This window comes from Pararcticibacter amylolyticus (assembly GCF_003130405.1).
In the GTDB taxonomy this organism is placed as follows: domain Bacteria; phylum Bacteroidota; class Bacteroidia; order Sphingobacteriales; family Sphingobacteriaceae; genus Arcticibacter; species Arcticibacter amylolyticus.
On sequence record NZ_QEAS01000017.1, the window covers coordinates 8,724 to 63,392 of the forward strand.

Here is a 54,669-nt window from a genome sequence, read left to right on the forward strand (position 1 = left end):
CGTTAATGTGAACGATATGACCGGCAGTAGTAATAACATGCAAATTTAAGATCAGTAATATATTATAAGACAGGGAGTAGGAAAGCGAGCCTGGGGACGGACAGACGGTATTTATTTATTGCTTATTCCCGAGATTTCTTCGTCACCCATAGCCGAAGGCTGATATCTGATATCCGGCAGCTAACAGCTAATGGCCAAAAGCCATTCTCCCGGTCACATACTATTTGCACATCCCCGGCCTTCTCCCTATCTTAGTGCCGATGGATAATTTTATAGTGTCAGCGAGAAAATACAGACCCGCAACGTTTGAAACAGTTGTAGGTCAGCAACATATCACGAACACCCTTAAAAACGCTATAAAAAACAATCAGCTCGCACAGGCATTTTTATTTTGCGGACCTCGTGGCGTCGGGAAGACGACGTGCGCGCGTATCCTGGCAAAGACCATCAATTGCCAGAATTTGAGTGCAGAAACGGAGGCATGCGGGCAATGTGATTCGTGCCGGTCTTTTCAGAACGGCAATTCATTCAATATTCACGAGCTCGATGCTGCATCTAACAATTCAGTTGATGACATCAGAAGCCTGATTGAGCAAGTAAGAATACCTCCGCAAGCCGGAAAATATAAGATCTATATTATAGATGAGGTTCACATGCTGTCGCAGGCAGCCTTTAACGCCTTTTTAAAAACACTTGAAGAACCTCCCTCCTATGCCATCTTCATCCTTGCTACGACGGAGAAGCATAAGATACTGCCAACAATCCTTTCACGTTGTCAAATCTTTGATTTTAACAGGATCAGGGTGGAAGACATGGCAAGCCATCTTTCATCTATCGCTCAGAAAGAAAACATCGCATTTGATGGTGACGGCTTACATCTCATTGCCCAGAAAGCAGATGGGGGGCTAAGAGATGCTTTGTCTATGTTCGATCAGATTGTCAGCTTCTCAAACCGCAATGTCACGTACAAAGCGGTTATTGATAATCTGAACATTCTGGATTACGATTATTACTTCCGCATCACAGACAGCCTGCTTTCCGAGAACATCGCAGAAAGCCTGCTTATTTTTGATGAGATCCTGGTAAACGGATTTGACGGGAATAATTTCATCACAGGGCTGGCCTCGCATTTCAGAAATTTGCTGGTTGGGAAAGACGGAGCTACGCTAAAACTACTGGAAGTAAGTGAAGGCATCCGGCTCAAATATCTTGAACAGTCGAAAAAGACTTCCGCTTCTTTCCTTTTGTCAGCTTTAAATATTACGAATCTGTGCGATCTGAATTATAAGAACAGTAAGAACCAGCGATTACAGGTGGAGCTCTCACTTATTAAGATCTGCCATATTCCATCGGCGTTAAATTTGTCAACTTCTGCTCTCGCAGAGGTACAAAAAAAAAAACCTGATACCTCAGGCATAGACAGTCAAACGGCGCCCCAGGAAAGTACACAGCAAGCAGTTCCTGTTTCCTCTTCTCCTGAAAGGCCTGTCGCTGAAAAACCGGCAGCGGCTCCTCCTGCAATTCCTTCAGCAGGAACACAACCGACGCCAGGCCCTGCCAGCAATGCAGCAACGTCTTCGGCTCCTCCACCCGCCGTACCACCCAAAATAGCCATCAAACCATTGAAAGCTATTCCGTCTATTATTCCGAATCTTAATGAGATAAGTTCTCCATCCGCTGTAGCCGAAGACGACTCGCCTCAATACATTTCAGGAAGCAGTAAAAAACCATTTGATGCGTCAAAACTCCTGCTGGAATGGAATGCCTATGCAGAAGAAGTAAAAAAACAGAGCAAAATTAACCTGTTTACATTGATGACATCCAATGCCCCTTCTCTTTTAGATAACTACCAGATAGAGGTCATCATTGAGAATAAGATCCAGGAGAACCTTTTAAGCATTGAGAAGATCGACCTACTTAACCGTCTCCGGGTAAGGCTGGAAAACTTTTCAATCGATGTCATCACACGCTATGCTGAAAAAAATGAAAAGAGAAAACTCTACACTGCACATGAGAAATACCTTCATATGGTAGAGAAAAACCCGCAGCTTGAAGAATTCAGGAGGAGGTTCAACCTTGAAATTGGCTAAAATTCACGATTTAAGAATGGAGCCGAACAGCGTTTGTATATTCACCGACGCTGTTCGGCTCCCCATATTACTGGGCGATAGTAATCTGCAGATCTCCTATCGTAAATCCTAATCTCAACCTTACTAGCTGAGATATTCATTGTCTTCAGAATCGGCTGCATCGTTTTTAGGATACCCCTCCTCATCAAGATCATCGCGGTCGTCTTCAGCAGTACGGGCAAGTTCTTCGTCGAGATTACTCAGTTTAGTGATCTTTCCACTATCGATGTGCATGCCATATTCGTCGATCTCCGGCTCGATGTCGTCATTTACCCTCCTGTATTCGTCTACAGCAGTCAGATTGGCTTCGTCGTAATCGGAATCGAAGTCAGTCCCGTTCTTTGCCGCTGTATTATATGGATCCGGATGATCGTAATCTTCATCTTCACTCCTGACGTCAATTTCAAAGCTGTCATCTTCCTCATTAAAAGAAAGATCTTCACGTCCGGCGTCTGCCCCGTCTTCTTTCATCCTTTTATCGCGGTCCAGGTTCTCGTCATTAAACCCGGGATAGAATTTATTATTTCCATTCATGACATTCAGATTTATCTGCATATAAAAGGAATAATAATGGTTAAATGTTTGTAATAATGTGATTGAAATCGGAGCAAACACATCTGTCTGTACAAAACTTATTTAATAAAAACGCGCTTTAAAGGCAGAAGAGAAGGGTCTCGGGTATTTTACAGGTATTCCCTTCTGAAATTGCATACAAAACAATTTCATCTTAGTTTATATATTTGGAGAAATCAGAACTATTACCCAAACAAAATTCAATTATGTCTATACAAAAAATCAAAGTAACCAACCCCGTAGTAGAGCTTGATGGCGATGAAATGACCCGCATCATCTGGAAATTTATCAAAGACAAACTTATTCTTCCATATCTTGATTTGGATATCAAATATTATGATCTTGGGATAGAGCATCGTGATGCAACAAACGATCAGGTTACCATTGATGCTGCCCATGCAATCAGAGAGTACGGTGTAGGGATCAAATGTGCGACAATTACGCCTGATGAAGCCAGGGTAGAAGAATTCGGACTTAAACAAATGTGGAAATCACCTAACGGTACCGTGCGTAATATTCTCGACGGCACCGTTTTCCGTGAGCCTATCGTGATGAAAAATGTTCCCCGTTTAGTTCCTAACTGGACGGCTCCGATCTGTATCGGCCGTCACGCTTTTGGCGACCAGTATCGTGCTACCGATTTTGTCACTAAGGGAAAGGGAAAACTGACTATAACGTTCACTCCTGAGGATGGAGGAGAAACTCAGAGTTATGAGGTGTTCAACTTCAAAGGTGACGGTGTCGCACTTGCTATGTATAATACGGATGAATCAATAAAAGGCTTTGCCCGTGCCTGCTTCAACCAGGCATTAATGAAGAAATGGCCTTTATATTTATCCACCAAAAACACCATTTTAAAGAAGTACGACGGCCGCTTCAAAGATATTTTCCAGGAAATTTATGAACAGGAGTTCAAAGCCGAGTTCAGCAAAAACGGACTTACTTACGAACACCGTCTGATCGATGATATGGTGGCTGCTGCACTTAAATGGAACGGCAATTTCGTATGGGCATGTAAAAACTATGATGGAGACGTTCAGTCTGATACAGTAGCTCAGGGTTTCGGTTCACTGGGACTAATGACCTCTACCCTTGTGACGCCTGACGGAAAGACAATGGAAGCTGAAGCTGCTCACGGAACCGTTACCCGCCATTACCGTGAATATCAGAAAGGCAATCCTACGTCTACTAATCCAATCGCTTCTATCTTTGCCTGGACAAGGGGACTTGAGTTCAGGGGTAAGCTTGACGGTAACCAGGAGCTTATTGATTTCTGCCATACACTTGAGAAAGTGTGTATAGAAACCGTAGAAAGCGGTAAAATGACCAAGGACCTCGCTATTACTATCAAACCAAAGGTTGAGCATGGTACGGATTATCTTTATACAGAAGAATTCCTTGAAGCAATTGACCAGAATTTAAAGGCCAAACTGGGATAAGAAAATTTAAAGATAAGGTAAATGAAAAAGGGTGGCACAATGGCCACCTTTTTTCTTATTGATACAAGCCGTTTAATGTAGACTTAAGAGTAGTGACATCTGAAGATGAGGCCTTTGAACTGCCCGAGAACAGGGTTTTAGAGCTTTCAGCGTGTCCATAAAAGTCGGCAATAGCTGCATTATCAATCTCTAATGCCGCTCCGCTAAGGCTGATTCCTGCAAAAAGACCTTTGCTTCTTGAATAAGAATACACCTCTGCCTCCAGCTTGGAATCTGTACTGGCAGTTGAGCTCCGCCCAAGAGGACCCGCGGCCACTGAAATATCCCCCCCTAGCGTAAACGAAGACTTGGAGATATTCAGCAATGTCTCTTTATTTTTGAATATCAGGACCAGATCAACAGCCTGAACCCCTGCCTGAAAGCCAAAGCTCCCTCCTGTAAGAGTTACAAATACGGGATCACTCCATTTGCCGCTGGCGTCTTTCACCATTGCGAGACCTTTACCCCTTTTTCCTCCCACAACAAGCCCTGCATTTATCATCTTAGGGATAATAATTATACCTTCTGTCATTTCCAGCAACTGAGACGGAATTGACTCTTTCATCTTTCCAAATTCCTTCAATACTGTTATGGATGCCTGGATCTTTCTGACCTCTTTCTCCTGCGCATTTGCAGACAGGCTAACTGCAAAGGCAGAAATCAAAAGTGTAACTGTGATAAATTTTCTAACTGTTTTCATATTTCAACTTTAATAAAGAACGGACATATTAAAAACACGGCCGCTTTGCTTATGATGCTAAGAACGCATATTTAACCCGAACCCGGATAATATGGAGAACATAAGCCTGAATAATTAACAAAATTTAACATTCAGATGTTGTTATGCTGGCTAAGCTTTTACCGTATAATCATAAACAACATAATAAAGCTATGAAAGTTATACTAAGAAACCTGTTTGGAGTAATATTGACAACCCTTATATTAAGCTCCTGCGCGTCCCGTAAAGACCAGGCAGCTGCCGGTCTGGAAGGAAGAAAATGGAACCTCGTATCGGTTGGAGGGAAGCAGGCTGGTGCAGCAAATGCATTTATCCAGTTCGGAAAAGAAGCAGGAAAGATCAATGGAAAAGGGGGGTGTAATGGATTTGGGGGTACTTATTCCGGCGATGGTTCCAAGATCAAAATAGAAGGGATCATAAGCACCAGAATGGCCTGCGACGATCTGGATACCGAAAATGCTTTTTTCAGGGCACTCAGAGCTGCGGACCGTTACAAAGTGCAGCAGGATACCCTGTATCTATATGAAAATGACATTCAATTAGCCGTATTGAAAGGCGCACCTCTGTAAGCTTATTACTATCTTTGGTGATGTTTGAATTATTGCACCAGAAGATGCTTGAAAAGGTAAGCATAACGGCTGAAGAATTCGAGATCTGCAAGCAATCGTTTACCGCGAGAAAACTGAGAAAACATCAATACTTTTTGCAGCAGGATGATATTGCCAGGTATACCGCTTTTGTTATCGAAGGTGCTTTGAGAATGTTCGCTTCGGGCGAAAAAAAACCGGGAGAACTGACCATTCAATTTGCTTTTCAGGGCTGGTGGATCAGCGACAACTATAGTTTCTTTTCAGGTGAGCCATCAGTTTATAACATAGAGGCTCTGGAGGATTCCTCTATCCTTGTGATCAGTAAACAAGCGTGGGAGGAACTGTTCGACCGGGTTCCCAAAGTTGAGCGATATTTCAGAATCCTCCTTCAAAACAATTATGTCGCGACACAAAGGCGCCTCGTAAGCACCCTTTGCCAATCGGCAGAAGAAAAATACCAGACCCTGATTAAAGCGCAGCCAGACATTATAAAACGTGTCCCACAACATATGATCGCTTCGTACCTGGGAATCACCCCTGAGACATTAAGCCGGATCAGGCGGCAAACAGCTCGTTTAAAATAAGAAATGGCATTGATCTGGATCAATGCCATTTCTTATTTTAAATCAATGCGCAGAAGATCTTGCTTACTTAATTTTGTCTTTAGAAAATAACTCATAAACAAAGACATGAAAAAGATCATTTTATCGGCTGCAATTCTTTTCGCCGGCTCATCTCTATTTGCTCAGACAAACTGGTCTGCAGACAAAGTACATTCGACAGTAAAATTTTCTGTACCTCACCTGGTAATATCGGAAGTTGAAGGACAATTTAAGACCTTTGATGGCACTATATCAGCCAAAACTGCAGATTTTAATAATGCTGCCATTACTTTTAACGCAGACGTAAAAAGCCTTGACACGGAGAACAGCGACAGGGACAAACACCTTTTGGGAAGTGACTTTTTCGATGCTGAGAAATACCCCACTATGTCTTTCAAAAGTACTTCTTTCAAAAAGGTAAGCGGCAATAAATATGTTCTGACCGGCAATTTAACTCTCCATGGCGTTACAAAACCAGTAAAGTTCGACGTAACCTACGGAGGTATTGCGAAAGATGGTTATGGTAACACAAAAGCAGGATTTAAAGCCACTGGTGTTATTAAGCGCTTCGATTACGGACTAAAATGGAATGCGCTGACTGAAGCTGGTGGTGCAACTGTCGGCAATGAAGTGACCCTCAATCTCAAATTGGAATTTACCCAACAGAAGGGATAATTTAAAAAGGTGAGTCTAAACACATGTTATAGAACAAAGCCAGAACCCGCTTCCAGCAGGTTCTGGCTTCATTTATCGATATTGGTTATATGAAATCCTCTATTTTAAGCAATATTACCAGGGATTTAAAACCTAATGATGAAATCATGCCGGCGTTATTTATTGGTCACGGTTCACCAATGAATGGTATTGAAGATAATGATTTCAGCCGCAACTGGCACAAGCTGGGACAGGAGATTACCAAACCAGCTGCCGTTCTGGTGATATCCGCCCATTGGTTTACCAGGGGAACAAGAATCACAGCAATGGACTCGCCTCCTACTATTCACGACTTTGGAGGCTTTCCGCCTGAACTCTTCGCGGTACAATACCCGGCTCCCGGAGATCCTCAACTTGCTGCAGAAACTGCCCGCCTTGTACATTCGACAGAAATCGTGCAGGATCACGACTGGGGACTGGATCACGGTGCATGGACAATTGTACGGCATATGTATCCGGAAGCCAATATCCCTGTATTGCAGATGAGTATTGATTTCACAAAGCCGCCTCAATATCACTATGACCTGGCTGCAGAACTGGCAGACTTAAGAAAAAAAGGCGTTCTGATTATGGGCAGTGGAAATATGGTGCATAACCTGAGGATGCTGTCGTGGGAAATGATAAATGGCGGAGGTTACGACTGGGCGGAAAGCATGAACGACAAATTTAAAGAACTGATTACCTCTGGCAACCATAAAGAACTTATCGGATACGAGAAACTGGGAAGAGAAGCGTTGATGGCTATTCCTACTCCGGAGCACTATCTGCCACTTCTTTATATTCTCGGACTGAAAAAGAGCAATGACAAGGTATCTTTCTTCAATGACAAAGCTGTCGGAGGCTCCCTTACCATGACATCAGTTAAGTTCTCGCAATAAAGGACTTCACAAATTACATTTTACATATTTTTTTCAACCTTTTCACATTCTTTTTGTATTTTAAGGCCAGAAAAGCAAAATCAACTTACTCAGTTTGATCATGTTCCGGCTAATAAACAAAAAAGAAGGGTTATTATTTACCGCAATTACCTTTGCTGCTACGCTGGGCAATCATTCGATTCCTTCAAACCTGCCGGATCCCGGAAAAGACAGCGTATTTCACAGTTTTAACAGCGTTCGTCATATAGTTCATACACCCGCTTATTACGACAGAGAGTTCCTCGAAAAACTTAAATCTTTCAAAGAAAACATCAGAATAAAAGACAGTTGTATAGTTGCAGGGAAGGATACTGTATTGTTTCCGCGCACTCTCCAGGCTTTTAAAACGTATACTTTTACTGCTGCTTCGGGAGAAAAGCAATACCGGCTCACCCTTAAAAGAAAAAACTATACCACGATTGTATTCAGTTTCCAGAGCGACCTACCAGGTAAAACAGGTCATACTGAGGCCGGAGAGGCAGTGCTCGATCCTTTTTTCTTTAACGGAACAAATGCATTCGATGATCTTGAGACCGGGGAAATTTTCCCCGCCTATGAATACATCAGAAAGAATTCACAGCATTTTTTAAGTATACATTGCTGTGTAGATCCGGATGATGAGGGACGTTTAAGGGCTGTCGTTGCTTTTCATCCCAATCCCTACCCGGTAAAAGAACGAACATCTCCGATCCTCAAGACCGCAAGCAAGACACAGTTGTAAGATCCTCACGGAAGGGGAGACCGGAACGCCGGAAAAATTAAATCCCCAAAATATAAGCTGTTGACTTGTAATAAAAGATTCGTATATTGCAAGCCCTTGATTATAAACCATGAAGATGAACGGAGGTGTTTTAAAATTACGGATCTTTTGTCTCTCTGCAATACTATTATTTCTGACAGGCTATGTATGCCGGGCTCAATTCCCTTCTGATTCATCGGTAATGGAAGGCGGGCTGGCGGGACAGGTACTCGCTTCGGCAAAAGAGCACAAGAACAGAACGATCTACACCACTTTAAGTCCGAAAATTATCGACGCTACGCCTGACAAAAATTTAAGCCAGGTGGTTACTGATTACGCAAGATCAAAAATGAACTGGAGCCTGAGCAACGAAATTGAAGTTCTGGCAAACGAGAGTGACATAGTGCGATCAGTTTATATTATTTCGCAGATAGAAGCAGAAGTCAACACAGGAGGGTTTAAGCAGCTGTTTTCGGGAAGTGCATCTAAGCTCGGCGAATTAGGAGAGACCGCTTTCAGGGCCATAAACGCCCACTCGTTTGCTGAAGTTCTCAAAAAAGCTACCACTTTATATCACCAGGAAGGGCTGACCGACAAATTTAAAGACCTGGATGAGCAGTTCTACTCACTTTATGATAAAGAAGACCTGTGTAAGCTCAGGGTAAATTATATCAGAAAGAACAAAAAGGCCTTTAAAGCCAGCTAAGTTATTTAACATATATTTCTACATTCGCAATCTCCCTGTTAATTTTCAAAAAGAGAGATATGCCTGCTTCCAAACACACTCATGCGCCTGCCCTGCTTGTAATACTGGCATTTGCCACTGTCTACATCGTATGGGGATCCACTTACTTTTTTATTCAAAAAGCGGTACATACTCTTCCTCCCTTTTTAATGGGAGCAATAAGGTTTATAACGGCCGGCATGATCTTGTTCGGCTGGTGTGCTTTAAAGAAGGAAAGACTCTTCAATCCACAACATATCAAAACAGCGGCAATAACAGGTATCCTCCTGCTTTTTATCGGCAATGGAGCGGTGATCTGGGTTGAACAATTTATGCCCAGCGCCATGGTTGCAATAATGGTTTCTTCTGCGCCCGTCTGGTTCGTTCTGCTGGATAGGCCCAAATGGTCTGAAAATCTGAAAAGCACCAGCACTCTCTCCGGGCTGCTGGCTGGTTTTGCGGGCGTTATACTTCTTTTCTGGAATGAGATCAGCAGCTCCTTACATTCGGGCAATCAGCAACAGAAGCTTTCCGGTTTGTTGTTGCTCGTTATTGCATCAGCAGCCTGGTCGGGAGGCTCTTTATATTCGAAATACAGATCAGAAGGCGGATCTTCAACTGTCAGTACATCCTGGCAGATGATAGCAGCCGGGCTTGCTTTTTTACCCTGCAGCATTTTCTCGGGAGAGTTGACGCATACAAGATGGGAAAGTGTTTCAACCGAAAGCTGGCTGTCTCTTTTATACCTGATATTAATGGGGTCCATCGCGGCATACACTGCTTATGTGTGGCTTTTACAGGTCAGGCCGGCTACACAAGTGAGTACTTATGCTTATGTCAATCCTGTCATTGCAGTCTTGTTAGGAGTGCTTTTTGCGAATGAAAAGGTATCGTGGGTACAGATTGCGGGGCTTGTTATTATCCTTGGAAGCGTGTTGATGATCAATTTAGCCAAGTACAGGAATAGCAGGAACTAAACTCTCATGCTATTGACAAGCCCTGGCCAGCCATTACCGTTTAAGCCTGACTGCCTTCATCAAATCTTCATAAAAGATTTTATTCTTTGCAGAACAATAAACTCATCATATATATATCTTTTTTTTCAGGGCTGGATTTTGCTAGCCAGCCCTGTTATTCTTTATCTTTCTTTTCGACTGATTTCTTTAACCTTCCACTTTCTTTCAGAGCTTTGTGAAGCATCCATTCAATCTGGCCATTCACACTCCGGAATTCATCTGCCGCCCACTTCTCAATTGCCTTCATTGTTTCTGCATCTATCCGTAATGCAAATGACTTTTTTTCCCCCATAAAACTACTGATGTAATGTTCCGGTGTTAACTACAGGCTGAGTTTCACGATCGCCGCAAAGTACCACCATTAAGTTACTAACCATTGCAGCCTTCCTTTCTTCATCCAGCTCAATGATCTGCTTTTCTGAAAGCAAAGATAATGCACTGTCGACCATTCCTACGGCTCCCTCCACGATTTTATGCCGGGCTGCAACGATAGCAGAGGCCTGCTGACGACGAAGCATAGAATGAGCTATTTCCGGAGCATAAGCGAGATAAGCGATCCGGGCTTCAATAACTTCAATTCCTGCAATTTCCATTCGTTCCGCAATTTCCTGTTCTAATGCATGATTGACATCGTCAAAATTGGTGCTGAGCGTTATTGTAGCTTGCTCATCTTCGAAATGGTCATAAGGGAAACTTCCGGCTAATTTTCTGACAGCCGAATCTGTCTGAACCTTAATAAAGTTCTCATAATTGTCGACTTCAAAAGACGACTTGAACGTATCTCTTACTTTCCATACCAGAATCACACTGATCAGGATTGGATTCCCCATCTTGTCATTTACCTTTATCTTCTCACTTTCGAAATTGCGGGCTCTTAAAGATATATTGATCCTTCCGCAAAATGGATTAACCCAGAAAAGCCCGTTTTTATTGACACTTCCTTTATAATCCCCAAAAAGCAGAAGTACAGCCGCATTATTGGGACTGACGATTAAAAGCCCCTTGACAACGAGAATAAATAAAGGAATCAGGATAAAACAGATGACCTCCGGACGCCTGTAAAAAAGAAAGGCCGTCACTAACGAGACTATCAGAAAAGCGCCCAGCATCAGATAACCGCTTGCTGCAGATACTATTTTTTCAACTTTCATGTCAATATATATTTGATATCATTTCAATATCAAATATAAAACAAAAAATTATTTCAGGAAGGTTTAAAATATTTTTTCACCTATGAACTGCCAAACGAATTATGCTCTTCCCGTGTTAGGAATTAAGATCATATAAAGACTGACAGATTAAAAAAACAAACTCATGGCAAAATTCAAATTTGGAGACAAGGTGATTACCCCTGACGGTAAAGCAACCGTTGAAATGGATCAGGAAGAAGGATCTGAAGATGTAAAAGTGCAGGTGCAGGGAGAAGATAGTTTTAAGATCTATCCGGCAGAAGAACTGTCATATGACAATGATAAAGACTACGACCAGTGATATAGTGATAAAGGAACAGGATCTGCCAGTGCAGATCCTGTTCCTTTATTAAATTGCTTTAGCTTTCTCTTTCAGCCAAAGCCGTTCTTCTTCGTTTAGCAGGGGTGATAATGTATCGGCCACCCACTGATTGTATCCGTTTAACCAATGGATATGATAGTTCTGGAGCAGATCCTTTTTTACCAGCCTGGTATCTATAACACAGAGAGTGAGGGTTTCAAAAGTATAGAACTCTCCAAATTCATTTACGGTATCGCGGACAGCAAGAACCAGGTTTTCTATCCGGATCCCGTATTGCAGAGGCCGGTACAACCCGGGTTCCACAGATGTGATCATACCTGGCACTATTTCGACCGGGAGATTTGACGGATTAAAAACCTGCGGGCCTTCATGCACATTTAAGAAATATCCAACACCATGGCCTGTGCCGTGCCCGTAATTAAGCGCATGATCCCAGAGGGGCTTTCTTGTTATTGCGTCAATCTGGTAGCCTTTAGTAGTTTTAGGAAAACGGGCCGTAGAGCCATCTATCATTCCTTTCAATACCAGTGTATAATCAGTCATCTCATCTTCAGAAGGGTTTCCGAGAGAGATTACACGCGTGATATCAGTAGTTCCACGCTTATACTGCCCACCAGAGTCAAGCAGAAAAAGCCCTTCGGCACGCAATTCCACATTACTCGAAGGGGTCGCTTTATAGTGAGGCAATGCCCCATGCTCTCTATAACCGGCAATGGTGTCAAAACTTTCTCCGACAAATTCTTCCTGCGCTGCCCTGAACTGGTAAAGCTTCTCTCCTACCGATATCTCGGTTAACGAAGATTGTCCGATATTTTCTTCAAGCCATTTAAAGAAGCGCGTCAGCGCGACTCCGTCCCGAACCATTGTCAGGCGGGTATTCTCAATCTCCACTTCATTCTTAACCGCCTTGAAGTTTGTACTTGGATTGGTGTCGAGTATTACTTTTACCTTTTTCGGCAGCTTTCTGAACAGGGAATAGCAATTTTTTTTAGGATCTAGTAGTATGACCGAACCTGAAGGGATAGCCTGCAGTTCCTGTGAAATACGGCTATACGGCACTAATTCCACACCCCAATTGGCGAACTTGCCTTTTTCCTCTTCACTCAACTTCGATTCGTCTATGAAAAGTATTGCTTTTTCTTCTGTTATCAGCGCAAATGCAAGTACTACAGGATTACATTTCACATCACTTCCTCTTACATTGAATATCCATGCGATATCATCCAGGGAAGAAACCAGATGAAAACCTGCCTGGTATCTTGCCAATGCAATCCGGATCCGGGCGAGTTTTGAAGGAACGGACTCGCCGGTTATTTCATCAGGAATTATATATGCCTCTTTTTCGGGGAGCGCCGGACGATTTTCCCAGATACTGCTTAAATAGTCCTTTTCACTGTTAATTTCAATTCCCGCAAATGTCAGCTCCTGTTCAAGCAGAGCGGAAAGCTGTACCGAGATCAGATCTCCGTCAAACGCCACGACAGCTCCCTCCGTCAATCTTTCAGTTAGCCAGCTGATATATTCCGGCATTGCCTGTGCCTGTAATTTCACCAGTTGAAATCCACTCCCCTGCAGTTGTTCTTCTGCCTGCACAAAATATCTTGCATCTGTCCAGAGCCCTGCAAAATCGCGGGTAATTACAAGAGTTCCGGCCGATCCGGTGAACCCGGAGGTAAAAGCAATACATTTATACCTGTCAGGTACATATTCACTTATATGGGGGTCGGCAGAAGGGATAATATAAGCATCGACCTCGTCTTCCTCCATTTGTCTGCGTATTCCCGCAAGTTTATCCAGAAATGTCATGTTGTTTGTTTTTTATAAAGAACCGGCAAGTTACAAAAAAGCTATTTGGTATCAGCGGGCATTGGTTGGCTTTTCACCGGGGTTTATATTCTAATTCCCTGCACTTGATATCAAAGACAGAGGGGTTAACAGTAATAACCAAAACCCGATAGCTTTTACTACTTTAGAGCTATGTTTAAGCAACTGGCAAAAAAAGAGGAACACGGCTTTGAATGGCTGGACTTATCGCAGCCTGAAAATGAGGAACTGAAGCAAATTGCAGAGAAATACAACTTACATGAAGCGTCTGTTCATGACTGCCTTCAGCCGGACCATCTTCCGAAGTATGAAGCTGTAAATGGTTACTGCTTCATCATCTTTCGTATTTATGCGGACCAGCAGTCTATGGAAGCAGATACAGTGCAGGAGCTTACAGACAAAATCGCGATCTTTTTCTCTGATAAATATATTATAACCATACACCGCCAGGAACAAGGCTTTGTCAACAGCATCGCAGACCTGTTGCAAACTCAGAAGCTCAAATCGACGCGGCAGCTGCTGAACATACTTATTAAATATTGCCTTCAGACATACGATGCTCCCTCTGCCAAACTTGCAAAGGATATTGATTATTACGAAGAATGTGTGTTCCTGAGAAGCAGAAAGGTTCCATTACTGAAAGGACTTTACTACCTGCGCAGAAAAATTGACCTGGTGAGAAGAATGCTGATCCTCTCGTATGATATCATTGATAATCTTGACACGGAGGATGAAGGAAATGTGAACACCCGCGATACCCGGGACCTATACATTAAACTTCAGAATGTTTACGATAGCCTATATGACAATATCAACCAGCTCCTTAACGCCTATTTTTCCACCTCCTCCCAAAGGACGAATGAAATCATGAGGGTCCTTACCATTTTTTCAGTATTCTTTATGCCGCTCACATTCATTGTCGGCATTTATGGCATGAACTTTAAATACATGCCGGAACTTGATTGGCACTTAGGTTATCCCGCTGTTATGCTTTTGATGGTGATTATCACTATTGCTGTATTTATATGGTTTAAGCGGAAAGGCTGGCTATAGAGGAGTCCATCTGGTAAAACTAATATGAACCCGGCTTGTATGTAAAGTATCTACATTGAAAAACAAGCTATATGAAAGTCATAATTATAGGTGCCGGCTTTGCCGGACTTGATCTGGCGCGAAAACTCAACAACAGAGAAGGGATTGAGGTACTGCTCATTGATAAACTCACATATCATCAATTTCAACCATTGTTTTACCAGGTTGCCACTTCAGCACTTGAACCCAGCAGTATTTCATTTCCCATACGGAAGGTTTTCCACAAAAGCCCTAACGTGCGGATCAGGATAGCACGTGTTAAGTCAATTAACCATTCTGACAATCTGATCGTCACAGATACTGGTTCATATGCCTATGACATCCTGGTAATTGCGACCGGCGCAGACACCAATTATTTTGGAAATGACAAGCTTGCATCAAAAGCTCTTCCCATGAAGTCAACGATGGAAGCAGTAAAACTGAAGAACCATCTGATAAACAAATTTGAAGATGCATTAGAGATCACCGATCCTGCGGAGCGGAAAAAGTTCCTTACAGTAGTTATTGCCGGAGCGGGGCCGACGGGAGTAGAACTGGCAGGTGCTATTTCAGAAATGCGGAAAAATATGCTGCCTAAGGATTATCCTGAACTGGATTTTAACATGATGGACATTTACCTGCTCGACGGACTTGAGAGACCTCTTTTTAACATGAGCCCCGAGTCGGGATCAGATGCCTCAGGCTATCTTAATGAGCTTGGGATTATACAAAAGATGAAAACCATCGTTAAAGATTATGACGGGGAAAATATCCTGCTCGGGGACGGAAGCGTTATCCAGTCAAAAACACTAATTTGGGCAGCAGGTGTAAAAGGCAACGTCCCGAAAGGACTTGATCCGGATCTCATCATAAAAGGCAGGATTAAAGTAGACAGATATAACCGTGTCCCGGGGACCTCCAACATCTATGCGATAGGCGATATTGCAGCCATGGAAACCCCGCTTTATCCTAAGGGACATCCGCAACTAGCCAGTGTAGCAAAATCGCAGGGCAAATTTCTCGGAAAGAACCTGATAAGGACAAGTATGGGAGAACCTATGCTCGAATATGAGTTTGAAAACAAGGGCACCATGGCGACCATAGCACGCGGGCGGGGAGTCGTCGACATGGAGAAGCCATTTAAAACACATCTTAATGGGGTGCTTGCGTGGATCACCTGGATGATGCTGCACGCCTCATTATTATACGGAGGAAAGAACCGGGTGATTGTCTTTGTAAACTGGCTATATAAATTGTTCAGCTTCGATCAGACACTTCGGCTTGCCGAACGATACTACTCCCTGATCAGTGATGAGCATCTCGAAAAAATAAAAAGCGAAGATTGCCAGGAAGCCGAACAAAGAGAAAAAGCACAGATGTGATCAGGTACGTAGCCCCTTTAATTGTTCTTTCAGCCTGCTTTGCAGGTCGGTTTCCAAATTTCCTGTGTTGTCTTCCAGGATCCACTCCCCTTCAGAAGCCCGGAAACTGGCCAGATGTTCGCTATTAGAGAATACCTGATAAACGTCAGAATCTCTTTCCGTTTTCACTATGTAATCGGCGAATGTACCGTCCGCTAACATCACCTGTATATCAAATTGCTCAGTCATAATTCAAATTTTAGAAGATAACCAAGAGGGAGCGTTTATGTTTCACAACGCTCCCGTATATTAAATAAGGAACCTTTAGGTTGCAGTGAACTCCCATTCACAATAAGAATGAAAAAAACATAACCGCCAAGAAAATCATTGATCTAAAACAGCCCTGAAAAAGAAAATGAGACTACTGTAGTGGATGAAGGTCACTGTACAGTCTTACTGCACAAAATCAAGAACATCGGCTGCACGTATTTTTACGGGTATCGATATTCCTGTCCCCGCTTTTTACATTTTCTTACCTACTGTTTTCTAATTAGTTAATAAAAAACAACATTAAATTGACCACATTGGCACAGCTTTAGCATAATAGTTAACATCAACATTAAACTCAGCGATTATGAAAAAGAACATAAACATCAACCAGATTGATAATTTAACAAGAAACACAGACAAACAACTTATGCAAATGCTGATGGCCGATCTCGAAAGCATGAGAGGCAAAAAGAATCAGAGTTCTTCAACAGACGCCAGAAGCAAACAAGCTGCATAGACACTATATATCATCTACCTATGAAAAAAGGGGAACCTGCACAGGGTTCCCTTTTTTGTTTTCCATCTTTCCGGCTGTTCACGTTTTCATGCACCGATTACTAACAAAATAACTATACTTGCATTGCTTAATTAAAACAATCATGTCGCAACTTTATCCCTTCAAATTCAGAACAATATTTAAAGACAAAATCTGGGGCGGAGAGAAAATCCGCACTTACCTGGGAAAAGATTATTCGCCACTTCCCAACTGTGGTGAAACCTGGGAGATCTCGGGCGTAAAATCAGATGTTTCAGTGGTTGAAAACGGACCTCTTGAAGGTCAAAGTCTTGCTCAACTACTCGAAGTACACAAGGAAGACCTGGTGGGAAAATCTGTATACCAAAGATTCGGAAATGAATTTCCTCTCCTGGTCAAATTCATTGATGCCAATGATGATCTTTCTATCCAGGTTCATCCTGACGACGAACTGGCCAGAAAACGCCATAATTCTTTCGGAAAAACTGAGATGTGGTATGTAATTGAAGCAGATCCGGGTGCTACACTTATTTCAGGCTTCAATCAGCCCGTTGATGAAAAAGTGTATCTTGAAAAGCTGAACAGCGGCAAACTTACCGATATCCTGAATAAGGAGAAAGTTGCATCCGGCGACGTCTTCTTTTTGCCTGCCGGCAGGGTGCATACCATCGGGAAAGGTCTGCTTATCGCAGAAATACAACAGACTTCAGACATTACTTATCGTATTTACGATTTCGACAGGGTGGATGATCAAGGAAATAAACGTGACCTTCATACAGAAGAAGCTCTTGCTGCTATCGATTATAAGTTCTACGATCAATATAAATCTTCTTACGACAAGAAGAAGAATGAACCTGTAGAAGTAGCAAAATGCCCCTACTTCACAACTAACATCCTGGATTTTAGCCAATCTGTTTCGAGAGACTACAGCTCCTTCGACTCATTTGTCATTCACGTCTGCGTGCAGGGATCTTATACCCTAAAGTATGACGGAGGGGATCTGAATGTTCAAATGGGAGATTGTATTCTTCTTCCGGCGACCATCGGTAAAGCCGGCCTTGAAACGTCAACAGGATTTAAAATCCTGGAGAGCTACATACAGGAATAAGTTATAAGTAGTATTTATAAGTGGTAAGTTTTGGCACCCTCAACTTATTCTTATAACCGGTTTCACGAGTACTAGCCTGGCGGTAAGTTCAAATGTTCTGTCTTGCCATGGAGAATAAAACATTCATATAAGCGTATTTTGCTGTATTCACTAATAAGAGAATACTTCAAAATATGCTTTATTTGAAATACCTTCTTATCAAAGTAAATCTGATAATTCACGAAAATCAGCTATTTACGTTCCGCCTTTAGTGCGGCGCGCCGGGCTTCCCTGCAAGTTTACACTTACCTGTCTGACAAATAGAATAAAATACCGAAATTTCCTGCCCTTTAAATTGAACGAACTTGATAAACCGCTTAATATATTTTTTTTCAATCGTTATTCTCTCAGTAGCCACGCCAAGGGCACTTTATGCGCAGAAACCGGTTATATTAAATGATAAACTTGATCAGCACATATTCCAGTTTAATGAAATAGAAATATTTGAAGATCCGTCCGAAACCCTCACTCTTGCGCAGGTCAAGGAAAGACATTTTACCCCTAGCACTACAAGTACACCGCAGACCACCAACCTCCGTTCAGCATACTGGTTTAAGATTAAGATCGATGGCAATAGTATGAAGGGGAACAGGCATTTTCTGCTTGAATTCTTTGACCAGACAATTGATGAGATAACAGTTTTTATTCCGGATAGATCAGGAAGATATACCTCAAAAGTGCTGGGAGATAATTACCGGTTTCAGCAAAGAGAAATTATTCACAAAAACTTCGAAATCCCTATTGAAAATTTAGAAGGAGAACAAACTTATTATTTTAAAATTAAGTCGTGGCAAAGAGCCGACATCATTATCGTTCTGAGGTCTGTTAACTGGTTCATTCATTATGCACTCGACGAGTATTTCTCGTTCGGTATCTTTTATGGAATGATCCTCGTCTTCAGCTTCTATAATCTTCTCATGTTCTTTGCCATAAGGCAAAAGCAGTATTTGTATTACGTTCTCTATATCTTGAGTATAGGCCTGTATGAAATGTCTACAGATGGTATTGCTTACCAGTATCTATGGCCCGCCTTCCCTGAATGGAACCAATATGCTTTTGGTGTTGCCTTGTTCCTGGTGAGTACCTTCTCTCTCCTGTTTACAAAAGAACTGCTCTTTGTTAAAGCAAAGGCGCCATCTTTAAATAAGCTTTTAAATGTACTGATCATTCTTGGGGCTATCTACTTCACCGCGGGCATGGTCATATACCGGCCCTTATTCAACTATAAATTTTTCGAGTTTATCCCGCTGTCGGCAGCATTCTATACAGGCATTCATATCTGGAGAAATGGATATCGTCCGGCCCGCTTTTTTGTTCTTGGATACGGTTTCCTTTTCCTTGGTTTCTCACTGAAGCTTCTGATCCTTTTGAGTGACGGATCACTCAATATCGGCGTCTTAAGTTACTACAGCCTTAGCCTGTGCTTTATAATTGAGATGATCCTCCTCTCTTTTGCAATTGGGGATAAGGTCAGGATCCTTAAACATAAAAAAGATAAAGCTCAGCGAAGGATCATTCTTCAGATGAAAGAGACGGAAAAGCTGAAAGACCGGGTTAATAAAGAGCTGGAGACCCAGGTACAACATCGCACCCGGGAAGTTGTGGAGAAATCAGCGATCATTGAATCTCAGAACGAAGATCTCAAAGCCATGAATTTAATGCTCAAAGAGCAGGCAGAAGAGATCTCGCGGATGAACGTACTGCTTGAACAGGACAATATTGAGCTGCAGACAAACATTGAGAAAGTCAGCAGGGCAAGGGTAATGTCGGCGGAAGTCGATTTTACAGAGTTCAGCAGGATATACCCTGATAATGAATCATGCTATAAATTTCTCTCCGAATTGAAATGGGAGAAAGGATACACCTGTTCTAAATGCGGATCTGCAAATTATTTCAATGGTCATACACCATACAGCCGCAGATGCAGTAAATGCAGTTATGAAGAGTCGGTGACCACTAATACCATTTTACATAATACAAGGATCCCGGTCAACAAAGCGTTTTATATGATCTTCCTGCTCTATTCTACAAAAGGAAAAATATCATCACATAAACTTTCGGAAATTCTCGGAATCAGGCAGAGTACTTGCTGGGCCTATAGCAGCAGGATAAAAAAGATCATGGATGAGCGAAAGAAAGAAATAAAAAATGCGGGGGAAAAAGGGTGGAGTAAACTAGTGCTCGAATAGATCCAGCCTGGTTTACTTTGAATAACTTTTCCTGACACTGGTAAAACTCCCGGTCTCTTATGCTTTTTCTTCTCTCCGGCACCAGGTAAAGAACCGTATCAGAATGCTTCATGATTAGGCTATTCAAAAGCCTCCGCTCCTTGATTATCAGGAGAAAGAGCGCACTGACACAAAGGTACCGAAGCGTATCAAACAAAACACAATAGCCTAATAATCAGATATTTACTTCAAATATTTTTCCTGATTCACTTGGAATTATCACTTCAAAGCAGATAACTTTGCTCAACCAGTTATATCGGAGAGACCAGTTAAGTCATCTAATTATTGTTATTATGAAAAAAAGACTATTACTTTTTATTTCTTTCATTCTGTTAGGATGCACAGCATCACTGGCACAGAATATAACCGTCCGGGGGACGGTTAAGGATCAGAAAGGAGAATCCCTTCCCGGAGTATCCCTGAAGGTTAAAGGATCCACCCAGGGGACGTCAACGGGAGTTAACGGAGACTATACAATAAATGTCCCGGGCAACGGGATTCTTGTTGTGTCCTATGTAGGTTTCAAAACTATGGAGGTTCCCGTAAACAACCGTACGACTATCAATTTAACACTTAGCGAATCCAACCAGCAATTGGATGAAGTTGTAGTGGTAGGATATGGTACGCAACGAAGAGGGGATGTTACCACGGCCATATCTTCTGTCAGCACTAAAGACATAGAAGAACGGCCTATCGTACAAGCGGCACAGGCTTTACAGGGAAAAGCAGCTGGGGTGCAGGTGTCGCAACCCTCAGGAAAACCGGGACAAGGGCTTTCGATAAGGGTCAGGGGAGCCACATCTATCCAGGCTGGAAATGAACCTTTGTACGTGATCGACGGGGTACCTACTATGGACAGCCGCGATTTAAATGTCAATGATATTGCCAGTATTCAGGTCCTGAAGGATGCCTCCTCTGCCGCCATCTACGGTGCAAGAGCAGCTAACGGGGTGGTGATCATTACCACGAAAAGAGGTAAAGCGAATGTATCAAACATCAACTTCAGTGCCTACTACGGAACCTCAGAACTGGCAAAGAATATTGAAGTATTAAATGCTGACCAATATAAAACTCTGTTAACGGAACTCGACCCTACATCAGTACAGAATCTTTCGTCGTCTGAAGTAACAGACTGGACCAAAGAGGTGTTCGGTACCGGTCACAATCAGAACTATCAGTTGTCATTTCAGGGAGGGACAGACAAAAGCCAATATTTTGTCTCAGGCGCTATTACGAAAGATGAGGGAATTGTTAAGCCCGCAAGGTATAACCGCTACTCATTCAGAGCTAACCTTGATAATCAGGTGAAAGACTGGTTTAAAATCACATCCAATATCAGTTATTCGAATGCCAACATCAGGGATGTAAAAGATAATGACAACGCCGGCAGAAATGCTGTCGTACTTGGTGCTCTTGGTACTCCTCCTAATATCGGAATCTACACCACTGATGATAAAGGCAGGACAATATACACTCAGAACCCTAACAAAAGCGGCTGGGATAATCCTTTAGCAGCCATCTATGGCCCGACACAAGGAACTTTAGACAACAGAATTTTTGGGAATGTGACAGGAGAGTTGTCTCTGTTAAAAGATTTGAAGCTCAAATCCAACTTTGGTATTGACTATTTTAATCATAAATGGGACTACTATTTAGATCCGGTTATGACAACCGAAGGGAGGAACGATGGGAACCATGGCCTGGCAAGGTCGGATAAATCGAATAATTTCACCTACCTGTGGGAAAATACATTGAATTATGAGAAGAAATGGGATAAACACTCGCTGTCGGCTTTAGGGGGGATCACCATTCAGAAAAACAAATACAATCAGTCGTATATCGAGGGTAAAGACTTCCCGGACGACAATACCGTCAAAACGATTAATGCGGCTAATATTATCTCTAACGCCTACACAAACGAAAGCGCCTGGTTCTTAAATTCCTACCTGGCGAGAGTAATGTACAACTTTGACAGCCGCTATCTTGTAACAGTGAACTTTCGTGCAGACGGTTCTTCTAAACTTGATAAAAACAATCAATGGGGCTACTTCCCTTCCGTATCTGCGGGATGGAGAATTTCCTCAGAACCATTCTTTAAAGTTAAAGCTATTAACGATTTAAAATTAAGGTTAGGCTGGGGGCAAAACGGGAATGTTGAAGGACTGAGCAACTATGCATCTCTGGGACTTAATACATTTACGCGCCACTCTTATGAATCAGGCGAAAAATACAGGGGGCCGAACATCAATCCGCCCACAAAAATGCCAAATCCCGATCTGAAATGGGAAACTTCGACTCAGTCAAACATCGGGATCGATGTTGCTTTCTTAAATTCAAGACTGACGTTTACGGCAGATGCTTATATCAAGAAAACCAAAGATCTGATACTTACGGTGGCACTTCCTGATGCGAGCAGCTACCGGGATGGAATTGACAGAAATTCAGGGAAGCTTGAAAATAAGGGATTGGAATTCCTGATCTCCTCTGTAAATATCGACCGTCCGGGTTTTAAATGGAATACCGATGTCAACTTTTCTCTTAACAGAAATAAGATTACAGAACTTCAGTTGCAGGGACTTTACCGCTACGCTGCTGTTGAGGGAAGAGACTATATAATCGCTTTGGAAAAAGGAGTTTCTCTAGGTTCATTTTACGGCTATGTCGCAGAAGGAGTTAATCCTGAAACTGGAAACATGGATTTTAAGGATCTCAATAACGACGGATCAATCACGCCAGGAGACCGTACTTATATTGGCTCTGCGCAACCAAAGTTCATTTATGGTTTAAATAATGATTTAACTTACAAAAACTGGAATTTTTCCTTCCTGTTCCAGGGATCGCAGGGAAATAAGATCTTCAACGCTTCCAGAATCGAAACCGAAGGTATGTATGATACCAAAAACCAGTCGACAGAAGTGTTAAGAAGATGGACAGAAAATAACCGGAATACTGATATTCCGAAAGCAGACTTCGGACAGGTGTCTAACTCCAGGGTTTCTTCAAGATTTGTGGAGAATGGATCTTTCTTAAGAATGAAAAGTGCGACACTGTCTTATAATTTTGAAAAATCACTCATCAACAGGCTGAAGATGAATAAGCTTACTGTCTACTTCACTGCTCAAAACCTGTTTACAATTACCAATTATAAAGGGTTTGATCCTGAGCTCAATGCTTTTGCCAGCAGCAATGACAACCGTCCGACAGGCACTACTTTGGGTATAGACTATGGAACTTATCCTTCTGCAAGGACATTTATTTTAGGCGTAAATGTTACATTATAATTAGAACGACCATGAAAAAGCTTTTATATATTACTAAGATTGGTGTCGCCGCTCTTGCTGTTGTATGCTCCTCCTGCGAGAAACAGCTTGACCAACTTCCTTTATCCAACACTATCGTTGCAAACGATGGAAAAGGAACGGCGGGCTCTTCCATTACAGATGCAGCCAAAGCTGAGGCGGCAATTTCTGCCTGTTACGGAGTATTCAGGAATTCAGCGGCAACCTACTATGTGATGGATTACTTCCTCGTTGGAGACGGGCAATCCGATAATTCCTATGCAGGTGCCGACAACCCCTCCTGGTTCGAAGTTGATGAATTCAGAATGCAATCGACCAATGAGAGAGCTTCTATCAACTGGGGATTTCTTTACAATCATATATCTACAGCCAACTCCATCATTGCAAATGTTCCTAAGATCACGGATGCTGCGCTAACAGCAACAAGAAAAAGTCAGATCGTTGGCGAGGCTAAATTTATGCGGGCAAGAGCCTATTTTGATCTCATCAGGATTTATGGAGACGTTCCTTTAGTGGTTGATGAGCTCCCTACTATTACACCTGATAACCTTGAGGAGATCTATCCGCAATTATATCCCAGGAGAACGCCGGTATCTGAAGTATACACCCAGATTATCAAAGACCTGAACGAAGCTGCTACGACAGTTCCCGCAAACGGCCCTAATAAGATGACGGTTACTCCCGGCGTGGTTTACACTCTACTGGCAAAAGTTTATGCCACGCAAAAACCTGTAAACTGGTCATTGGTAAAGGAAAACTGTGATAAAGTGATTGCATTAGGTTACAGCCTGGTTCCTTCGTTCGAAAGCCTCTGGGATGGAGCCCACGAAAATTCCAGTGAGGCGATCTTCGAACTGAACTTTGACGGATGGGAAACAGGTGGAAACTGGGGATCTGACATGTTTTATGGAACGGGATGGAAAAAATTTAACACTCCTTCAAATGATCTTGTCAAAGCCTATGATGATGAAGGCGATGCTGTTAGAAAAGCATCGACCATTCATTTCATGGATGTTACAGGCAAGTGGAATGACAAATACTGGAGTAACTCTTATGCCCGTTTCCCGTTTGCAGCCAAAATGAGAAATACTTCAGGCTCTCAAAATATCATCATGTACAGACTGGCAGATGTTCTTTTACTGAAGGCGGAAGCTCTGAATGAGTCAGGCGATACAGAAGGAGCTAGAGCGCTGGTTAATCAAATCAGGCAGAGAGTAAGCCTGGGTCCTACTCCGGCTACAAACCAAAGCTCAATGCGGTTAGCAATTGAAAAGGAACGGAGACTGGAGCTGGCTTTTGAAGGCCACAGATGGTTTGATCTGGTCAGGACAGACAGAGCTATTCCTGTAATGAAGGCCGTAAAAGACGGTGCAGGAAATAACCTGAACTACCCTATTTCTGAAAACAAGCTTTTATGGCCGGTTCCCCAGTCGGAAATGGACAAAAACTCACAGCTTACGCAAAACACAGGTTATTAATGACAATTAAAGGGAGGCTGGTTTTTATCCACCTCCCTTATTGTATATAATCCACATCCAGGCATCACTACATATAGAAATATTACATGAAAACTCCATCTTTGTCTATTCTCCTGGCTTTCCTCTATGTCCTCTTCGTTTTCTCTTCCTGCAGTAAAAAAACAGTCCAGGATAAGCTTAATCAAGTTAACAATGGAGATGGAGAAGTGTCCGTCTGGCTCACTACTTCGGACCAGTCCAGTCTTTTTAAAAATCAAAACAACCGGCTTTCATTTAAAGGAGCACCGGGCGGCTCTTCTGTTTCTATTCTCGTGGATGACTCAAAATCTTTCCAGTCTATGGATGGGTTTGGTTATTGTTTAACCGGCGGGAGTGCCATGCATATCTACAAGATGGAAAAGAGTGCACGGCAGGCTTTGCTGAAAGAGCTTTTTACGACGGATGCCAACAACATCGGTATTTCTTATCTGAGAGTGAGCATAGGCGCTTCAGATCTTGATGAGAAACCCTTCTCATACAACGATCTTCCCCCGGGGGAAACGGATCCTGAATTGAAAAAATTCAGCCTTGATCCCGACAGAAAGTACCTCATTCCTCTTTTAAAGGAAATTATTTCTCTCTACCCGGATATAAAAATTCTCGGATCTCCCTGGTCTCCTCCCACCTGGATGAAGACCAACAATCAATCGAAGGGGGGCAGCCTGAAGCCCGAATGGTATGACGCTTATGCAAGATACTTCGTAAAATACATTCAGGGGATGAAGGCAGAAGGCATTCGTATTGATGCGATTACTGTTCAGAATGAGCCTCTGCATCCGGGCAACAACCCAAGCCTGCTGATGGTAGCAGACGCACAGGCCGATTTCGTTAAAAATCACCTCGGACCGGTGTTCAAAGAAGCAGGGATCGACACTAAAATAATAATCTACGATCATAATGCTGACAGGCCCGACTACCCTATTTCCATTCTCGATGACCCTGACGCCAGGAAATATATTGACGGATCGGCATTTCATTTATATGCCGGCAAGATCGACGCCCTGTCGGATGTCCACAACGCTCACCCCGATAAGAATCTGTACTTCACCGAGCAGTGGATCGGAGCGCCGGGCAACTTCCCGGAAGACCTGAAATGGCATGTCCGCGAGTTAATAATCGGGGCTACGCGAAACTGGTGCAAAACTGTACTTGAATGGAACCTGGCTGCCGACCCTCAGCAAAGACCCTATACTGATGGTGGTTGCAATGAATGCCTCGGAGCGCTGACAATTGACGGGAACAATGTAAAACGCAATCCTGCCTACTACATCATTGCACACGCCTCGAAATTTATAAGGCCTGGCTCCTTACGTATCGAATCGTCTGTTTCAGCCGATCTGCCCAATGTAGCTTTCAAAACTCCGTCTGGCCAAATTGTCCTCATTGTGGTGAATAACAGCAGGGAAGCAAGATCTTTTAATATTGGTTTTAAGGGCAAGTTCACTTCAGCGTCGTTAAATAGCGGTTCGGTAGCCACTTTTGTATGGTAACTGATTATCAGAATTATTAATCACGATGAAAAAGTATCTGTAATAGTTTTAAATTTATCGCCTGATAAGGTATATTATCATTTAACAACCAGTAGACCATGATCCAAAAAACCATTCTTGTTATTCTTGCCATTATGGCATTATCCCAATCCGGGTATTCGCAAAAAAAAGCGGCTACGGAAGCGGAGATTAATCAAAAGGTGGAAGCCCTGCTTCAAAAAATGACTCTTGAAGAAAAAATCGGCCAATTGAACCAGTACACGGGTGACTGGGAAGTGACGGGCCCCGTTACGAATTCAGGCAATAAAGTGGAAGATGTAAGGCAGGGCAAGATTGGTTCGATGCTTAATGTGAGAGGAGTTAAGCATACACGAGCCCTCCAGGAAGCAGCTATGCAGTCGCGGCTTAAGATTCCCCTGCTGTTCGGACAGGATGTCATCCACGGCTATCGTGTTACATTTCCCATTCCACTGGCAGAGGCTGCAAGCTGGGACCTCGATATCATTGAAAAATCGGCAAGAATTGCAGCCACAGAAGCTTCTGCATCCGGCATTCACTGGACTTTCGCCCCTATGGTTGATGTAGCGCGTGATCCGCGCTGGGGGCGTGTAATGGAAGGTGCAGGTGAGGATACTTATCTGGGCTGCCTTATTGCAAAAGCAAGAGTGAAAGGCTTTCAGGGTAAAGGCTTAGGCAATCTGGATGCAGTTATGGCCTGTGCAAAGCACTTTGCTGCTTACGGAGCGGCAATAGGCGGAAGGGACTACAATAGCGTTGATATGGGATTGCGTACGCTGTGGGAAGTATATCTTCCTCCATTCAAGGCTGCTGTAGATGCAGGTGCAGCAACCTTCATGAACTCTTTTAATGATATAAACGGCATTCCGGCAACAGGGAACAGCTATATTCAGCGCGATATCCTGAAGGGTAAATGGGGGTTTAAAGGCTTTGTAGTCAGTGACTGGGGCTCCATAGGCGAAATGATTCAGCATGGTTATGTAAAAGATAACTATGAAGCGGCAGAAGCTGCGATAAAAGCAGGGAGTGACATGGATATGGAGAGCAGAAGCTATATTAACAACCTTTCAAAGCTTGTAAAGGAAGGAAAGGTAAAAGAAGATCTTATAAATGACGCTGTGAAGAGGATCCTTTATAAGAAATTTGAACTTGGCTTGTTTGATAATCCTTACCGCTTCAGTGATGAAAAACGCGAACGGCAGACTCTTAACAAACCGGAGTTCCTGGATGCGGCAAGAGATGTGGCAAGAAAAAGTATTGTGCTTCTCAAGAACGAAAATCAACTGTTACCTCTTTCTAAAGAACTCAAATCCGTTGCTCTTATTGGGCCACTGGTAAAGTCTGAAAAGGATATGCAGGGCTTCTGGTCTATTGACTGGGGAAAAGAAGACCACCTGATTTCCCTTTTCGAAGGGATGAAAAACCAGGCAGGGAAAACCAGGCTTCTTTATGCAAAAGGATGTGAGATAAGTGACACATCCCGTGCGGGTTTTACAGAAGCTCTTAAGGCTGCCAGTGAAGCTGAAGTGGTGGTGATGGCAATGGGCGAAAAGTATGACATGAGTGGTGAAGCTAAGAGCCGTGCGAATATTCATCTGCCGGGTGTACAGGAAGAGTTGATCAGGGCCATACAGGCAACAGGAAAACCAGTCGTTGTATTACTTATGGCCGGAAGACCACTTGTGTTTAACTGGACAGCGGATCATGTACCCGCTATCGTTTATACGTGGTGGCTGGGAAGTCAGGCTGGAAACGCGATAGCAGATGTGTTATATGGCAACTACAATCCATCGGGAAAGCTGCCGATGACGTTCCCCCGCTCTGAAGGACAAATTCCCATTTATTATAACTACTTCAACACTGGCAGGCCCGCTCAAAATGATCAGGATACGCATTATCGTTCCGGCTATATTGATATGCAAAAGAGTCCCCGCTTTGCATTCGGATATGGGCTGAGCTATACGACCTTTGAATATGGAGATCTTAAGCTCAGCGCTGATAAGATGACCGGCAATGAAAAGATATCGGTATCCTTTACCCTGCGAAATACGGGCAAGACAGCTGGCGAAGAAGTGGCACAACTTTATTTGCGTGATATGGTTGCACAGCCAGTGCGTCCGGTTAAAGAATTAAAGGCCTTTCAGAAAGTACTGCTTAAACCGGGAGAAAGCAAAACAATCACATTCACAATCGATAAAGAGAAGCTTTCGTTTTACAACGACAACCTTGAATGGATAACCCAACCGGGCGAGTTCAAAATAATGATCGGAGGATCATCAGACGGTACAAAGCTGGAGCAAAGCTTTAGTTTAGTAGATTAAGAGAAGGAGGCGCACGCCTCCTTCTTTATTTCTGACACATAGACCTACTCCCGCATCGTACCATCCCGGTCTGCTTCTGTTGTTCCACAATCTGCACCTTTCATCGCGACCAGATAACAGATTAATGTAAATTGTTTGTATACAAAATCCCTTCCTATATATATAAAATCTCTAAAATTATCGAAAAGAACAAACATTTAACGGCGTTTTGCAATTTATTAGGTGATTAAAACGCATTGAACCTTGAGAAGATTCGGTACCCTCACTTTAAAAATTATTCTTTGGATCATCGGCATCATTATTTTTCTGGTGCTTCTGGTATTTATTCTGATACGAGTTCCGGCTGTTCAAAACTGGGCACGCACGAAAGCGGTCAGCTACCTGGAAGGTAAGATTGGCACAAAGGTTGAAATTAACCGCATCAGCCTGGACCTTCCGAAACTGATCGTACTGGAAGATATCTATTTTGAAGATCAGAAAAAGGACACTTTACTTGCGGGGGACACCCTTAAAGTAGATGTGAGCCTCTTGAAATTACTTGACAACAAACTGGAGATTAACGAGATCGACCTTCGAGGCATCACCGCTAATGTACAACGTAATGCCGACAGCGTTTTTAATTTCGATTACATCATTAAAGCGTTTGCAGGAGAACAGAAGAAAGAGCCTAAGCCTGAGGATACTACTTCTACGATGAAGTTCTCTATCGACAAAATTAATCTCGACCGGATCAGGATCAGTTATGCTGATGCGCCTTCCGCTAATGACGTCCGCTTTTATCTGGGTCATTTTGATACACGTATAAAGGAATTCGACCTGGATAGCATGAGATTTAATGTCCCTAAAATCACGCTTGCCAATGTCAATGCAAGGGTAGTTCAGGGAAAGCCAGCAGCAGAGTCCAAGCCGATGGCTCAGCATGAAGCGGAAAGCAGTGAGCCTCTTGGCATTGATTTCAGTTTCGGCGTCCTTGATCTTTCTAAAATCAAAGTCTATTATCAGAATGACGTTTCGGCGATGAAGGCTGATGTCGATCTCGGAAAACTACAGGTTGAATCAGATAAACTGGATTTAAAGAAACAGCATATCAGCCTGGAAAACCTTGATCTCACAAACTCAAATATTCTGTTCCAGCTGGGCAGGAAACAACAGGCAAAAGTAGTTACCCAGGAAGCGAAAAAAGCAGCAGAGGCTACCGCTAACAACTGGAAATTTACCGTTACCGACATCAACCTAGAGAACAATAACATTCGCTTTGATGATTTTAATATGCCGGTACTGAAACGGGGAATGGACTTTTCTCACCTCAGCATAAACAGTCTTAGTTTGAATGCTGAAGACCTGGTTTATGCGCTTGATACCATATCAGGGAAGATAAACTCCGGAAGTTTCAGGGAAAAAAGCGGCTTTGATCTGAGGAAATTTGAAACCGAGTTTTTCTATGGCGCAAAAGAAGCTTATCTGAAAGACCTGGATATTCAAACTCCCGTAACAAGGATCCGCGATAATATCAGAGTGACTTATCCTTCCATCGCCAGCATTTCTTCAAATCTTGGAGAACTGGGCATAGAAGCCAATTTAAAAGAGACAAAGATTGGCTTCAGAGATATTCTCACACTTGCTCCGGCCATGGCAAATACAGTGCCGTTGAAAGGCAACACGAATGCTGTACTCAATATAAATGGCAGGATTAGGGGAAAAGTTAAAAGCCTTGAGATCCCTAATCTTGAAATATCAGGACTGGGCGCTACCAGGATTAAAGCATCTGCCAAAACAAGAGGCCTTCCTGATATGAACGAAACCTGGCTCGATGTAAAGATAGATGAATTCAGTACAAGACGCTCTGATATTCTGGCTCTTGTTCCGCGCGGAACGATCCCTTCTAACATCAGCATCCCGGAAGCAATCCGGCTGCAGGGATATTTCAAAGGAAGCATGTCAAACTTCAGTACTGACCTTAATGCGAATACGAGCTATGGTAGTTTACGAGCCATCGCTTCCTATGATGCTAGAATTAAGGGCAAGGAAAAGTACAAAGCCAATATAAGAGCATTTAACCTCAACGCAGGCAAGTTTATCAAAAATGACAGTATAGGCCGTATCACTCTCGCTGCTAATGTTGTCGGAGAGGGTATTGATCCTAAAACAATGAGAGCACGGGCAGTTGCGAAGCTCATCAAAGCGGAGTATAATGGCTATGCTTACCGGAATCTTACAGTCGACGGCACAGCAGGACGCGGCACTATCAGCGCAAAAGCAAACATGAGCGATCCGAATATTGACTTTGATCTCATTGCAAATGCAGACATGAGGAAGAAATATCCGTCAGTAAAGCTTGATTTGAACGTCGACAGCATTGATATGGGGAAACTAAATCTAATGAAGGATGACCTGCGTTTCCATGGCAAGCTGTCAGCAGATCTTCCTACTGCCGATCCCGATTATCTGAACGGAAGTGTTGTATTGAGCAACGCATTGATTGCAAGGAACGGCGAGAGATTTACACTTGACACCGTCAGTATCGTGTCGACGGCGAATGCAGACAGCAGTACATTGAAACTGCGATCCGAAATTATGTCGGCTAACCTGAGAGGCAAATATAAACTCACACAGATTGGCTCTGCTATGCAGGATCTGATAAGCAAGTACTTTTCAACCGGCCCTAAAGCACAACCGGCGAAATACGAACCGCAAAATTTCACGTTCAATGCAAGAGTGGTAAATACTCCCATCTTTGAAAAATTTGCACCCGATCTGAAGGAGCTTGCGACGATTGTACTTTCAGGGAGTTTCGATAGCAGAGCCGGCACCCTTAATGTAAATGGTTCCGTCCCGCGCATCCTTTACGGATCGAATGACATCAACAATCTGCAAATAAAAATCAATACAACTGACAGTGCCCTGGCGTACGCCTTTACTGTCGACCGGCTCAACGTAAGCCAGTTTCAGTTATTCGCTGCAAGAATTGCCGGAGATGTTAAGAATAATACACTAAGCACTGATATTAGCACCCGGGATAAAAACAACAAGCAAAATTACCGTATCGCCGGAGCATTAAAAGCTTTGCAGGATGCATATCAGCTAAGTCTTAATCCGAATGGACTGATGTTGAATTACACTGACTGGAATGTCAGCCAGGACAATGCAATTCAGTTTGGAGGAAAAGGAATCCAGGCTACCAATTTCATTCTCTCCAATTCAGATCAGAAGCTTAGCATCAACACAACCCCTCCCGGGTTGAATAATCCGCTGGTAATCGACTTTTCAAATTTTAAAATTGAAACACTTACGAATATAGCCGGGCAGGATTCCTTGTTAGCAGGCGGCACAATTAACGGGAAGGCAAATGTCAGAAACTTCGACACCTCTCCTGTTTTCACATCTGACCTGACGGTACAGGATTTCAGCTTCAGAGGGGATACAGTAGGAAATATAGCCATAAAGGTAAATAATGAACAGGCTAACACCTTTGCAGCAAACGTCGGGATTACAGGAAAAGGAAATCAGGTGAATCTGGATGGGTATTACTATACAAACAACAGCAGTTTTGACCTGGATTTGGATATTGTCAATCTGAATATGAAGAGTATTGAGGGATTCACAATGGATAACATGAAAAATGCAAAAGGGAATCTGAAAGGTAAACTGGATATTACCGGTACTGCAAATGCCCCAGCCATCAGAGGCTCTATAGGTTTTCAGGATGCCGCATTTACAGTTCCCATGCTGAATTCGCATTTCAGTGTTCAGAATGATGCAGAGATAAGATTTAATGATGAAGGCATCCGACTGAGCAACTTTGCATTAATCGATTCCGCAAATAATAAGTTGTCTCTTAACGGTACGGTCTTCACCAAAACTTACACCGACTATCGTTTCGACCTGGCATTGAATGCTGATAATTTCAGGGTGATAAACTCCACAGCAGCCGACAACGATTTATACTACGGCAAATTATTCATTAACAGCCGGCTCAACATTAAGGGAACACCTGCCTCACCATCGGTTGATGGCAGCCTGAAGATTAATGAAGCTACAAATCTCACTCTAGTACTGCCAGCTACAGACCCGTCTATTGAAGACAGGGAAGGCATAGTGGAGTTCGTAGACAAAGATAACCCTAAGCTGTCAAAAACATTTAAGAACCCTGCGGATACACTGAATAAATCAGCCCTGACGGGGATGGATATTTCAATCAATATCGAACTTGCGAAAGAAGCTGTCCTGAATGTAATTGTCGATCCGGGCAATGGAGACATGCTTACCATGCGCGGACAAGCTCAGCTGAACGGAGGAATTGACCCAAGCGGAAAAATTTCTCTGACAGGGAACCTGACACTGGAAGAAGGTTCTTATAATCTGTCATTTAACTTTTTGAAGCGCAAGTTTGATATTCAGAAAGGGAGCACTTTAACATGGAATGGAGATCCTCTGGCGGCCGACGTAGATGTTACAGCGGTCTACGTGGCAGAGACAGCACCTATAGACCTGGTTGAAGCACAGTTAGGAGACGCACCTCAAACTACACTCAATACCTACAAACAGAAATTACCTTTCAATGTGAGTTTGAACCTGAAGGGCGAACTGATGAAGCCGAATATCTCCTTCGATATTGTTTTGCCGGAAAAGAACTATAATGTATCATCAGACATCGTCAATAATGTAAACGGAAGGCTCACCCAATTGCGAAACGAGCCTTCAGAGCTCAACAAACAGGTTTTTGCACTGTTACTGCTCAACCGGTTCATTTCCGAAAATCCCTTTGCCAGCAGTGCCGGAGGAGGAGGCGGACTGGAGTCTACAGCGAGACAAAGCGTCAGCCGGCTACTTTCTGACCAGTTGAATAACCTGGCAAGTGATCTGGTGGGGGGAGTTGAGCTTGAATTCGATTTGCAGTCAAGTGAAGATTATACCACCGGTGAAATGCAAAACCGCACCGACCTCAATGTCGGACTTTCGAAGCGCTTGCTGAACGACCGATTAAAAGTGACTGTCGGAAGCAATTTTGAGCTGGAAGGCCCGCGTCAGCAAAACAGGAAAACAAACAATATTGCCGGCGACATCCAGGCAGAATATCAGCTCTCAAAGAATGGCAGATACCTGTTAAGAGCTTACCAGAAGAATGAATATCAGGTTGCCTTACAGGGCCAGGTCATTGAAACGGGTGTGGGCTTTGTTGTAACAATGGACTACAATAAGTTTAAAGAGATATTCAGATCCAGGGCTGACGAAGATAAGAGACGCCGGCGCTTACAAAAATCTGCTAAAGAAACAACTAAGGAGAATGATTAAGAGATATATAGCCTGCTTTTTATTTTCATTTGCACTTTTGAGCTCCTGTAACGTCACTAAGAACGTACCAGAGCGTGATTACCTGTATACAGGTGGGAAAGTTAAAATTGACAACAAAGACGTTAAGAAAAAACAAAGGAAGGCACTGGAGGCCGATCTTACAAGCTTGCTGAGACCTAAACCTAATAGTTCGATTTTAGGTTTAAGGCCCAAACTGTGGATCTACAATATTACAAAGGATGCGAAAAGTGGTCCCCGTAAATGGATCAAAAAATGGGGCGAACCTCCGGTTCTTTTTAGTTCCGTTAAAGTTGATTACAACCGTGATTTAGTTGTAAACCGGCTGGAAAATCAAGGCTTTTTCAGGGCTATGAGCACATCGGATACCACAATTAGAGGGAAAAAAGCATTTCTTACCTATCACGCCTCTACAGGTCCGCAGTATATGATCAGTAGTGTGAAGTTCATGACTGACAGTTCTGATCTTGGTAAGGCTGTATCGGCTACCGCTTCCAGATCAATGTTAAAAACAGGAGACAGTTACAATCTTGATGTTATTAAATCAGAACGCGAGCGTATCGATACCCGGCTAAAAGAACAAGGTTTTTATTATTTCAGTCCCGAAAATTTACTTATTGAAGTAGACAGCACAAGCGGCACACAACACAAAGTGGATCTCTATATGACCGTAAAGGGAGCAACTGCTGAAAAAGCGAAAGATATTTATACGATCAATAATATCTATATCTACCCTAATTTCAGGCCTGTAGATACTTTAAAAGGCAGAGCACCAAATGCTGTTAAGTATAAAGACTTCTACGTCATTGACAGAAAAAACACATTCAAGCCACAGGTATTTGAGCGGACCATGTTCTTCCATAAAGGAGACGTTTATAACCGTACCGATCATAATCTTTCCCTGAGCAGGCTTTCCAGTCTGGGTACATTTAAATTTGTAAAAAACAGGTTTGATGAACCAGATACGGGAAAAGCGATGCTTGACTCATATTATTATCTAAGCCCATACCCCAAGAAATCAATCCGGGCAGAAATAACCGGCAGAACAAATTCAGCAAACTTTACCGGTTCTGAATTCACCCTGAGCTGGAGAAACAGAAACGCGTTCAGAGGAGCAGAATTACTTACAATTTCTGCTTATATCGGAACTGATGTTCAGTTTTCAGGTAACAACAGCGGGAATAATATTTTCCGGTATGGCGCGGAAGCATCGCTGAATATTCCCAGATTTATCAGTCCTTTTAAAATTAACTCAACCAGCGCATTTATTCCGCGGACCCGTATTACCCTTGGATACGACTTCCTCGACAGGCAAAACAGCTATACCCTGAGATCTTTCCGTACATCCTTTGGCTACATATGGAAGGAAAGTATCGAAAAGGAACATCAGTTAACCGTTCTGGGCGTGAACTATGTACAACCTTCAAAGGTGTCTGACCAATACAAAGCCTTAGCAGACTCTATCAGGTCGTACAAGCTGGCGATCGACAAACAATTTACATTTGGCCCTATCTATAATTTTAACTACACGAATACGCAAAAGTCTTACAAAACCAACACATGGTACTTCAATGGAAATTTTGACCTTTCGGGAAATCTGCTGGGTATTATACAGGGCGCAGAGATGGGTAACCGGAAAAAGCTGTTTGGAGCACAATATTCCCAATATGTCAGGACAGAGCTGGATTTCAGGTATTACCGGAAGCTGGGAACTGTGTCACAATGGGCAAACCGTGTGATCCTCGGGTACGGTCATGCTTACGGGAATTCCCGCTCATTGCCTTATGTGAAACAGTTTTTTATCGGAGGAACAAATAGTTTACGGGCTTTCCGTGCCAGGACACTTGGGCCCGGGACATACAGAGATGTCCGGCTGGATGATGACGATGACAATTACATAGCGGCTGACCAATCAGGAGACATCAAACTTGAGTTCAATACAGAGTACCGCCCTAAGCTGTTCAGTATAGTCCGGGGTGCCCTGTTTGTCGATGCGGGTAATGTCTGGCTTCTCAGAGAAGATATTGACGAAGACAACCCTCAGAGTACCGAAGGCAGAAGGTTTGGCGCGAAGTTTACTAAAGACTTCATGAAAGAATTGGCTGTAGGCGCAGGCGCAGGTGTGCGTATCGACGCGTCTATACTGGTTTTAAGGCTTGACCTTGCATTCCCCTTACGTAAGCCATGGCTTCCCGAAGGAGAACGTTGGGTTATTGACGACATCGACTTCGGCAGCAAATCATGGAGAAAAGACAATCTGGTATTTAACCTTGCTATAGGATATCCGTTCTAGAGTTGTAAGGGAGTGGTAAGTAATAAGTTCTAAGTAGTAAGTAATGTATTGGTCGCAAAAGAACCAGATCTCCGAAACTTATTACTTATAACTCAAAAATGGAGTATCGATGACCTTCTGAGTGGACGCTTGTCAAACGAGATTGTGATCTGACGGCTGAGTAACCGGGGATCTTTTATTTTAAACCTGACAGAGTATGATTTTCCAACTGTTCTGATAACCCGACTTAAATATGTAGGATTAAAAGAAAGAGCACCGGCCTTCCGGAAAAGAAAGCTGTTATTTTCAAAGCGAACTTTTCCCCGCATGCCCTTCTTTTGAGATCAGCCTCTCTTCGCCGGCCTGCAAAACAAGCTCATGATCAGGGCTTCCTTCTGGCAGAATAGATACTTTACCTGCCAGCACGGAAACTTTGACACTGCCCGCCTGGTCCTGCCTTAAATTAAATAAGGCCTCCGAAACACGTATCATTGTTTTTCCTGCATGTACCCAAAACGGTCTTTCAACATTTAGAGAGACATCAAAAAAGCCCTCCCCCTTCAAAGTGACTTTGCGGAAGTCTCCATCGCTGAAGTTTTCAGCATAGCTGATACTACTACTTGAGTTAAGCCAAACCTTACTTCCATCCGGGAGTACGATTTGCCGGTGCTCTCCCGGAAGAGTCTCTGCTGTGAAAAGTTTATTGTAAGTTTTACGATAATAGTGATATGCGCTTATACCTGAAAAAAGAATAATAAGTGCTGAAGCTATTATTCCTGCAAGTCTTAAAGGGGTTAGGATATTTACTTTTTTCTCCTTTTCTTCTGTCTTAAGATTGCTTCTGAGATTCTGCCATGCAGCCCGGGTATCGATTTTGAAATTTACAGGATAGTCTCTGGTCTTATCCCATGTGTTCTGAAGTTCCTTTAGCAAATCTGTACGCACCGGATCTTCCTCCAGCCACTCCAGTAACTCCTCAGTCTCCTGCAATGATAACTCATTGGACAAGTATCTGCTCATTAAGCTCCAGTACTTCCCATCCTCCATACTCAGGCAATAACCAGCTGTGCAAGATCAAGCACTTCAAATAAATCTATTACTGAAGTTTCTTCATCCATACATTTTTGAATTGCGGCATCTAAAATCTGCTCTTCCATTGTGTGTCGTTTAATAATAAGACATCAAGCCCCCCTCATACCCCTATCGTCGTTAAAAGAAAATTGCAAATAATCAGGAAAAGGGTAATCAAAAGATATTTTCTGAGATGCGCCAGAGCTTTAGCCATCTGATTCTCCACCACCTCTACTGAAACATTAAGACAGGCAGCAATCTCATTATAATTTAGCTGCTCATACCTGCTTAGGATAAAGATCATCCGGCAGACATCAGGAAGCGATTTAACAGCTATATCAATCTGACTCCCGACCTCCTTCAGAGCCATCAGGCGTGCAGTGAACTTAATGTCTGCCTCTGATTCCCTTCCCCATTGCTTATCCTCTTTTAAGCCATTTCCATATTTCCTGATGTAGTAGATAGAATGATTGATAGTACTCTTAGTAAGATAGGCCTTCAGTGGAATAGCCACCTTTAATGAATCCCTCCGCTCCCATAGTTTACGGAACACATTCTGCACGATATCTTCAGCAATAGCTTTATCCTGAACGATACGATAAGCAGTGGCGCATAACGGTTGATAGTGCACCTGAAAAAGTGCTTCAAAACCTGATATATCCAACAACAACGACATGGTATCCGCTTTCTGCAAAATGTGCTGTAGTCCAAGACGTAACAGGTTTTCAGAACGTTACAATTGGAAAAAGAATTTTATTAATACGGGCTTTTTTCTATATTGCGCGCATTTAATAAACATATTTAAACCATACAAATAAATGAAAGTTACAGTAGTTGGTGCAGGAGCCGTTGGTGCAACCTGCGCAGATAATATCGCAAGAAAAGAATTAGCTCAGGAACTTGTTTTATTGGATATCAGGGAAGGTTTTGCTGAAGGTAAAGCTATCGATATGATGCAAACTTCTGCTCTTCTTGGCTTCGACACGAAAGTAAAAGGTGTTACCAACGATTACGAAAGCACTGCTGGTTCTGATGTAGTGGTGATCACTTCAGGACTTCCAAGAAAGCCCGGCATGACCCGCGAGGAACTAATTGGAACAAATGCAGGCATTGTACAGTCTGTTACTGAGAACATCTTAAAATACTCACCTGAAACGATCATTGTCGTTGTATCAAATCCTATGGATACGATGACTTACCTTACGCTTAAGACTTCCGGGTTGCCTAAGAACCGTATTATCGGTATGGGAGGAGCACTTGATTCATCCCGATTTAAGTATTACCTGAGTCAGGCTCTTGGTTGCTCTCCTGCCGACCTCAACGCTGTTGTAATCGGAGGACATGGCGACACAACCATGATCCCTTTAATCAATCATGCAACATGGAATAGTGTTCCCGTTACTCAATTCCTCAGTAAAGAAAAACAGGATGAAATTGTTGCAGCTACAATGGTTGGAGGTGCAACTCTTACCAAACTCATCGGAACTTCTGCATGGTATGCACCAGGCGCAGGTACCGCAATGCTGGTTGAAAGTATCCTGAGAGACGAAAAGAAACTCGTTCCATGCTGCGTTGCCCTCGACGGCGAATATGGTCAGAGCGACATCGCTATCGGTGTTCCGGTTGTGATCGGCAAGAACGGATGGGAAAAAATTGTCGACATTAAGCTTAGCGACGAAGAACAGCAGGCATTCGCTAAAAGCGCAGAAGCTGTGCGTAGCATGAATAGTGTTTTAGAACTGGCATAAGCTGTTCGGGGATTAAGTAAAGAATGATAGAAATATCTTTAGAGATTTTAAATCTGCACGACGACGGCTTCCATCCTTTGGTGGAAGTCGTCGTTTTTAATAAGCTGTTTAAAGCTGTTGTTGATACCGGTGCCTCGCGAACCGTGTTTGACAAGAACACTATAGAAACATTTACAGATGCCGGAAAGCTCCTCCTGACTGACAAGCTATCCACGGGATTGGGGACAAACACAATGGAAAGCTATACCCTGCTAATCCCTGAATTAGCCATCGGCGATCTTTTAATAGACGATTTCGAAGTTGCTGTTCTGGATCTTTCCTCTATCAATACCGCTTATGAGAAACTCGAATTCACCCCTGTAATTGGAGTGATCGGTGGAGATATCCTGATGAAATACTCTGCTATTATAAACTATGCAGACCAAAAACTTTCTTTCTGCCTCTAAGTTCTGCTTTATAAGATTACCCCATCAAACCCATAGTAAATTTACAGGATGAAAAGAGACATCGAATCCAGGCAAGATATTCAAATCATTGTAGACTCTTTTTATCTAAAAGTAAGGAACGATACGCTGATCGGACACATCTTTGAAGATGTTGCCAAAGTTGACTGGGCCACTCATCTTCCTAAGATGTATGATTTTTGGGAAACAGTCCTTTTCGGAGAAAAAGGGTTTAAAGGAAATCCAATGGAGGTTCATTTTAAGCTCAACAAAACCTACCCCCTCGAAGAAGAACATTTCGAACGCTGGAAAGAATTATTTAATGAAACCGTAAATGAAAGGTTTGATGGAACGTATGCGGTTTTGATAAAACAAAAAGCTGCATCTATTGCAGGACTGATGCTTTTTAAGATTAAAGGGGGATTAATCAACAGGCCAGGAAAATAGCTCCCGGCCTGAAGAATAATTATATTTTACGCGTCGATTCTGGCGTATTTGGCATTACGTTCAATAAAGTCGCGTCTAGGTGCCACTTCATCACCCATAAGCATTGAAAAGATATGATCGCATTGCGCCGCATTTTCAATAGTTGCTCTTCTCATCAACCTTGTATCAGGATTCATTGTAGTATCCCAGAGCTGCTCTGCGTTCATCTCACCTAATCCTTTATAGCGCTGAATATTCACACTGTCTTCCTTTCCTGCTCCTTTGAGTTTCTGAACAGCAGCATCCCGTTGTTCATCATTCCAGGCATAAATTTGCTCTTTCCCTTTTTTTACCAGATATAAAGGGGGTGAAGCAATATACACATACCCATACTCAATAAGTTCCTTCATATAGCGGAAGAAGAAAGTCAGGATAAGCGTGGTGATGTGAGAACCATCCACATCGGCATCCGTCATGATTACCACTTTATGATAGCGAAGCTTTTCCAGGTTCAGTGCTTTCGCATCATCGGCAGTACCAATACTGACACCCAGGGCAGTGAAGATGTTCTTTATTTCGTCATTCTCATAAATCTTGTGTTCCATCGCCTTCTCCACATTAAGGATCTTTCCTCTCAATGGAAGAATAGCCTGAAAATGGCGGTTACGCCCTTGTTTAGCTGTACCACCTGCCGAATCTCCCTCGACCAGGAACAACTCGCAGTTTTCCGGATCTTTATCAGAACAGTCAGCAAGTTTACCTGGCAATCCTGATCCTCCCATCACTGTTTTACGCTGCACCATCTCGCGGGCTTTCCTTGCAGCAGCCCTGGCTGTCGCTGCCAGAACAACTTTGCTGACAATAAGCCTCGCTTCTTTTGGATTCTCTTCAAGGTAATTTCCCAGAATTTCGCCAACAGCAACGTCAACAGCGCCGATAACTTCATTATTACCCAGCTTCGTTTTCGTTTGACCCTCAAATTGAGGTTCTGCAACCTTTACCGAGATAACCGCGGTTAAACCTTCCCGGAAGTCATCTCCGGAAATCTCCACCTTAATATTCTTCAGCAAGCCTTCTTTCTCAGCATACGCCTTTAATGTGCGGGTGAGTCCTCTTCTGAAACCGGAAACATGAGTCCCGCCTTCAATAGTATTAATGTTATTCACATAGGAATGAACATTTTCCGTGTAGGTCTCATTATACTGAAGAGCAAGTTCAACAGGCACCCCCTGCTTCGTTCCTTCGACGTATATAGGTTCAGGAATAAGAGGTGTACGTGTACCATCAAGATACTTTACAAACTCCTTCAATCCGCCTTCCGAGTAAAACTCTTCCTGCAGGTACCCCCCGTTCTCAAGGATTTCGCGCTCATCAGTAAGGCTCAACCTGATTCCCTTATTAAGGAAAGCAAGCTCCCGAAGCCGGTTTGCTAGGGTATCATATTTATATTCCCTGCTGAGCTGGAAAATCTCAGGGTCAGGTAAAAAAGTTTGAATGGTTCCGGTACGGCCGGTCTCACCAATCACCTTTACATCGAACAGAGGTTTACCACGCTCATACTCCTGGGTGAAGATTTTTCCTTCGCGATGTACAACAGTGGTTAAATGCACAGAGAGCGCATTCACACACGAAACGCCTACACCGTGTAATCCTCCCGACACCTTGTATGTGTCTTTGTCGAACTTACCACCAGCATGGAGGACCGTCATAACGACTTCAAGCGCCGACTTTTTTTCCTTAGGATGGATTCCTGTGGGAATACCCCGCCCGTTATCCTCTACGGTAATTGAATTATCTGTATGAATAGTAACCTTTATGTCGGTACAATAGCCGGCAAGAGCCTCATCTATGGAGTTATCAACCACCTCGTATACAAGATGGTGCAATCCTTTAACCCCAACATCACCAATGTACATCGCAGGGCGTTTCCGAACTGCTTCCAGGCCTTCAAGAACCTGTATGTTTTCCGCCGAATAACTATTTTTATTTTTTGTTTCTTCGCTCATATTAAATTAAAAAGCATAGCTTCAAAGATAGCGATTTTTGGCCGGATTTCCCGTATTTCATGGAGAAAAACCCCTGCTAATGTGCGATTTTACCTTTCCTCTACATATTGAAGGAAACAGCTATCGAAGTATATTTTCTTAGTCTGGCATACATATTGAATACTCCGCACGAAAGAGTATATTTGCGTAAATTTTGTATCCACGAATAATTATTTAAATGAAGATATCGTTCAAAACAATTTCGAAAATCAGTGCAGGACTGGCAATAGCAACAGTAATAGCTTCCTGCGGAAACAAGGAACAAACAAAAACTCCTTCGGCGTCAGGTTCTGCCCCCGCGGCAACTTCTGCTTCAGCAGGACAGGAGAAGATTGTTTTCGTAAACTCCGACTCACTTGTAAACAACTACGACTACTTTAAAGAAATTAAATCCAAGCTCGAATCGAAATCTAAAAAGGCTCAGCAGGATCTTACCAGCAAAGGAAACGCATTCCAAAGAGAAGTTGCAGATTACCAGCAAAAAGCCAAGGATATGAGTGCCGATGAACGGGCTTCAACAGAGCAAAGGCTTGCCCGTAAACAACAGGAGCTTGCTGCATTTAATCAGAACGCGAGTTCTGCTCTCGCAAATGAGTCTGCTTCAGAGAATGAAAGACTTTACGACAAGGTCGCAGAATTTTTAAAAACCTATGCAAAGGAAAAAGGATATAAAATGGTGCTTACATACTCTAAAAGCAACCCTTCGCTTCTTTTTGCAGACGAGAGTCTTGATGTTACAAATGATGTTGTAAAAGGTCTTAATGAAGCCTACAGCAAAGCAAAGAAATAGAGCTGACTAACACATCATATTTGCGATCTTAAGATAATTAAGATCCTGATTTCACACAGAAGAGGTTGCAGAAAACTGCGACCTTTTTTATTATCTGAGGATCATATCAGCTTTAATCCGCTTACTAAAAGCCTTTAGCTGATGATCAATAACATGCTGACATATGACACATGAAGATTTTATGAGAATTGCAATTTCCTTGTCCCGGGAAAATGTAGAGAAAGGCGGCGGAGGTCCCTTTGGCGCTGTGATAGTTAAAGATGGCAGGATTGTCGCAAAGAGCTCCAACATGGTCACATCTTCCAACGACCCGACAGCCCATGCTGAAATAGCAGCCATAAGACTCGCGGCAAAAGAACTGAATTCATTTGACCTCAGCGGCTGCATCATCTATACAAGTTGCGAGCCTTGTCCCATGTGCCTGGGGGCGATCTACTGGGCAAGGATATCTGCGGTGTATTATGCAAATACCCGCTTTGATGCAGAAAATATTGGATTTGACGATAAATTCATCTATAGTGAATTAAACCTCTCTATGCAGGAAAGAACGCTTCCCTCAACTCAAATCCTGCACAACGAAGCTCTCGATGTGTTCAAAAGCTGGGGAGCATCTCAGGATAAGATCCCGTATTAAGAGCTAATCTTCTTCGTCGTTCCAAAATCCCCCGGGCTCGTTATCAAGAAGATCATCGATCTCCCGCCTGTCTTTCTTGGTAGGACGCCCCGTGCCGCGGTCCCTGGTCAGAGCCGGCGAATGAAAGGCTGATTTGTAACGGGCTGTTTCTTCTTCGGGCGTAATGTCTTCATAAAACGTAACTGCGGTTTTAGCATCTGTCCGGTTGTACGAAAGTCCCGTTACTTTAAGCTGCTTGCGTTCTATTCCCTTCGACACATGATATATCTCTCCTACTTTTACTTCATACGAAGGCTTCACGTTCTGGCCTTTTAATTTTACGCGCCCGGCTTTACAGGCATCAGTCGCCAGGGTACGCGTTTTAAATACTCTTATCGCCCACAAATACTTATCGATTCTTAATTTTTCTTTTTCTGCCATTCCTCTTTTCCTCTGTCTTCCTCAATCTCCGAAACAATACAACAAATTAACAAATAAAAGCAACCTCATTCAACAAAATGGGAATTCATAATTTTGTAAAACCAACAATACAACAAAAAGCTTTATTTTGCTGAAAATTAAAATACATGATTGCTCAACTACAAAAACAAATTGAAGAAGCATGGGCAGACCGCAACCTGCTTAACTTTAGCGAATATGCTAATGCTATTGAAACCGTTATCGTAATGCTCGATAAAGGCGAATTGAGAGTAGCAGAACCAATTGCAGGGGGATGGCACGTCAACGAATGGATCAAAAAGGCAGTTATCCTGTACTTCCCCATCCGGAAGATGGAAGAAATTGAAGTAGGCCCTTTCGTATTTCATGATAAGATGAAACTAAAAACCAACTATAAGGAACTGGGTGTACGCGTAGTCCCTCATGGTTTAGCCCGCTATGGTGCATATCTGGCAAAGGGAGTGATTATGATGCCATCGTATGTGAATATAGGTGCTTATGTAGATGAAGGTACAATGGTGGATACCTGGGCTACAGTAGGATCTTGCGCCCAGATAGGCAAGAATGTACATTTGAGCGGCGGAGTTGGTATCGGAGGAGTACTTGAACCTGTACAGGCAGCTCCTGTTATAATTGAGGACAATTGTTTTGTCGGATCGAGAGCAATTGTAGTTGAGGGTGTACATGTTGAACAGGAAGCCGTGATTGGTGCGGGAGTAGTCCTTACTGGTTCAACAAAAATCATTGACGTTTCCGGAGATGAACCTGTCGAATACAAGGGCCGCGTACCTGCCCGCTCAGTCGTTATTCCGGGTTCTTATACTAAAAAATTCGCCGCCGGAGAATATCAGGTACCCTGTGCGCTGATCATAGGTCAAAGAAAAGCATCAACAGATAAGAAAACTTCACTGAACGATGCATTACGTGAACATAACGTGGCTGTTTAATGACTAAATTTCTTATTATCCAGACTGCCTTCATAGGAGATGTGGTACTGGCCACTGCTTTGGCCGAAAAACTGCACCAGCATTTTCCTGCCGCACGCATCGATATGATGGTTCGTAAGGGGAATGAGATGTTGCTGAAATCACATCCCTTTCTGAATAAAGTCTGGATATGGGATAAGAAAAAGAAAAAGCTAGCGAACCTGCTGCGCCTATCAAAAGAAATAAGGAAAGAAAGATATGATGAAGTGATAAATCTTCAGCGTTTTTTTTCAACCGGGTTATTAACTGCCCTGTCAAAGGCAGACAGAAAAAGAGGGTTTGATAAAAACCCTCTTTCTTCATTCTTTGATATCACCCAAAAACACGATATGCAAAAGGACGGAGCCTGCCACGAGACAGAACGTAACCAGCAGCTCATCGCAGATCTCACAGATGGTATTCCTGCCCGGCCACGCTTGTACCCAACCATTCAGGACTTTAAAAAAGCAAATAATCTTACTTCATCACAATCCTATATTTGCTGTGCGCCCGCGTCAGTCTGGTTTACCAAACAATACCCCAGGGAGCATTGGATTACTTTTATCAGGAATATTGCTCCTGAATTGAAAGTTTATCTTTTAGGAGGGCCTGGTGACAAAGATCTCTGCGATGCCATTATCACAGGATCGGGAAACCCACAAGCAGAAAATCTTTGTGGTTCGTTATCCTTTCTTGAGTCAGCAGCGCTGATGTCTGGTGCAAAAATGAACTATGTGAATGATTCCGCACCAATGCACTTTGCGTCAGCTGTAAATGCTCCAGTTACGGCTATCTATTGCTCTACGGTTCCCGGATTCGGATTCGGGCCCTTATCTGATAAAAAAAACATAGTTGAAATAGACTATCCTCTGTCATGCCGCCCATGTGGCCTGCACGGCTATAAGGCATGCCCCCAAACGCACTTTAAATGTGCACACGATATTCCACACCAACGACTAATTGAGATTTTAAATGAATGCTGACATAATAAAAGCTATTGAGGTACTTAAAGCAGGCGGGCTCATCCTCTACCCAACCGACACGATATGGGGAATTGGATGCGACGCAACAAATGAACAGGCGGTTGAAAAAGTGTTCAGATTAAAGGGGCGGGATGCAGGAAAAAGCCTCATTGTACTCCTCGATTCAGAAAACAAACTTGAAAGCTATATTAAAGAAGTGCCAGCCCTGGCATATGACCTGATCGAATACACGGAAAAACCGTTAACAATTATCTATTCAGGAGCTAAGAATCTGGCAGCCAATGTAATTCATGAAGATGGAAGCGTGGGTATCAGAATACCCCGTCACCCCTTTTGTCAACAGCTGATTCAAAGATTCCGCAAGCCGATCGTTTCCACTTCTGCTAATATTAGCGGAGAGAAATCCCCGGCTAACTTCTCTGAGATTTCCGAAAAAATCATTGAGGGGGTAGACTACGTTGTTTCTATAGACCAAAATGACGATACTCCCAAAATCCCTTCTACTATTATGAAACTGGAAGCCGACGGACGTTTTGTTTTTATAAGAAAGTAAGGTGCCGGTTTTCAGCAACTGCCGAAATACCTCAGATATCTCCATTAAGAAGATTCACTGTTCCGCTGCCCCTGAAAAGAGGTCACTGGAGGCTCTTTTCAAGGTGAACATTATGCCTTTTATTTACTAAAACGGGCAACTTACTGCTTATAACTCATCTCAATTCTTCGTCATTTCCTTAATTCCATTATTTTTGCAGGCTAGGGTTATGGAACAATATCTTCAGCATCCGGTATTTAGGAAGTTAGGCAAGTTGGCAGACGAAGCAGGTCTATCGGTATATGTGATTGGAGGTTTTGTAAGAGACATCTTCCTTGAGCGACCATCAAAAGACATTGATATTCTGGTGGTTGGAAATGGCATTGAGTTCGCAGAAAGAGTTGGCCACGCTCTGAAAAGTCAGGTTTCCGTATTTAAAAACTTTGGCACTGCGATGCTGAAATATAAAGAGCTGGAGATCGAGTTTGTAGGTGCACGAAAAGAATCTTACAGATCTCATTCCCGGAAGCCGATCGTTGAAAACGGAAGCCTGGAAGATGATCAGAAAAGAAGAGATTTCACGATAAATGCAATGGCGATAAGCCTGAACAGTTCTTGTTTCGGCCGGTTAATCGATCCCTTCGACGGAGTATCCCACCTCGACGAACGCCTGATAAAGACTCCTCTCGACCCTCAGGAAACATTTTCAGACGACCCGCTGCGAATGATGAGAGCGATCCGTTTTGCATCACAATTAAATTTCAAAATAGCAGAAGATGCACTGGAAGCTATCAGTCTGAATAAACACAGGATAGAAATTGTATCAAAAGAAAGAATTACCGACGAATTGAACAAGATTATTCTGTCGCCTGTGCCTTCTGTAGGATTCAATTACCTGTTTGATACCGGGCTGCTCCACCTGATATTTCCTCAAATGACTGAACTATGTGGGGTTGAGTTTATCAATGGAAAAGGCCATAAAGACAATTTCTACCATACTCTGGAAGTTCTCGATAATATTTCTCTATACAGCAACGACCTTTGGTTACGGTGGGCTGCCATCCTTCACGACATTGCCAAACCGGCGACTAAACGATTTGATGCAAAACAGGGATGGACATTTCATGGACATGAAGACAGGGGCGCACGCATGGTTCCTAAGATTTTCGCGCAGCTAAAATTACCATTGAACGAGAAGATGAAATTTGTTCAAAAGCTCGTTCAGCTGCACCTCAGACCAATTGTCCTTGCACAGGACGAGGTAACCGACTCGGCGGTCAGACGGCTTCTATTTGATGCAGGCGAGGATATAGACAGCCTGATGATGCTTTGCCATGCAGACGTGACTACGAAGAACGAATATAAGAAAAAGAAGTACAGGCAAAACTTCGAGCTGGTAAAGCAAAAGCTGAAAGACGTTGAAGAACGTGATCAGATCCGCAACTGGCAACCACCTGTTACAGGACTGGATATCATGGAAACATTTGGCATCAAAGCGGGAAGAGAAGTGGGGATCATTAAAAACCACATTCGGGAGGCTATTCTGGAAGGAGAAATAAAGAACGCCAGGGAAGATGCTATTAAGTATATGATTGAAAAGGCCAGGGAAATCGGCTTAAACCCTGTAAAGGATATAAATAATTAATTTTCAAACTTTCTTATAGAAAAGGCGTTAATGTTACGCCAATTTTTTTTTATTTCGCATATAATTCAAATCAACATGGCTATCTACAGATTCAGGGTTTCATTTGAAGATTACGATGATGTGGTAAGGGATATTGACATTAAATCCACCCAAACATTTGAGGATCTGCACCTTGCTATTCATAAAAGTACCGGGTACAATTCGGAACAATCCTCGTCCTTCTTCGTAAGCAACGATCAGTGGATAAAAGGGACCGAAATTGCACTCTTGCCGAGTCAAAGAAAAATTGATCGGGGCGTTACATTAATGAAGGGAACGAAACTCAGTAAGTTCATAGACGATCCTCATCAGAAATTCTATTATGTATACAACTTCGACCGGCCATTTGACTTTCATGTCGAACTCGTGAAAATTTTAGATGACGATCCTGGCAAAGAATATCCGGTCATAGTTAAATCAATCGGAGAAGCTCCCAAACCAATCGGACCTGTTGTGGGCGCGGCTGTAAACCCGGCAGATGGTTCATCTGACGAAGAAGACTTCCTCAATGATACCGAATATGGCTTTGGAGAAGAGGACACTGAAGACATGGAGACAGTCGATTCTGTAGACGATCTGGAAGGCACCGTTAATGACGAACAGGAAGAGGAGAAGGACGAGTTCATGGATGAGTTCTCTGATAATGAGAATTACGACAATGACGAGTTTAACAATAAAGAGGACTTTTAATAATTATCACGGCCTTTAGCTACCAGAGGCCGTGTGTTTTTCTGTCGTGCCTCCCTGAGATCATAATGAATAGCGTGGACCTAAAAAAACTGATAGTAATTGCAGGCCCAACCGCAGTGGGCAAAACAGAGCTTGCTATTAAAATTGCAGAACAATTTCAAGCAGAGATCCTATCAGCTGATTCCCGCCAGTTTTACCGCGAGATGAGTATTGGCACTGCTAAACCATCGGATGAAGAGCTTGGAAGGGTAAAACATCATTTTGTAAATTCCTTATCTGTAAATCAGGAATATTCAGCAGGAGATTTCGAATCTGAAGCGTTAGCGGTGCTGGAAGGGATTTTCAAACACAAAGAGTTCGCGGTATTGGTTGGCGGTTCAGGACTGTTTATCAAAGCTGTAACGGAAGGATTCGATGATCTTCCAAAAGCAGATACAGGTATAAGAGAACACCTTAATGCAATCTATACGGAGAAAGGGATTGTCCCTTTACAGGAACAGTTAAGAGATCTGGACCCTGATTATTATCAGAAAGCAGACATCAATAACCCTCAAAGGGTGATCAGGGCGCTTGAAGTCTCCCTGAGCACCGGGTTGCCATTCTCTTCCTTCCGGGTACAGAATAAGAAAGAAAGGCCCTTTAGTATCATAAAAATTGGTCTCAATACTAACCGGGAATTCCTCTATAACCGTATTAACGAACGGGTTGACATGATGATCAAAAGTGGGTTAGTCGAAGAGGTACGGGATTTGCTGCCATTGAGAAATCTCAACGCACTAAATACAGTAGGGTACTCTGAAATATTTGAGTTTCTGGACCACAAGATCACCATGCTGGAGGCCATAGAAGCGATTAAACAAAATACCAGGAGGTTCGCGAAGCGACAGCTAACGTGGTTTAGAAAGGATACTGAAATAAAATGGTTTGAACCTTCGCAGTATCCGGAGATTATAGACTATATTAATGATCTAAGCCTCTGATTCGATCTGCTGCCCTTCATCTCTGCTGCAAGGTCTGCCTAACTGTTTATTTAAGCCTGCGCCGTTGGTCCTCCAAAGTTCATTGGAAATGATTGCCCCTCCTCTGGTATCTTGATCCTGCCGTTAACGGCCTCAAATTTCTCAATGTTATCTTCCAGAGCATTTAGCAGCCTCTTGGCATGTTCAGGTGTCAGTATGATCCTTGATTTAACTCTCGCCTTCGGGACGCCTGGCATTACCCTGATAAAATCGATCACAAACTCCGTATTAGAATGAGTAATCACAGCAAGGTTCGAATATGTACCTTCTGCAACGTCTTCTGAAAGTTCTATATTTAATTGATTATCTATATTCTGCTCTTCCATGCTGTAAAGATAAAAAAGTCCGTAAAAAAATCTTTATTTCAAAAACCTTTACCATTAATACGTATATAAACGGGAATGTTTCATTCCTGCTGCTTTTTATTTTCCGTCCGGCTTAAGATCTGCTTGCCCGGGGCAAAAACAGAAAAGGCCTTCCTTTACCAGGAAAGCCTTTTCTGTTATAAAATCAGACAATATATTAGTCTTCTTTTGAAGCCATTAACTTGTCGTACTCTTCCTGAGAACCAACAATGATTCTTTCATAACCACGTAAGCCAGTTCCTGACGGAATTAAGTGACCAACAATAACGTTTTCCTTCAAACCTAGCAGGTTATCACGCTTACCACTGATCGCCGCTTCATTCAACACCTTTGTAGTTTCCTGGAAGGAAGCCGCAGAAATGAATGATTTGGTTCCTAAAGAAGCACGGGTAATACCCTGAAGTACAGGACTCGAGGTCGCAGCAATAGCATCCCGGGCCTCTACGAGCTTCATATCTCTGCGCTTAAGAATAGAATTCTCCTCTCTTAATTTCCTCACAGAAATGATCTGACCAGCCTTAACATTAGTAGAATCTCCGGGCTCAGTTACAACTTTCTTGTCGTAGATCTCGTCGTTCTCTAACATGAAGTCCCAGCGGTCTACTGCATCCTTTTCAAGGAAGCGGGTATCTCCCGGATCTTCTATCTGAACCTTCTGCATCATCTGGTGTACGATCACCTCAAAGTGCTTGTCATTGATCTTCACACCTTGCAGACGATAAACTTCCTGGATACCATTGACCAGATATTCCTGAACCGCCGCAGGGCCCTTGATAGCAAGGATATCCGCCGGAGATATAGAACCATCTGATAAAGGCATACCTGCCTTTATAAAGTCATTGTCCTGCACCAGAATGTGCTTGGAAAGAGGAACCAGGTATTTCTTGATCTGACCGTCTTTAGACTCAATAGCAATTTCACGGTTACCACGCTTTACGCCGCCCAATGTCACAACACCATCGATTTCAGTAACAACTGCAGGGTTAGACGGGTTACGGGCCTCAAATAGCTCAGTCACACGAGGAAGACCTCCCGTGATATCCCGGGTTTTACCTGTAGAGCGGGGAATCTTGGCGATAACCTCTCCCATCTTAACAACAGTACCTTCGTCCACCGCAATGTGTGCACCCACCGGAATATTGTATCCTTTAATGGTACTGCCATGGTTATCTGAAATCCGGATCACAGGGTTTTTGGTCTTATCACGTGTATCGATAATAACCTTCTCTCTGTGGCCTGTTTGCTCGTCTGATTCTTCACGGAAAGTTACACCTTCAATAACAGCTTCAAACTCAATCCGTCCTCCGAACTCGGAGATAATTACAGCGTTATAAGGATCCCAGCTACAAATTCTGTCACCCTTAGTCACAGTAGCTCCTTCCTTTACATACAGATAAGAACCATAAGGAATATTGTTGGTCATAATAACCCTTCTCGTTCCAGGCTCAACAATGCGGAATTCACCGGAACGACCAAGAACAACCTCTACCGGACCTTCTTCTGTTTCATAAGGAACACTTCTTATATTCTCAAATTCAATGATACCATCGAACTTCGCATTAATCTGAGATTCAGCTGCGATGTTTGACGCGGTACCACCCACGTGGAATGTACGAAGAGTCAGCTGAGTTCCTGGTTCACCGATAGACTGTGCTGCGATCACTCCGACAGCCTCACCGGCCTGCACCCGCTTACCTGTTGCCAGGTTACGTCCGTAACAAAGTGCACAAACACCTCTTTTACTTTCGCAGGTTAATACGGAACGGATCTCGATACCTTCAAGAGCCGAATGCTCGATTCTGTGAGCAACTTCTTCATCGATATCCTGATTAGCAGCCACCAGCATTTCTCCCGAGATAGGATCAAATACATCATGAAGTGAAGTACGGCCTAAAATACGTTCGTATAGTGGCTCTACGATATCTTCATTGTCTTTAAGAGCCGTAGTATAAATTCCCCTCAAAGTACCGCAATCAGGTTCTCCAACGATCATATCCTGCGCAACGTCATGTAAACGACGGGTCAGGTAACCAGCATCAGCGGTCTTAAGAGCCGTATCCGCAAGACCTTTACGTGCACCGTGGGTAGAGATAAAGTACTCGAGTACCGAAAGACCTTCTTTAAAGTTCGAAAGGATCGGGTTTTCAATAATCTCTCCACCAGAACCAGATTTCTGAGGCTTCGCCATCAGACCACGCATACCGCATAGCTGACGGATCTGCTCCTTAGAACCACGGGCTCCGGAATCAAGCATCATATAAACTGAGTTGAATCCCTGGTTGTCAGTGGAAAGGATCTCCATCACATTCGCTGTAAGGCGGTTGTTGATACGGGTCCAGATATCGATGATCTGGTTGTAACGCTCGTTGTTGGTAATGAATCCCATATTATAGTTATTCATTACTTCTTCAACTTCCCTTGAAGCCTGTTCGATAAGTTTCACCTTAGCTTCAGGAATGTTAAGATCCTGAAGATTAAATGAAAGGCCTCCGCGGAATGCACTCTGGAATCCAAGTTCTTTTATATCATCAAGGAACTGAGCAGCACGAGCCATACCAGTGATCTTTACTACTTCACCAATAATGTCTCTCAAAGACTTTTTAGTAAGAAGTTCGTTGATATAGCCTACTTCTTCAGGCACCATCTGGTTAAACAGAACACGCCCGACCGTAGTATCAATCAGTTTATTAACGATAGAACCATCTTCTTCCTTCACATCAGTCTTAACCTTTATGAAGGCATGAAGATCTAGCTTCTTCTCGTTATATGCGATAATTACTTCTTCAGCAGAATAGAAGATCTGGCCTTCTCCTTTCACTACCCGCTTCTCATCAGTCTTACGGCCCTTTGTAATATAATACAGACCCAATACCATGTCCTGGGAAGGAACGGTAATAGGAGTACCATTTGCAGGGTTCAGAATGTTGTGAGAAGCCAGCATCAGGATCTGAGCTTCCAGGATCGCAGCATTACCAAGCGGCACGTGTACCGCCATCTGGTCACCGTCAAAGTCAGCGTTGAACGCCGTACAAACAAGCGGATGCAGCTGGATCGCTTTACCTTCAACCAGCTTAGGCTGGAATGATTGAATACCCAGTCTGTGCAGTGTCGGAGCACGGTTTAACAGTACCGGATGCCCTTTCAATACGTTTTCCAGAATATCCCATACAATTGGATCTTTTCTGTCAACGATCTTCTTGGCTGATTTCACAGTCTTCACCACACCTCTTTCAATCATCTTACGGATGATGAATGGTTTGAACAGCTCAGCAGCCATATCTTTCGGCAAACCACACTCATGAAGTTTGAGGCTTGGGCCTACCACGATAACCGAACGGGCAGAGTAGTCAACACGTTTACCTAAAAGGTTCTGACGGAAACGGCCTTGCTTTCCTTTCAGGATATCTGAAAGAGATTTTAAAGCCCTGTTACCTTCAGTCTTCACTGCATTCACCTTACGGGAGTTATCGAACAGCGAGTCAACAGCTTCCTGCAACATTCGCTTTTCGTTACGTAAAATCACCTCAGGAGCCTTAATCTCAATAAGACGCTTAAGACGATTATTACGAATAATCACACGACGGTAAAGGTCATTCAGGTCGGACGTAGCAAAACGTCCACCTTCTAAAGGAACTAACGGACGTAGTTCCGGAGGAATAACAGGAACGATCTTAACGATCATCCATTCCGGATGGTTCTCTATATTTGCGCGGGCGCTACGGAATGCTTCTACAACCTGCAGACGTTTTAATGCCTCATTCTTACGCTGCTGAGAAGTTTCATTGGCAGCCTGATGGCGCAGATCGTACGATTGCTGATCCAGGTCAAGCCTCTTTAATAATTCCTCAAGAGCCTCAGCTCCCATTTTAGCAACAAACTTCTGAGGATCTTTATCATCCAGATACTGGTTTTCCTTAGGAAGCGTATCCAGAATATCCAGATATTCTTCTTCTGTAAGGAAATCCATTTTGTTGATTCCGTCCGTCTCTTTAATACCCGGCTGGATGACAACATACCGCTCATAGTAAATGATCAGATCAAGCTTCTTAGTCGGAAGGCCAAGAAGATAACCGATCTTGTTAGGCAATGAACGGAAATACCAGATGTGAGCAACCGGCACAACCAGATTGATATGTCCCATCCTCTCACGACGTACTTTCTTCTCAGTTACCTCAACACCACAACGGTCACAAACGATACCCTTGTAACGGATACGCTTGTACTTACCGCAATGACATTCATAATCCTTAACCGGACCGAAAATACGTTCGCAGAATAAACCATCACGCTCGGGCTTGTAAGTACGGTAGTTGATGGTCTCCGGTTTTAAAACTTCACCGCTTGAACGCTCCAGAATTGACTCAGGAGATGCTAAGCTGATCGTGATCGAAGTGAAGTTACTTTTTATTTTATTATCCTTTTTATAAGACATAGCTCTTT

Annotated in this window: 45 protein-coding genes; 32 read left to right on the plus strand and 13 right to left on the minus strand. The window is 43.1% G+C overall.

Going from position 1 to position 54,669, the window contains the following annotated elements; all coding sequences use genetic code 11:
- Positions 1 to 260: 260 nt before the first annotated feature.
- A complete protein-coding gene (locus tag DDR33_RS18555) occupies positions 261 to 2,090 on the plus strand; it encodes a DNA polymerase III subunit gamma/tau (RefSeq protein ID WP_109417306.1) in 1,830 nt (609 codons plus the stop codon).
- A gap of 123 nt (positions 2,091 to 2,213) precedes the next feature.
- Here DDR33_RS18555 and DDR33_RS18560 read toward each other — a convergent pair whose 3' ends face one another.
- Positions 2,214 to 2,684, minus strand: a complete 471-nt coding sequence (locus tag DDR33_RS18560) for a hypothetical protein (protein WP_238387859.1) — start codon at positions 2,682 to 2,684, stop codon at positions 2,214 to 2,216.
- A 224-nt stretch (positions 2,685 to 2,908) separates the two neighbouring features.
- On the opposite strand from DDR33_RS18560, the gene DDR33_RS18565 reads away from it, so the two are divergent.
- On the plus strand, positions 2,909 to 4,141 hold the full coding sequence (locus DDR33_RS18565) for an NADP-dependent isocitrate dehydrogenase (RefSeq protein ID WP_109417307.1): 1,233 nt from the start codon (positions 2,909 to 2,911) through the stop codon (positions 4,139 to 4,141).
- 55 nt (positions 4,142 to 4,196) lie between these two features.
- On the opposite strand, the gene DDR33_RS18570 is transcribed toward DDR33_RS18565, so the two are convergent.
- Positions 4,197 to 4,880 carry a lipid-binding SYLF domain-containing protein gene (locus DDR33_RS18570; protein ID WP_109417308.1) on the minus strand — a complete coding sequence of 228 codons (684 nt, stop codon included), beginning with the start codon at positions 4,878 to 4,880 and terminating at the stop codon, positions 4,197 to 4,199.
- Positions 4,881 to 5,071: 191 nt separating this feature from the next.
- Between DDR33_RS18570 and DDR33_RS18575 the strand changes: the two genes are divergently transcribed.
- The 7 genes from DDR33_RS18575 to DDR33_RS18605 all read left to right on the plus strand — a co-directional run bounded on the left by DDR33_RS18575 (position 5,072) and on the right by DDR33_RS18605 (position 10,182).
- The gene (locus DDR33_RS18575; RefSeq protein WP_158280805.1) at positions 5,072 to 5,488 is read left to right on the plus strand and encodes an META domain-containing protein; all 417 of its coding nucleotides are present in this window, start codon (positions 5,072 to 5,074) and stop codon (positions 5,486 to 5,488) included.
- Positions 5,489 to 5,508: 20 nt separating this feature from the next.
- Entirely contained in the window at positions 5,509 to 6,093 is a 585-nt protein-coding gene (locus DDR33_RS18580; RefSeq protein WP_109417310.1) for a Crp/Fnr family transcriptional regulator, read from the plus strand.
- A gap of 105 nt (positions 6,094 to 6,198) precedes the next feature.
- On the plus strand, positions 6,199 to 6,786 hold the full coding sequence (locus tag DDR33_RS18585; RefSeq protein ID WP_109417311.1) for a YceI family protein: 588 nt from the start codon (positions 6,199 to 6,201) through the stop codon (positions 6,784 to 6,786).
- 89 nt (positions 6,787 to 6,875) lie between these two features.
- Positions 6,876 to 7,703 carry a 4,5-DOPA-extradiol-dioxygenase gene (gene ygiD, locus DDR33_RS18590; protein ID WP_109417312.1) on the plus strand — a complete coding sequence of 276 codons (828 nt, stop codon included), beginning with the start codon at positions 6,876 to 6,878 and terminating at the stop codon, positions 7,701 to 7,703.
- A 100-nt stretch (positions 7,704 to 7,803) separates the two neighbouring features.
- Complete coding sequence (locus DDR33_RS18595; RefSeq protein WP_109417313.1) at positions 7,804 to 8,463, plus strand: hypothetical protein; 660 nt, start codon at positions 7,804 to 7,806, stop codon at positions 8,461 to 8,463.
- A gap of 109 nt (positions 8,464 to 8,572) precedes the next feature.
- Positions 8,573 to 9,187 carry a DMP19 family protein gene (locus tag DDR33_RS18600; RefSeq protein WP_109417314.1) on the plus strand — a complete coding sequence of 205 codons (615 nt, stop codon included), beginning with the start codon at positions 8,573 to 8,575 and terminating at the stop codon, positions 9,185 to 9,187.
- Positions 9,188 to 9,246: 59 nt separating this feature from the next.
- On the plus strand, positions 9,247 to 10,182 hold the full coding sequence (locus tag DDR33_RS18605) for an EamA family transporter (RefSeq protein ID WP_109417315.1): 936 nt from the start codon (positions 9,247 to 9,249) through the stop codon (positions 10,180 to 10,182).
- 154 nt (positions 10,183 to 10,336) lie between these two features.
- Here the strand turns inward: DDR33_RS18605 and DDR33_RS18610 are convergent, their stop codons facing one another.
- Positions 10,337 to 10,513, minus strand: a complete 177-nt coding sequence (locus DDR33_RS18610) for an Arc family DNA binding domain-containing protein (RefSeq protein ID WP_109417316.1) — start codon at positions 10,511 to 10,513, stop codon at positions 10,337 to 10,339.
- Between the two features lie 4 nt (positions 10,514 to 10,517).
- Entirely contained in the window at positions 10,518 to 11,372 is an 855-nt protein-coding gene (locus tag DDR33_RS18615; protein WP_109417317.1) for an SPFH domain-containing protein, read from the minus strand.
- A 163-nt stretch (positions 11,373 to 11,535) separates the two neighbouring features.
- Here DDR33_RS18615 and DDR33_RS25950 point away from each other — a divergent pair, with 163 nt between their 5' ends.
- Positions 11,536 to 11,712, plus strand: coding sequence for a hypothetical protein (locus tag DDR33_RS25950; protein WP_158280806.1), 177 nt, complete (start codon positions 11,536 to 11,538; stop codon positions 11,710 to 11,712).
- Positions 11,713 to 11,760: 48 nt separating this feature from the next.
- Here the strand turns inward: DDR33_RS25950 and DDR33_RS18620 are convergent, their stop codons facing one another.
- On the minus strand, positions 11,761 to 13,539 hold the full coding sequence (locus tag DDR33_RS18620) for an aminopeptidase P family protein (protein WP_109417318.1): 1,779 nt from the start codon (positions 13,537 to 13,539) through the stop codon (positions 11,761 to 11,763).
- Positions 13,540 to 13,710: 171 nt separating this feature from the next.
- On the opposite strand from DDR33_RS18620, the gene DDR33_RS18625 reads away from it, so the two are divergent.
- Both DDR33_RS18625 and DDR33_RS18630 read left to right on the plus strand, forming a co-directional pair.
- Positions 13,711 to 14,610: a magnesium transporter CorA family protein gene (locus DDR33_RS18625; protein WP_109417319.1), complete on the plus strand. Its 900-nt coding sequence runs from the start codon at positions 13,711 to 13,713 to the stop codon at positions 14,608 to 14,610.
- 71 nt (positions 14,611 to 14,681) lie between these two features.
- Entirely contained in the window at positions 14,682 to 16,010 is a 1,329-nt protein-coding gene (locus DDR33_RS18630) for an NAD(P)/FAD-dependent oxidoreductase (RefSeq protein ID WP_109417320.1), read from the plus strand.
- Here DDR33_RS18630 and DDR33_RS18635 read toward each other — a convergent pair whose 3' ends face one another.
- A complete protein-coding gene (locus tag DDR33_RS18635) occupies positions 16,011 to 16,238 on the minus strand; it encodes a hypothetical protein (RefSeq protein WP_109417321.1) in 228 nt (75 codons plus the stop codon).
- Positions 16,239 to 16,623: 385 nt separating this feature from the next.
- Between DDR33_RS18635 and DDR33_RS25955 the strand changes: the two genes are divergently transcribed.
- From DDR33_RS25955 to tamL, 9 genes are all read left to right on the plus strand, one after another.
- Positions 16,624 to 16,776, plus strand: coding sequence for a hypothetical protein (locus DDR33_RS25955; RefSeq protein WP_158280807.1), 153 nt, complete (start codon positions 16,624 to 16,626; stop codon positions 16,774 to 16,776).
- A 142-nt stretch (positions 16,777 to 16,918) separates the two neighbouring features.
- On the plus strand, positions 16,919 to 17,902 hold the full coding sequence (locus DDR33_RS18640; RefSeq protein WP_109417322.1) for a type I phosphomannose isomerase catalytic subunit: 984 nt from the start codon (positions 16,919 to 16,921) through the stop codon (positions 17,900 to 17,902).
- Positions 17,903 to 18,246: 344 nt separating this feature from the next.
- Positions 18,247 to 20,130 (plus strand): 7TM diverse intracellular signaling domain-containing protein, encoded by a 1,884-nt coding sequence (locus DDR33_RS18645; protein ID WP_109417323.1) that lies wholly within the window; start codon positions 18,247 to 18,249, stop codon positions 20,128 to 20,130.
- Between the two features lie 332 nt (positions 20,131 to 20,462).
- Positions 20,463 to 23,450, plus strand: a complete 2,988-nt coding sequence (locus DDR33_RS18650) for a SusC/RagA family TonB-linked outer membrane protein (RefSeq protein WP_109417324.1) — start codon at positions 20,463 to 20,465, stop codon at positions 23,448 to 23,450.
- Between the two features lie 11 nt (positions 23,451 to 23,461).
- Positions 23,462 to 24,946: a RagB/SusD family nutrient uptake outer membrane protein gene (locus DDR33_RS18655; protein WP_109417325.1), complete on the plus strand. Its 1,485-nt coding sequence runs from the start codon at positions 23,462 to 23,464 to the stop codon at positions 24,944 to 24,946.
- An 86-nt stretch (positions 24,947 to 25,032) separates the two neighbouring features.
- Complete coding sequence (locus tag DDR33_RS18660) at positions 25,033 to 26,475, plus strand: glycoside hydrolase family 30 protein (RefSeq protein WP_109417326.1); 1,443 nt, start codon at positions 25,033 to 25,035, stop codon at positions 26,473 to 26,475.
- 98 nt (positions 26,476 to 26,573) lie between these two features.
- The gene (gene bglX, locus DDR33_RS18665) at positions 26,574 to 28,814 is read left to right on the plus strand and encodes a beta-glucosidase BglX (RefSeq protein ID WP_109417327.1); all 2,241 of its coding nucleotides are present in this window, start codon (positions 26,574 to 26,576) and stop codon (positions 28,812 to 28,814) included.
- Between the two features lie 243 nt (positions 28,815 to 29,057).
- Complete coding sequence (locus DDR33_RS18670) at positions 29,058 to 34,106, plus strand: translocation/assembly module TamB domain-containing protein (RefSeq protein ID WP_109417328.1); 5,049 nt, start codon at positions 29,058 to 29,060, stop codon at positions 34,104 to 34,106.
- A complete protein-coding gene (tamL, locus tag DDR33_RS18675; protein WP_109417329.1) occupies positions 34,099 to 36,417 on the plus strand; it encodes a translocation and assembly module lipoprotein TamL in 2,319 nt (772 codons plus the stop codon). Before DDR33_RS18670 ends, tamL begins: the two co-directional genes overlap by 8 nt.
- Positions 36,418 to 36,509: 92 nt before the next feature.
- Here tamL and DDR33_RS27005 read toward each other — a convergent pair whose 3' ends face one another.
- The 3 genes from DDR33_RS27005 to DDR33_RS18685 form a co-directional block, all read right to left on the minus strand.
- Positions 36,510 to 36,725, minus strand: a complete 216-nt coding sequence (locus tag DDR33_RS27005) for a FecR domain-containing protein (protein ID WP_394341124.1) — start codon at positions 36,723 to 36,725, stop codon at positions 36,510 to 36,512.
- Complete coding sequence (locus DDR33_RS18680; protein ID WP_158280808.1) at positions 36,703 to 37,416, minus strand: FecR family protein; 714 nt, start codon at positions 37,414 to 37,416, stop codon at positions 36,703 to 36,705. Before DDR33_RS18680 ends, DDR33_RS27005 begins: the two co-directional genes overlap by 23 nt.
- Before the next feature lie 172 nt (positions 37,417 to 37,588).
- On the minus strand, positions 37,589 to 38,143 hold the full coding sequence (locus DDR33_RS18685; protein WP_109417331.1) for an RNA polymerase sigma-70 factor: 555 nt from the start codon (positions 38,141 to 38,143) through the stop codon (positions 37,589 to 37,591).
- Between the two features lie 142 nt (positions 38,144 to 38,285).
- Between DDR33_RS18685 and mdh the strand changes: the two genes are divergently transcribed.
- Genes mdh through DDR33_RS18700 form a run of 3 tightly spaced genes read left to right on the plus strand, consistent with a single transcriptional unit; the run spans position 38,286 to position 40,105 of the window.
- Entirely contained in the window at positions 38,286 to 39,215 is a 930-nt protein-coding gene (gene mdh / locus DDR33_RS18690) for a malate dehydrogenase (protein ID WP_109417332.1), read from the plus strand.
- A 23-nt stretch (positions 39,216 to 39,238) separates the two neighbouring features.
- Positions 39,239 to 39,661, plus strand: coding sequence for an aspartyl protease family protein (locus tag DDR33_RS18695; RefSeq protein WP_109417333.1), 423 nt, complete (start codon positions 39,239 to 39,241; stop codon positions 39,659 to 39,661).
- A 48-nt stretch (positions 39,662 to 39,709) separates the two neighbouring features.
- Entirely contained in the window at positions 39,710 to 40,105 is a 396-nt protein-coding gene (locus DDR33_RS18700) for a group III truncated hemoglobin (RefSeq protein WP_109417334.1), read from the plus strand.
- Between the two features lie 26 nt (positions 40,106 to 40,131).
- Here the strand turns inward: DDR33_RS18700 and gyrB are convergent, their stop codons facing one another.
- Positions 40,132 to 42,090, minus strand: a complete 1,959-nt coding sequence (gyrB, locus tag DDR33_RS18705; RefSeq protein WP_109417335.1) for a DNA topoisomerase (ATP-hydrolyzing) subunit B — start codon at positions 42,088 to 42,090, stop codon at positions 40,132 to 40,134.
- Positions 42,091 to 42,307: 217 nt separating this feature from the next.
- On the opposite strand from gyrB, the gene DDR33_RS18710 reads away from it, so the two are divergent.
- Positions 42,308 to 42,919: an OmpH family outer membrane protein gene (locus DDR33_RS18710; RefSeq protein ID WP_109417336.1), complete on the plus strand. Its 612-nt coding sequence runs from the start codon at positions 42,308 to 42,310 to the stop codon at positions 42,917 to 42,919.
- Between the two features lie 163 nt (positions 42,920 to 43,082).
- The gene (locus DDR33_RS18715; protein ID WP_109417337.1) at positions 43,083 to 43,553 is read left to right on the plus strand and encodes a nucleoside deaminase; all 471 of its coding nucleotides are present in this window, start codon (positions 43,083 to 43,085) and stop codon (positions 43,551 to 43,553) included.
- A 3-nt stretch (positions 43,554 to 43,556) separates the two neighbouring features.
- Here DDR33_RS18715 and DDR33_RS18720 read toward each other — a convergent pair whose 3' ends face one another.
- On the minus strand, positions 43,557 to 43,973 hold the full coding sequence (locus DDR33_RS18720) for an RNA-binding S4 domain-containing protein (RefSeq protein WP_109417338.1): 417 nt from the start codon (positions 43,971 to 43,973) through the stop codon (positions 43,557 to 43,559).
- 146 nt (positions 43,974 to 44,119) lie between these two features.
- Here DDR33_RS18720 and DDR33_RS18725 point away from each other — a divergent pair, with 146 nt between their 5' ends.
- From DDR33_RS18725 to miaA, 6 genes are all read left to right on the plus strand, one after another.
- Positions 44,120 to 44,938, plus strand: a complete 819-nt coding sequence (locus tag DDR33_RS18725) for a 2,3,4,5-tetrahydropyridine-2,6-dicarboxylate N-succinyltransferase (protein ID WP_109417339.1) — start codon at positions 44,120 to 44,122, stop codon at positions 44,936 to 44,938.
- On the plus strand, positions 44,938 to 45,939 hold the full coding sequence (locus tag DDR33_RS18730) for a glycosyltransferase family 9 protein (protein ID WP_109417340.1): 1,002 nt from the start codon (positions 44,938 to 44,940) through the stop codon (positions 45,937 to 45,939). The genes DDR33_RS18725 and DDR33_RS18730 overlap by 1 nt, the downstream gene beginning before the upstream one ends.
- Positions 45,929 to 46,492 carry an L-threonylcarbamoyladenylate synthase gene (locus tag DDR33_RS18735; protein WP_109417341.1) on the plus strand — a complete coding sequence of 188 codons (564 nt, stop codon included), beginning with the start codon at positions 45,929 to 45,931 and terminating at the stop codon, positions 46,490 to 46,492. The genes DDR33_RS18730 and DDR33_RS18735 overlap by 11 nt, the downstream gene beginning before the upstream one ends.
- A gap of 208 nt (positions 46,493 to 46,700) precedes the next feature.
- Positions 46,701 to 48,116 (plus strand): CCA tRNA nucleotidyltransferase, encoded by a 1,416-nt coding sequence (locus tag DDR33_RS18740; protein WP_109417342.1) that lies wholly within the window; start codon positions 46,701 to 46,703, stop codon positions 48,114 to 48,116.
- A gap of 75 nt (positions 48,117 to 48,191) precedes the next feature.
- On the plus strand, positions 48,192 to 48,845 hold the full coding sequence (locus DDR33_RS18745; RefSeq protein WP_109417343.1) for an IS1096 element passenger TnpR family protein: 654 nt from the start codon (positions 48,192 to 48,194) through the stop codon (positions 48,843 to 48,845).
- Positions 48,846 to 48,910: 65 nt separating this feature from the next.
- Complete coding sequence (gene miaA, locus DDR33_RS18750; protein WP_109417344.1) at positions 48,911 to 49,825, plus strand: tRNA (adenosine(37)-N6)-dimethylallyltransferase MiaA; 915 nt, start codon at positions 48,911 to 48,913, stop codon at positions 49,823 to 49,825.
- A 50-nt stretch (positions 49,826 to 49,875) separates the two neighbouring features.
- Here the strand turns inward: miaA and DDR33_RS18755 are convergent, their stop codons facing one another.
- A complete protein-coding gene (locus tag DDR33_RS18755; protein WP_109417345.1) occupies positions 49,876 to 50,190 on the minus strand; it encodes a DUF3467 domain-containing protein in 315 nt (104 codons plus the stop codon).
- 196 nt (positions 50,191 to 50,386) lie between these two features.
- Positions 50,387 to 54,661 carry a DNA-directed RNA polymerase subunit beta' gene (gene rpoC / locus DDR33_RS18760; protein ID WP_109417411.1) on the minus strand — a complete coding sequence of 1,425 codons (4,275 nt, stop codon included), beginning with the start codon at positions 54,659 to 54,661 and terminating at the stop codon, positions 50,387 to 50,389.
- Positions 54,662 to 54,669 lie beyond the last annotated feature (8 nt).

Excerpts from the sequence above, each read along its gene's own strand:
- DDR33_RS18630 (WP_109417320.1), top strand. The coding sequence starts at position 14,682 with ATGAAAGTCATAATTATAGGTGCCGGCTTTGCCGGACTTGATCTGGCG.
- DDR33_RS18730 (WP_109417340.1), top strand. The coding sequence starts at position 44,938 with ATGACTAAATTTCTTATTATCCAGACTGCCTTCATAGGAGATGTGGTA.
- DDR33_RS18655 (WP_109417325.1), top strand. The coding sequence starts at position 23,462 with ATGAAAAAGCTTTTATATATTACTAAGATTGGTGTCGCCGCTCTTGCT.
- DDR33_RS18695 (WP_109417333.1), top strand. The coding sequence starts at position 39,239 with ATGATAGAAATATCTTTAGAGATTTTAAATCTGCACGACGACGGCTTC.
- tamL (WP_109417329.1), top strand. The coding sequence starts at position 34,099 with ATGATTAAGAGATATATAGCCTGCTTTTTATTTTCATTTGCACTTTTG.
- DDR33_RS18735 (WP_109417341.1), top strand. The coding sequence starts at position 45,929 with ATGAATGCTGACATAATAAAAGCTATTGAGGTACTTAAAGCAGGCGGG.
- bglX (WP_109417327.1), top strand. The coding sequence starts at position 26,574 with ATGATCCAAAAAACCATTCTTGTTATTCTTGCCATTATGGCATTATCC.
- DDR33_RS18745 (WP_109417343.1), top strand. The coding sequence starts at position 48,192 with ATGGCTATCTACAGATTCAGGGTTTCATTTGAAGATTACGATGATGTG.
- DDR33_RS25950 (WP_158280806.1), top strand. The coding sequence starts at position 11,536 with ATGGCAAAATTCAAATTTGGAGACAAGGTGATTACCCCTGACGGTAAA.
- DDR33_RS18600 (WP_109417314.1), top strand. The coding sequence starts at position 8,573 with ATGAAGATGAACGGAGGTGTTTTAAAATTACGGATCTTTTGTCTCTCT.
- DDR33_RS18615 (WP_109417317.1), bottom strand. The coding sequence starts at position 11,372 with ATGAAAGTTGAAAAAATAGTATCTGCAGCAAGCGGTTATCTGATGCTG.
- DDR33_RS18565 (WP_109417307.1), top strand. The coding sequence starts at position 2,909 with ATGTCTATACAAAAAATCAAAGTAACCAACCCCGTAGTAGAGCTTGAT.
- gyrB (WP_109417335.1), bottom strand. The coding sequence starts at position 42,090 with ATGAGCGAAGAAACAAAAAATAAAAATAGTTATTCGGCGGAAAACATA.
- DDR33_RS18715 (WP_109417337.1), top strand. The coding sequence starts at position 43,083 with ATGACACATGAAGATTTTATGAGAATTGCAATTTCCTTGTCCCGGGAA.
- DDR33_RS18575 (WP_158280805.1), top strand. The coding sequence starts at position 5,072 with ATGAAAGTTATACTAAGAAACCTGTTTGGAGTAATATTGACAACCCTT.
- DDR33_RS18610 (WP_109417316.1), bottom strand. The coding sequence starts at position 10,513 with ATGGGGGAAAAAAAGTCATTTGCATTACGGATAGATGCAGAAACAATG.
- miaA (WP_109417344.1), top strand. The coding sequence starts at position 48,911 with ATGAATAGCGTGGACCTAAAAAAACTGATAGTAATTGCAGGCCCAACC.
- rpoC (WP_109417411.1), bottom strand. The coding sequence starts at position 54,661 with ATGTCTTATAAAAAGGATAATAAAATAAAAAGTAACTTCACTTCGATC.
- DDR33_RS18710 (WP_109417336.1), top strand. The coding sequence starts at position 42,308 with ATGAAGATATCGTTCAAAACAATTTCGAAAATCAGTGCAGGACTGGCA.
- DDR33_RS18740 (WP_109417342.1), top strand. The coding sequence starts at position 46,701 with ATGGAACAATATCTTCAGCATCCGGTATTTAGGAAGTTAGGCAAGTTG.
- mdh (WP_109417332.1), top strand. The coding sequence starts at position 38,286 with ATGAAAGTTACAGTAGTTGGTGCAGGAGCCGTTGGTGCAACCTGCGCA.
- DDR33_RS18640 (WP_109417322.1), top strand. The coding sequence starts at position 16,919 with ATGTCGCAACTTTATCCCTTCAAATTCAGAACAATATTTAAAGACAAA.
- DDR33_RS18680 (WP_158280808.1), bottom strand. The coding sequence starts at position 37,416 with ATGAGCAGATACTTGTCCAATGAGTTATCATTGCAGGAGACTGAGGAG.
- ygiD (WP_109417312.1), top strand. The coding sequence starts at position 6,876 with ATGAAATCCTCTATTTTAAGCAATATTACCAGGGATTTAAAACCTAAT.
- DDR33_RS18725 (WP_109417339.1), top strand. The coding sequence starts at position 44,120 with ATGATTGCTCAACTACAAAAACAAATTGAAGAAGCATGGGCAGACCGC.
- DDR33_RS25955 (WP_158280807.1), top strand. The coding sequence starts at position 16,624 with ATGAAAAAGAACATAAACATCAACCAGATTGATAATTTAACAAGAAAC.
- DDR33_RS18660 (WP_109417326.1), top strand. The coding sequence starts at position 25,033 with ATGAAAACTCCATCTTTGTCTATTCTCCTGGCTTTCCTCTATGTCCTC.
- DDR33_RS18595 (WP_109417313.1), top strand. The coding sequence starts at position 7,804 with ATGTTCCGGCTAATAAACAAAAAAGAAGGGTTATTATTTACCGCAATT.
- DDR33_RS18555 (WP_109417306.1), top strand. The coding sequence starts at position 261 with ATGGATAATTTTATAGTGTCAGCGAGAAAATACAGACCCGCAACGTTT.
- DDR33_RS27005 (WP_394341124.1), bottom strand. The coding sequence starts at position 36,725 with ATGCGGGGAAAAGTTCGCTTTGAAAATAACAGCTTTCTTTTCCGGAAG.
- DDR33_RS18685 (WP_109417331.1), bottom strand. The coding sequence starts at position 38,143 with ATGTCGTTGTTGTTGGATATATCAGGTTTTGAAGCACTTTTTCAGGTG.
- DDR33_RS18620 (WP_109417318.1), bottom strand. The coding sequence starts at position 13,539 with ATGACATTTCTGGATAAACTTGCGGGAATACGCAGACAAATGGAGGAA.
- DDR33_RS18720 (WP_109417338.1), bottom strand. The coding sequence starts at position 43,973 with ATGGCAGAAAAAGAAAAATTAAGAATCGATAAGTATTTGTGGGCGATA.
- DDR33_RS18635 (WP_109417321.1), bottom strand. The coding sequence starts at position 16,238 with ATGACTGAGCAATTTGATATACAGGTGATGTTAGCGGACGGTACATTC.
- DDR33_RS18700 (WP_109417334.1), top strand. The coding sequence starts at position 39,710 with ATGAAAAGAGACATCGAATCCAGGCAAGATATTCAAATCATTGTAGAC.
- DDR33_RS18570 (WP_109417308.1), bottom strand. The coding sequence starts at position 4,880 with ATGAAAACAGTTAGAAAATTTATCACAGTTACACTTTTGATTTCTGCC.
- DDR33_RS18650 (WP_109417324.1), top strand. The coding sequence starts at position 20,463 with ATGAAAAAAAGACTATTACTTTTTATTTCTTTCATTCTGTTAGGATGC.
- DDR33_RS18625 (WP_109417319.1), top strand. The coding sequence starts at position 13,711 with ATGTTTAAGCAACTGGCAAAAAAAGAGGAACACGGCTTTGAATGGCTG.
- DDR33_RS18605 (WP_109417315.1), top strand. The coding sequence starts at position 9,247 with ATGCCTGCTTCCAAACACACTCATGCGCCTGCCCTGCTTGTAATACTG.
- DDR33_RS18560 (WP_238387859.1), bottom strand. The coding sequence starts at position 2,684 with ATGCAGATAAATCTGAATGTCATGAATGGAAATAATAAATTCTATCCC.
- DDR33_RS18755 (WP_109417345.1), bottom strand. The coding sequence starts at position 50,190 with ATGGAAGAGCAGAATATAGATAATCAATTAAATATAGAACTTTCAGAA.
- DDR33_RS18580 (WP_109417310.1), top strand. The coding sequence starts at position 5,509 with ATGTTTGAATTATTGCACCAGAAGATGCTTGAAAAGGTAAGCATAACG.
- DDR33_RS18585 (WP_109417311.1), top strand. The coding sequence starts at position 6,199 with ATGAAAAAGATCATTTTATCGGCTGCAATTCTTTTCGCCGGCTCATCT.